We start from the raw sequence: 43,453 nt of genomic DNA, 5'->3' as shown, positions 1-43,453 counted from the left end.
GCGTGCCCACGCAGGCAGCTCCCACCCGACCCAAGCTGTTACCTGTAGCGGCGCGTGGACACCAGCCAAGTCACTTCCAGCGCCTCGTCTGCATCGTCCTCGCCGTCCGAACCATCCGGCGGAGGAACTCGGCGCACGTGCTCGATCTGCCGCTCGATGCCTCGCAGGTTCTCCTGCAGGTCCATGGTCACCACGCCGTCCACGGTGACCTTCAGCGGGTCGGCGAGAAGCTTGGCGCGCCGCTCGCCCAGCACCTCGAGCGCGACCGCGCGCACTGACCGCAGGCGGAAGAAGCGGCGTTCCAGGTCGGCCGGGTCGGTGTCTGGGCCGAGCTGCGCGAGCAGCCACGACCGCTGAAACTCGTCCACCAGGATCACATCCCTCAGTACGCGGCACGGCCTGGAGCCGCTCGGGGAATTGGCTCCAGGCCGTGCGTGTGAGCGTATTACGCAGAGGACGAGCGTCCCCGTCGTGACGCAGGCTTCTTCGCTCCGCCTGCGCCGGCCGTCTCTTCCTGGCCGTCGTCCTTGTTCCCGGACGGCTCCGCCGTCTCCACCACGGCAGCCTCGTCCGGCTCGTCGCAGTCGTCCGGCGGCACCTCCCACGCGTCCGGGTTAGTGATCAGCACGGCCACCTTCGGGGCCGGACAGTCGCCCGGCAGCAGGATCAGCTCCTCCCGTGTGGTCGGGTCCTGTACGTAGACCGCGGCCTTCAGCCGCCCGCGGCCCGCCATCACAGGACCTTCGCCACGATGTGCGCGTCCGGGGTGTGCATCACAGGCATGCCGACCGCGGCACCCTTGGTCCAGATCTGCACGGGGTCATCCTGGACACCGCGCGTGATGATCAGGCCGGGAGCGTCCTCCCGGAGGATCTCCGGGTTCGCCCCGCGCGACAGCACCAGGGCCTCCGCGGTCACCCCATACATGGTCTGCGCCCACTTCTCCCGCTCCGGCGGCACCAGAATCCACAGGTCCTCGGGCAGCACCTTGCAGGGCTTGCCGTCCACTCGCACCTGAGCCTTGTAGAGCTGGATCGGCGGCAGGCTGTAGTTGCCGCGCACCACGTTGATCTGCTGCGGGGTGAGCGTCGCCGTCGGCGTGGTCGACGGGGACACCGACCCGTAGTAGGCCGCCCGGTAGGCGTTGTTCGCCGCCAGGTAGCTGAAAGCCTTCCGGGAGGTGATCACCAGCTCCGGCTCCGGCGCGCCGATGTCGTCCAGGTGCTGGATCCACCGCAGCTCGTCCGCAATCGGGTCGGAGGCCGGGTCCGACCACGGAATGCGGGCGACGGGCATGTTCTCGGCGGGGACGTTCCAGTCCACCTCCAGCGTCAGGCCGTTCTCCTGTTCCAGCGTGAACCGGCCGTCCACGAGCACGTCGCCGGCGGCCAGCTCAAGTCGGGACCGGATGGCCTCAACGTGCCGTTCCACGTCGTCGTACAGCAGCTCGATGAGCCGGTCCTGATCCGAGCCGTGCGACGCCTCCAGCAGGATCTGCTCCTGCTCGGAGACGACGAGCTTCTGGCCCAGCGCGGGCAGCGCACCCTCGCGGGAGGTCTGCCACGCCTCACGGGTCGCGAACGGCACCGAGGCGTTGAACGCCCGGTACTTGGCGACGTTGACGTACCGGCCGGAGTCCTTAGTACGCCACTTCACCTCCCGCATCTCCACGGTCGGGAAGATCGTCTGCGTGAGGAGGAAGTCCTTCGGGGACGGGATCGCTCTGGCGAACGCCGTCAGGTCCATGACCGAGACGTCCTTGAGCAGGTCCTGAATCGTCACAGCTCACACCGCCGCTCAGACGAAGCGGATCTGCGCGGCACGCGGGTGCCACACGAGCTGGGACACGTCGATGCCGCCGGGGACCTTCGACGCCTTCACCGCGCCGTGCCACAGCAGCGCGGCCGGAACACGGGTCTGCCCCGGAGCGAACGGGGCTTCGGCGATCACGAAGCCGCGCAGGATCTGGCGGCCGCAGTGAGCCTCCGGGTCGTACGGGCCGTACAGGCCGGACTCCGTGACCCTGCCGACCGGCACACCGGACAGCACCCGGCCGTACGGGTCACAGCCGTCGCCGCAAACGTAATGCGTGCCCTCGCAGAACAGGTTCAGGTCTAGGGTGATCGTGTCGACGGAGTCGGTGCCGTGCAGGGACGCCAGCCACTCGCGATTGGCGGTCGTGTACTCGGACGTCGAGACGGGCTGAATGGTCATGCGCTTGGTCTCCATGGACGCTGCGGTCAGATTCCGCACACCGCCCACGGAGGCGATGCCGTCCACGAAGTTCAGGGGGCGTGGTCCCCCAAGATCTGGGCCCGAACTATCGGGCGGCGGAGTCGCTGAACTCCGGGATCAGGCCACGGCGCTTGGCCATCTCCAACCCGGCCGACCCGGGCTTGGACACCGGGGCCGTGCGGGTCGGGCCGCGACCGGCCGGTGCACCCGCGGGGGCCGCCGGCACAGGCGTGCGCACCTCACCGAACAGCTCAGGGCGGCGTGCCCGCAGCGCCTCGGCCGCCGCCTGGATCTGCGCCTCGTCCGCGTCCTCGTCGTCCACGGCCAGCAGACGTTCCGCGTCCACCAGATCGTCACCCTCCGCGCCGAGCGCCACCAGCGCGGCCCTGCGAAGCGCCGCCCTCTCCCGCTCGGCGGCCATCTCCTCACGGCGCGCGGCCTGCAACTCCCGCTCGGCAGCAGCCTGTTCCCGGCGCTCCACCTCCGACAGCGCGGCTTGCTCGGCCTCCCGCTGCGCGGTCACGAACTCGGTTAGCGCCTTCGGGGAGTCGAACCCGAGCGTAGCCAACAGCCGCTTGATCGCGGCCCGTTCTCCTTGCGCCTTCTCACGGGTGAGCATCTTGCCCAACCGGTCCTGAGTGACTGTGACCTGCTGCTCCTGGCCGCCGCTCTCGGCGGCGTCGTCGAGCTGATCGTTCGTCTCGTCCTCCGAAGAGGCACCAAGAATCGGGTAGATCGGCCGCCCGTCACGGCGGTGGCCGACAGGACGGTGAGGCGGCAGGGGCCGGACCATACATCTCCTCCAGAGCGCGCCCCCGCGCTGACGGCCAGTGTAGCCACCTGCGCCGACACGGCCACGAGCCCTGTCCGACCACGCCCGGATGGCGCGTCACCGGCCCGCCTCCACCGGCTCCCGGTCGCTCACCTTCCCGACCGGCTTCTTCATGCCGACCGACGCCGACCCCTCGTCCTCCTCCTGCCCCTCGTCGTCCTCGCCGCGCCCGCGCTGAGCAGCAGCCTCCGCCATCCGCACCGCGGCCTCCTGCTCCGTCTTCGCCCTGATCCGCTCCACCTCCTGCGAGGCGTCCTCGATCGGGTACCCGGCCTCCAGCAGCATCGCGACCGCCGTCTCCAGCGACAGCACCCCCGCCCCGTACGCCTTCACGACCTCCTCCAGCACCGCACCCCGGTCCGTCGGCGTGTGCGGCGCCCACGCCAGCCGCGCCGGCAGCGTCTCCCCAGCCGTCCAGCCCTCCGCACGCCCGGCCTGATACAGCCGCTGCACCATCTTGAACAGCAGCCGGTACTTGTGCTCCCGCGCCAACCGCATCATCCCGATCAGCGCATCCAGCGGCCCCAAGGCCAGCTTCAGCGCGTACCCCGACGGCACCTCCGTGGCGTCCAGCGTCCCGAGACCCGCCGCCGTCACACGGCTGTTCGCCGCGATCCGCTCCAGCAGGTGATCCACCCGAGCCCGCAGTTCGGCCAACTGCGGCGACGTGTCCAGGGCATCCATCCGCCCCGTTTCACCGAGCTGCCACACCGCACCGGCCTTCACCTGAAGCTCCTGCGGCTTGCCCGTCACCCGGTCCACCGGCAGCCGCGCACCCGCGAGCCCGATGATCGGCGTGCCCGTCGTCGCCGAGGCCGCCGAGCTGTCCGAGTCCGTGGCCGCGAGCTCATCGAGCGCCTGCAGAACCCGCGCCAGAATCGAGCGCCCCCAGTGTTCCCCGCCGTCGGGGATCGTGTTCGCGATGTGGATCACCGGCACGAAGTCGATCATCAGATCCAGCCGGTTCAGCTCCGTGCCGTCCGGCCGCACCCGGAAGCTCGCCTTGTCCATCGGCAGCCGGTCCAGGGTCTCGCCGTTCTTCAGGTCCTCCAGAAGCCACTCCGCGTCCGTGAGGTAGCACGTCACGTTCGACGTCCGCCCCGGCTCCCACGGGTACTGCCGCCCACCAGTCGCGCCGCCGACGTCGCCGCGCTCACCGTCCTCGGAGATCGGACCCAGCTCGTACGTCACCCGTCGCACCCGAGCCTTCAGCCCGGCGTCATCGTCCGCCGGCAGCTCCCACGCCAGATGCACCCGGCTGGGGAAGTCCTCGTCCTCGTCGTCCCACTGCGGGAAGAAGAACCCCGGATCGTAGACCCGCAGCGTCGGCCGCTGCTTCTCCGGGTTCCACGCCAGCACCATCACACTGTCCCCGAGCAGCACCGCCGCCCGCTCGGCCTGCTGGACCCGGAACGTCAGCAGCTCCTTGTCCGCCCACTTCCGCAACCGGCCCTGCACCGCCGCGGCCTCCGCCGCACCGGGCGTCGGCGTCTCCTCATCGGCGTGCTCCGCGCCCTCGACCGCAACCTTCTGTTCCGAACCGAGGAGGTAGCCGAGCGCGGTGTCCACCAGCTTCGCCGCGTCACCCAGCTCCCGCCGCTCCAACGCGCTCGCGTCGCCACCAGCCGCCGCAAGCTGCCCGGCCTGGTTGTTGTCGTACGAGGCCAACACCTTGTACGCGGACAGCCGCCGCAGCTCGTGCGGTGGCACCCACGTCTTGGCCAGCTCAGGGAACGCGCGACTGCCCGGTCGGCCAGCGTCGGCCATCACCGGCTTGTAGTTCAGCCACGACCACGCATCGATCACGAGTTGGCGCAGGCCCACAGGTCCCTCCAGGACGTCGGCCCCGCGCCAAATCGTTACCTTATCGGCCGTTCATACCGCGACCGCCCACCTCCGGATGCCCGACAATCCCGCCATGCCGTCCTGGATCAGCAGCATCCTGCTCGCCGCCGCGACCACGCTCTTCGTCGGCCTCTTCGTCAACCCACGCCTTGAGGCCCGGAAGCCACGCATCGAAGCGAAGAACAACCGCAAGCGCGTCGCGTACGAGGCCCGTGCCGAGTTCAGCAAACGAGTCCTGACCATCCTGTCGGCATGCGGGCGGCTCCAGGGATCAGAAGTACCAGAGTCCCTCGCAGAAACACGCCCCGCCCTCGCGGAGAGGCTGGAAGCGGAGCGTCAGCGGTGGCTCGACCAACTCGATGAAGCCACGCGGTACCTGGTCGACAACCTGGAGCTGTTCACCCTCGGCTACGCCACCGACCGTCTCCGCTCCATCGTCGGCAAGTTCGCGGTCCATGCACGAGCCGTGGTGATTTCAGAACGCCCCGTCGAGAAGCAGGTCGAGCGACTCACCGCCCTCACGGCCCCCGTTCACACCCTCTTCTTCGCCTCCCGATGGCACGTCGCCGACATCGGTCAGAGCTTCAAAGAATTCGAGCAGGCACTCGCCGCCCTCGACGAAGACCTCCCCGACGAGCCCAGCGGAGCTCCGGAACTCAACACTCCGCAGCCGACCGCCTGACGTCTCATCGCCGCCCGCTAAGCCGCTGGTCGTCCCCACCACGTGGTGGCGGCATCGTCGGGTCGAGGAACAGATCCCACAGCGCCCACACCGCCGAGTCCAGCAGATCCGGCGAGTCCTCCGTCTCGCCCTGGCCGACGAACGTCGTCATCTGCTCCTCCAGCTCCGCGAACCGCCGAGCCGGACCGACATGCGACACCCGAGCCTGCTCGTACAGCTGCGCCGCGGGGGCCGCCCGCGCCCGCTTCCCGCGCGTGGCATGAACGATGCGCCAGTTCACCGTCGGGTCCACCTGCTCCAGCAGCGCGGGCAGGTAGTCGCCGCCGTTGTTCGCCTCGATGACCACGCAGTCCGCCCGGTGCTCGTGGTACAGCGTGGCGGCCCGCTTCATCGCCTGCGTCGGCGTGTACCGGTCCTGCTCGCAGTGCAGCAGATACCCGCGAGGCCGGTCGTCCCCGAACATCGTCTCCACCGGGAACCCGCGTCCCGCCACCGTGAACGCGGTCATGTCCGCGTTCTCGTGACTCTTGGTCGCCGGGTCCACGGACACCACCACGCGCTGGAGATCCGGCAGATGCTCGAGCCGAGGCCGGAAGCCCTCGACCTCCATCATCCAGCCCTTCCACAGCGCGCCCTCCACGTCCTCGAGTAGCTCGCCCGACAGCTCCTGCCGCCCCAGCCGGGTGCCGGCGTACTCCTCCTCCAGCTCCTCCCGCGCCGCCGCCGACAGGTTCGCGTCGTTCTCCCGCATGTGCCCGCGGGTCAGCACCACCCGCGGCGGCGCCCCGCCCTTCTCGTGTGCCTTCTCCTGCTCTCGGCCGCGCTCGACGAGCCGCTTAACGTGAGGGAGCGGCTTGGGCGTCGTAGAGATGACGACCTGCGGAGTGTCCGCCTCACGCAGGCAGAACCACAGCATGTCGTAGACCTCTTGCGCGGTGTGCCGCGACCAGGCCGCGTACTCGTCCAACCACGCCTTGTCGAACGCCCAGCCACGCAGGTTGTCCGGCGTCTCCGCACCGAACCCGCGAATCAGCGTGCCGTTCACCAACCGGAGCGTCGTCTCACCAAGCGACGAGTTGTACTTCGCCACCTCCTCCGGCAGAAACACCGACAGCAGCCCCGACTTCGGCGACTCGAAGCAGATGTCCCGCACCAACGTCGCGTTCTTCGCCACCACCGCGATCTGCAACCCCGGCGTCTGCGCCCACTCCCGCACCATCTCCGCCGCCGTCCGCGACTTCCCCCAGCCACGGCCGGTGAGCAGCATCCACACCGTCCAAAGCCACAGCGGCTGACGCTGCGCCGCACGGGCATGGTGATGCAGCCACCCCGCGTGGGGCAGCCCGTCACAGTTCGGGACCTCGCACGCCCAGCGCCGCGCCGACCGCTCATCGGCCCGCACGAGTGCCGCGACCTCGGCCTTCAACTGCTCGTCGCTCATCACCGACGGATCCGCGAACCCCTCGACCATCCGACGCTTCGCCCGGCCGCGGCTCACTGCGCGCCCTCCGACAGCCGCCGCTCCAGCTCGCGGCGCAGCTGATCCATCCGGGCCCGGCGCTCCTCGTCCGACAACGAGGCCACGTCCATGCCCTGGTCCCGGTCCTCGACCGCTCCGACCGCCGGGGCCTCACCCACGGCCCGCCGCTCGATCTCCGTCGCGACCTGGATGTACCGCAGCAGCTCCGATGGCGACAGCTCCCGCGGGTCGAGCGACTGGAGCCGCGCGACCGCCTTGCTCTGCACGGCCTGCGCCAACTTCGCGTGCCGACGCGCCAGATCGCGCCGCGCCTGCGCCTGCTCCGCGAGGAACAGCCGGTCCTGCTCCCGGTCGTAGGCCGCCGCCCGCATCACCCATGCGAACTGCCGCGACCACCGGCCCACCAGCGCACGGGATTTATCCAACTCCCGTGCCACTCTCGTGACACTCCGCGCCGGACCAAGGTCGCGGTACACGGAGAACGCCTCGAACGCCTGAGGAGACTCACGGTCCTGGCGCTCCCAGGGGTCGACGGCACCCCGGTCACTCACCGGTTGGCCTTCCTTCTCCCCATGCGCCACCGATTGCCAGCCACGTGCAGGGAACAAGGGTAGACGTCAGCAGGCGGCGTCCCGCCAGCAGAGCTGTCAGGGCCTTTCAGGTCATCCGGCTCTGCGTGGCGCGCTTCCCAAAGCCAAGAGAGCCGCTGTGAAGGAGATGAACGCGAGCACGGTGAACAGGAGTGGATAGCCGCCCAGCACACCAGCGAGTACCGCCCCGGCAAACGGCGCCAGGGCTGAGGCGATCGTGACCGGAGCACCAAGAAGACCGGAGAGTCGACCGTAGTGAGTGGTACCCCACCGATCAGCGACGGCGGTGGCCTGAAGCAGGGTGAGATTGCCGCGCACCATGCCGACCGCGACGGCAATGACGACCAGGAGAGGCACGGGGCCGGACACCGCCGCGAGCAGGACGGTGGTGCCACCACCCAACGCGATCAGGGTCACGGTGCGGGTCGTGACGCCGGTTCGACGAGCGAGGCTTGTGTAGAGCGTGCGTCCCAGAGTCTGTCCGGCGCCACCGAGGCCCAGGGCCCAGGCGGCCGTGGTGGGATCGGCCCCGCGCTCGGTGAGCAGGGGTACGAGGGCGATCACGACGGCGTACATCGCGAAGCCGTTGAGGGTCAGGGCGGCGGCGAGCAGGAGGAAGGGGCGGCTGCGAGCAACGGAGCTGCTGCTGTTGGGGAGTTGGGTGGGCTGCGGATGAGCCGGCGGCCAGGGGGCCTTCAGCGCGATTGCGTGGGCGGGGATCGTAATCGCGGCCAGGAGCACGGCGAGGACAGCGTAGGTCGTACGCCAGCTGAAGTGTTCGGCGAGGGCGGCAGTCAGGGGCGCGAAGGCTGTGGAAGCGAGACCGCCCGCGAGCGTGACGATGGTGAGGGCCCGGACGCGCTGTTCACCCCACCAACGGGTGAGGGCGGCGAAGGCGGGCTGGTAGAAGGTGGTGGCCATGGCTACGCCGGCGAGCAGCCAGGCCACGGTGAACACCAGCAGGCTGGGGGCGTACGCGATGGCCAGCAGGGCTACGACGCCGATCAGCGAACCGGCCGTCATGACAGCACGTGGGCCGCGGCGGTCGAGGATGCGGCCGACGGGGATGCCGGTGACGGCGGAGACCAGCAGGGCGCCGGAGAAGGCGGCCGTGGTGGCAGTGGTGGACCAGCCGGTGTCGGCGGTGATCCGGGCGTTGAGGACGGGGAAGGCGTAGTAGACGATTCCCCAGCTGGTGATCTGGGTGGCGCAGAGGGCCGGCAGGGCGGCGCGGGGCCGCGACCGGTCCCCCGTTCCGGTCGCGGCCCCGCGGGCGTCGAGGTCGGGCACGGTGGTCAGCAGCCGCCGGAGGTGGCCGGGGCGCCGACGCCGATCTGGAGGGTTGCCGGGGCCGCGCAGCAGCCGCCGCCTTCGTCGGCCTGGGCTGCCTCGGGCTCGTCGAACAGGCCCGCGCCGCCGCAAACGCCGGTCTCGGGCAGGGTCAACTCGACGCGCTCGGCGGCCTCCTGGTCCCCGGCGAGTGCGGCGGCGATGGAGCGGGTCTGCTCGTAGCCGGTCATGGCGAGGAAGGTCGGGGCGCGGCCGTAGGACTTCATGCCGACCAGGTAGACGTCCTTCTCCGGGTGGGAGAGCTCGCCCACGCCGTGGGGGTAGACCGTGCCACATGAGTGCACGTTCGGGTCGATGAGCGGGGCGAGTGCGGTCGGCGCCTGGAGGCGCTCGTCCAGGCCGAGGCGGAGCTCGGAGAGGAAGGACAGGTCGGGGCGAAAGCCGGTCAGGACGATGACCTCGTCGACCTCCTCCAGGCGGCGGCCGTCCTCGGCGACCAGGACCAACTGGTCCCCGTTCCTCTCCACGGCGGCCGTGCGGAAGCCGGTGACGGCGGAGGCGTAGCCGTCCTCGACGGCGGCCTTTGCGCGCAGGCCGAGGGCGCCGCGGGCGGGCAGCTGGTCGGCCTCGCCGCCGCCGTACGTGTTCGCGCCGATCCCCCGGCGCAGGATCCACACCGCGTGCGTGCCGTCCGCCTCCTTGGCCAGGTCGGCGAGGGAGGCCATCGCGGTGAAGGCGGAGTCGCCGGATCCGACGACTGCGGTGCGCTTGCCCGCGTACCGGGCACGGACGGCAGCGTCCTTCAGGTCGGGGACGCGGTAGGAGATGTGGTCGGCGGCCGTCTTCTCGCTGAGCGCGGGAAGACCGTTGGCACCGAGCGGGCTGGGGGTGGACCAGGTGCCGGAGGCGTCGATGACGGCGCGGGCGGTGATCCGCTCCTCGCGGCCGTCTGTCGTTTCGACGTGGACGGTGAAGGGCTGCTCGTCGCGGCCGGCGTCGACGATGCGGTCGCGTCCGGCCCGGGCGACGCCAGTCACCGTGGCGCCGTAGCGGACCTTGTCACCGAGGACGTCGGCGAGCGGCTGCAGGTACTGCTCGGCCCAGTCACCGCCGGTCGGATAGGCCGCCCCGTCGGGGCGCACCCAGCCCGTGGGGGCGAGGAGCTTCTCAGCGGCGGGTGCGGTCACCTCGGCCCAGGGGGAGAACAGCCGCACGTGCGCCCACTCCCGTACGGCGGTGCCCGCACTCGGGCCGGATTCCAGGACCAGCGGTTCGATGCCGCGCTCGACGAGGTGGGCAGCGGCGGCCAGGCCGACGGGGCCGGCCCCGATGACCACGACGGGCAGCTGGTCGGTGGTGGGCGCGTTCACGACGATTCCCCTTTTGTTTCGACAGGCGTCGATCTCTTGCGCAGCCAGCATGACACCTGATTCGATGTGCGTCAACATAGACATTCATCGAATCGGGAGATCGATTGTGAAGCAGGTCGACGTTGCCGTGATCGGGGGCGGTCAGTCCGGACTGGCCGCAGGCCACAGCCTGCGAGCTAGGGGTCTGGCACCTGTGGTTCTGGAGGCGTCCGGGCAGGCGGCTGGGTCGTGGCCGCGCTACTACGACAGCCTCACTCTCTTCTCCCCAGCGGGGTACAGCTCCCTGCCGGGGATGCCCTTCGACGGGAACCCCGATCGCTACCCGCACCGGGACGAGGTCGTCGCCTACCTGCTGCGCTACGCCGAACACCTCGACGCCGACATCCGCACCGGGACGCGCGTACTCGAAGTGCGTGCCGACAACGGCGGATTCCGTCTCGGACTGGAGGGCGGCGAGCAGCTGTCCGCCCGTGCCGTCGTAGCGGCGTCCGGGACCTTCGGCCGCCCCCACCGCCCTGAGCTGCCCGGCTTGAACGGTTTCGCCTGCACGGTGCTGCATGCCGCCGACTACCGTTCACCCGAGCCGTTCGAGGGGCAACGCGTCGTGGTCGTCGGGGCCGGGAATTCCGCGGTGCAGATAGCCGCCGAGCTCGGCGAGCGAGCGCGGGTGACCCTCGCCTCCCGGCATCCGGTGCGGTTCGCCCGCCAGCGCATGCTCGGCCGGGACTTGCACTGGTGGCTGGCTCGTACAGGTCTCGACACGCTGCCCGTTGGGCGGTTCCTGCGCACGCCGCCGAGCCAGCTGGTCATCGACAACGGCCGCTACCGTGCCGCCGTCGAAGCAGGGGCACCAGACCGGCGCCCGATGTTCGCCGGAATCGACGGCGCTAAGGTCACCTGGGCCGACGGCAGCACCGAGGAGGTCGACACGATCGTGCTGGCCACCGGCTACCGCCCCGACCTCGGCTACCTCGCTGGACTCGGCGCGCTCGACTCGCACGGCCACCCGCGCCACCAAGAGGGCACATCCCTCACGCACCCCGGTCTGGCGTACGTCGGCCTGGAGTGGCAGCGCAGCCTGTCGTCCAACTCCCTGCGCGGCGTAGGTCGGGACGCTGCGCGTATCACCCGCCGCCTGGCCGCACACTTGGCCAGCATCTGAGCCGGGATGGCTTCGGCCTCGCCACTCTAGTTCGACATGTGTCAACATAGACGTATGTCGAATGTCGAGGCGCTGCCATTGCTGGAACCAGAGGCCCCCGAGGCCGCAGTGCCGTGCTGCCCGCCGCTGACCGAGCGTCCCTTCACTGCCGAGGAGGCCGAGCGGACGGCACGGATGTTCAAGGCGCTCAGCGATCCGGTGCGGCTGCGGCTGTTCTCGGCGGTGGCCTCGGCCGCGGGCGGCGAGGCGTGCGTGTGCGACATCTCCGACGTCGGGGTCTCCCAGCCGACCGTCTCCCACCACCTGAAGAAGCTCAAGGAGGCCGGGCTGCTCACCTCGCAGCGGCGCGGTACGTGGGTGTACTACCGGGTGGAGCCGTCAGTGTTGGCGGCCATGGGGCAGCTGCTGACCATCCGGTAGTCCGCCTGGCCGCGGCCGTCCTGCCGCACGCAGTCACTGCTGCTCCCCCTGTATGACGTCACTGCGTCACCAGACGTTCGTTCCCACGTCACCAACACACCCGCCACATAGGCAAGCATCTATGTCCTGGTGGGTGGGGCGCGAACCAACAGCCAGACCACGGCGATTACTTCGGCCTGCCACCCGTATGCCTTCCGAAAGGGACCAGGGTGCAGCATCGGCGCAGGAAACGAAGCCTTCTTCTGCCGCTCGGGGCGGCTGCTGCGGTTGTGGCAGCCGCAGGTGGAGCCGTGGCTTGGGTGTCGGGAGCCAACGGCTCAGACACCGCCTCCGCCCAGGACGTGCCGTCAGGGCCGCCCGCTGTCGCGCGGGCCGACTGCGCCAAGAGTGGGAAGGTGCCCGGCTCGGGGTCGACCGCCCAGGAGAACGCCATGAAGTACTGGATCAAGCAGTACGAGCGGGCGTGCGCTCCGGTGCGGGTCGCCTACAACCCATTGGGCTCCGGTGCCGGCGTCGTCCAGTTCCTGCAGAGGACAACGGCGTTCGGCGGCACCGACAGCCCGGTCGATCCGAAGGAGTACGCACCGGACGAGAATGTCTGTCCGGGCGGGCGGGTCATCAATCTGCCCATGGTGGGCGGCTCCATAGCGATGGGCTACAACGTGCCGGGAGTCGACGACCTGGTGCTGGATGCCGCGACGATCGCCAAGATCTTCGACTCACAGATCACCACCTGGGACGATCCGGCCATCCGGACGCTGAACCCCGGCACCGAACTGCCCTCCCTGCCCATCCGAGCAGTGCACCGGTCCGACGACTCAGGCACCACACAGAACTTCCAGGCGTACCTGGCGGGCGCTGCCCCTGAAGTCTGGTCGCACCCGGCGGAGAAGGCATGGCAGGGCAAGGGCGGCGAGTCGGCCAACGGTTCAACCGCCGTGGCGTCCGAAGTCGCCTCGACATCGGGGTCCATCGGTTACTTCGAGCTCTCGTTCGCCGCCGCCCGCCACATCAAGACGGTCCGCATCGACACCGGCGCCTCCGAGCCGGTGGCGGCCACCGCGCAGACGGCGTCCGCGGGAATCGCCGCCGCCACGGTGGTCGGCAAGGGCAAGGACCTCACCTTGAAATTCGACTACCGGACGTCCGCCGACGGCACGTATCCGATCGTCCTGGTCAGCTACGAGATCGTCTGTGACAGAGGAAACGCGGCCGACACCCTGCCCGCACTGAAGTCGTTCCTGACCTACACCGCAAGCGATGCGGGCCAGAAGCCGCTGTCCAGGATTCACTACGCGCCGTTGCCGCAGTCCGTCGCCGCTGAGGTGCGCAAGGTCGTCGGCACGCTGAGCTGACGAAGGGACGGCGCGTGGATCACTCTCTGGCGTCGAGGAACGCGGTGCTTTCGCGGCCTGCCCGATGCGTGAGGGGGCCGAGGCTGGGACGGTCCAGTCATCGTGGCCGAGCAGGTGAGCGCGGTTCGTCCACGGCTGGCGTACCGGCTGTGGCGGGCACGCGGATGTTCGAGGCGTTGAGCGAGCGTACGGGAGTCGCCGGCCGATGTGTCTGGCTCTCGCCGGGGCCAGGGGTACGACACCGTGCCCCAGCCTGCCCGTCCGGTCCGGTCCCACAACGTCGTCTCAGTCGGCGGTTTCGGCAGACCAGATAATGGCGGGGGGTGTGACGCGTGCGCACAAAGGGCAGCCGTATGCGTCGGTGAGGCCGAGGCGTCCGACGAGGAGGCCGGTGTGTGCTGCGGCGTCGAGTACGCCGGCGGGGACTGCGCCGAGCAGAAGCTTGGCGCGGCGGAACATGGTGAAGGTGCCGGGCTCGTCGACGGTGCCCCACGACAGGTAGATGAACCGTTCGCCTGGACGGCCCTGGATGTAGGGGCCCTTGACGTCGATACCTGCGGCTGCGGCGGCCGTGGTGCACGGTAGCGTCCAGGTCGCACAGGTGGCGTCGCCGGCCTGGATGCCGAGGAGTTCGTCCCGGCGGGCCCGGCGCTGCACGGCGACATGAACGTTGCGGTACGTCTGCACGCTGTTGTCGCTGGGTGCTGTGGGCGGGCAGGTGAGGCCGGGCAGGTCGACGGCGTCGACGCGGATGGTCAGCTTGCTCATCATCGCCACCGTTCTGGGCACGGACCTGCGTGGGTCCGCGTGCTCGTGTCCATGAGGGCTCAGGCTGGTTCGGAGTCTGCCAGCAGGGAGCCGAAGACGGACCGGCCCAGGACTTCGGCGCGGTCCTGAGGGATGGTCTGGCCGGTGAAGTCGGGGTGCTGGTCGGCCCACTCCTGCGCGGTACGGCGGCTGGTGAAGAAGTTCAGGGCGCCGCAGGCGATGTCGGCGGCAGGGCCGGTGCACGAACGCTGGCCCAGGTAGACGACGGCGGACGACGGCCGCCAGGTCAGGCGCCCGCCTGTGGAGGTGACGGTGACCGTCTCGCCGGTGACCGGGTCGGCGGAGGTGATCACGGCGTCCGTGCGGAGCATGTCCGGCATGCCAAGCGCGTCGATCGCGCACATCGCCCACACCTCGATGCCATCGGCCAGCCTGACCCGATGGGCGGTGGGCACGGCGGAGAACGGGTACGCCGCCCGGATGCGGCCGTGGTCGTCGAGGGCGAGGAAGTCCTCAGCCGCCAGGTCGGCCAGGACATCGGTCGCGGCACGGCCGTGGGCGGCGGCCCGGGGTTCCAGGTCGGCGGGGTCGGGCGTGCTGCCGGTCGCAGCAAAGTGGCGGAGCACGGCCTGCTGTACGGCGCGCAGCCCGCCGTCTACCGGAGCCAGACGGCCCCGTCCGCCGCGGCCGACCGTATCCACCGGTGAGCACTCGGCCTCGCAGTCGCGGCTTTCGGCCGCCTGCAGCGCGCTCCGCAGTTCATCGACGCTCGGTGCCCCGTCGACCGTGCCGTCCAGTCCTCGGTACAGACGGCAGGAGACGGATACCCGGGCGTCCGGCACCGCGAAGGGATCCACGCCGTCGATCAGGACTGTGGGCGATCCGGTCATCCCGAGCCGGGCGGCCCGTTCCTCGTCTGCGACCTCGACCAGCTCCACGTCCGCACCTCGGCCGTCTAGGCCGTTTCCTTCGGATCATCTGATCGTTGGTTTGGTTGTGCCTCTGACTGACGCCCAGTGGGCGCGGATCGAACCGCTGTTACCCGATCGATCGCCGAAGCGGGGCGGGCGTTGGCGCGATCACCGGCAGGTGATCGACGCGATCGCGTGGAAGTACCGCACCGGCTCGCCATGGATGGACCTGCCCGAGGAGTTCGGCTCTTGGAAGGGCATCCACAACCGCCTGAGGAAGTGGGCGGCCGGCGGCACCTGGGAGAAGGTCTTCACAGCTCTGCTGGCCCAGGCCGATGCCGAAGGCGATCTCGACTGGGTCGTCGCAGTCGACTCCACCATCGTCCGCGCACATCAGCACGCCGCCGGGGCCCGTCAAAAGGGGCCCCGGCCGGCGAGCCGGACGACCATGCCCTCGGACGTTCACGCGGCGGACTGACCACCAAGATCCACCTGGCCGCTGACGGCCGTTGCCGCCCCCTGGCCTTCCACATCACACCGGGCCAGGCGGGCGACGCACCCGCGTTCACACAGGTCATGGCGCGCTTACGAGTGCCCCGGCCGATCGGACGACCAAGGGTCACCCCGGAGGTGGTCCTGGCCGACAAGGCGTATTCCTCCCGCGCCATTCGCACCCACTTGCGCCGTCGGGGCATCACGGCGGTCATCCCTCAGCCTGCCGACCAGATCGCCAAGCGCAAACACCGCGGCCGATCCGGCGGCAGGCCACCGGCCTTCGACAAGACCGCCTACCGGCAGCGCAACACCGTCGAGCGGTGCATCAACAAACTCAAGCAGTGGCGCGGCCTTGCCACTCGATACGACAAGACCGCCACCGTCTACCTGGCCGCACTGCACATCGCGGGCATCTTCATCTGGTCCGCTCGGTGATCCAGAAGAAACGGCCTAGTGCACGGGCGATCCGCTCCTCGATCACAGGGGCGTTGGGGCAGTCGGGCACGGTCAGCACCCTGATGCGCATGGCGGCGTCCTCCCAGATCAGAGCCTGTGCATTCGAAGCTAGACCTTCCAGCATGGTGGAAGGTCAAGTCGTACGCTGGCGGCATGCGCATCGGCGAGTTGGCCGCCGCCTGCGAGGTGACGGCCAAGACCATCCGCTTCTACGAGCAGGCCGGTCTGCTGCCCCAACCTGCTCGCACCGCCGCCGGCTACCGCGACTATCTGCCGGAGGCCGCCACCCGGCTGACGTTCATCAGGGACGCCCAGAGAGCCGGGCTCACCCTCGCCGAGATCCGCTCGGTCCTGGCCCTGCGGGACTCCGGACAAGCCCCGTGTGATCACGTAGGTGAACTCATTCAGCGGCACCTGACCGACATCGAGCACCGCATGGCTGAGCTGCGCAAGACCCGCATGGCCTTGCGAGACCTGGCCGAACGCGCGGCCCACACTCATCCGAGCACCTGCACTGAGGCAGATATCTGCACCATCATCGGCCGCCCAGTAGGAAGGTGACAACGACGGGTTGTCAGTCGTTCGAGGCGCAATCTACGGCTGTCAGCATGAGCGACGAGCCCACCGTGGAGCAGCTCATCCAGGCGGCCCACACCCGTGCCGGAGACGGCGACGTACTCGCCCTGCTGGACGCCGTCATCGCCGTAACCCATGACGTGTCGGACCGTGTTGACGCGGCCGTCGACGTGGTCGTACGCCAGGTGCGCGACGCCGGGCACTCCTGGACCGTGATCGGCGAGCGCCTGGGCATCTCCCGCCAGGCCGCTCGCCAGCGGTACGCCGACCGCGTCGTGGACACCCCTCCCGCGGTTGGTCTCATCCGCGGCCGCGACCTGGAGAGCGCACTCAGCCTCGCCCTCAAGGCCGCTGCGAGCGACGGGCTGGCCGAGGCCGGCACCGACCATCTGCTGCTCGGCCTGCTCACCGACGGGGTCGCCGCCGCCACCCTTGAACAGCTCGGTGTCACCCGGGACAAGATCCGCGAGGCAAGCAGGCGACTCTTCGACTATCCCCCCACCGCCACGAATCCCTCGGCGACTGTGGCCTTTGCTGCCGAGGCCCAGGCCGCGCTACACGCCGCCGAGCAACTGGCCACCGAGCGCACCCCCACTTGCGCCCCCGTCGTCGCCACCACGCCGCAGCTGCTCGCGGTCATCGCAGCCAACCCCGGCTCGCGGGGCCGCCGCGTCCTGAACGACCTCGGGGTGGACGTGGCGGACATCAAACGCCTGCTGCACTGCTACATCAACGTCCCGCGTACCGCCTTCGGCCGCCGCTCCCGCCGAGGACGCTCCGGTGGCAAGAAGCAGCCCGCCCGCTGCTCCTTCTGCGGCCACCCACGCAGCGAGGAGCGCCGTCTGGTGGCCGGCCCCGACGTATGGATCTGCGCCGAATGCGTCGAGCTGTGCGGGGAGATCCTGCGCCAGCCCGCCGGGACGGGCGAGGCGCAAGGCTGAGGACCCGACAGGAGCGGGGCCCCGTTGATCAGCGGTCGTCATCGGCCAGCGTCAGCTGCCGGCGATGGAAGTCGAAGTGCTGGGTCGGATACCGGTAGAGATCCGCGATCGTCATGACGTCCTGGAAGAACGGATCCCAGCGAGTCGGGTAGTGCATGGCGAGCGCCAGGTCCGCCTCCCTCTCGGCGTCGAGGCGACGGTGCAGCCAGGCGATCATGCGGTCGAACAGCGCGCCCATCCCGCGTCGGCCCAAAACCCTCGCCCCGCCCAGGGGGCCCAGGTAGTTGACGACGTCGAACGGCCTGGTCGCGGCATTCAGAACCTGGGCGAAAGCCCGGCTGACGCTAGCTGGCAGCCGCCCGAACACCCGCAGCAGTACCAGCAGCGGCCGCATCAGGATGTAGCCGAACAGCATGTGGAACAGCAGCTGCCCATTGGTCCACAGGGTGCCGTCGGTGCCCTGACGCAGGTCGGTGTCGGTAGCGCCATCCAGGAGCCGGTGGAACGTCGTACGGGCCCGCTCCAGCTCCTCGTGGATCGCCCGGCGATCCACCGCTGCCCCATCCTCCATGGGGCCCACCTGTCCTCCCGACGTCGGCGCACCGCTGTGGGTAACGCTCACCGCGCCACGGTTCGAGCGACCTCGTCCCCTCCATGGTGGCGGCAATCCCCCGTGCGACAAAGGATGGCCTCGCTTCCGCCATGAGGACCCTGTACGGACGGCTTGGCACTCGCCGCCCGCCACGGCTGGGCTTGCATCCGGTACCCAGGTACAGGTTTACCGTCGTTGGTGTGCCCCGGTCAGGGGTGTGATGACGGGAGTGTGCGCGATGACCGATCTGGAGTGGGTGCCGCAGTCGTGCGCCCTGCCCACCGAGAAGCAGCCGCTGCGGATTGCCGAGTGGGACGCGCTGTTCAGCGAGCATCTGACCGCGCTGTCGTATCCCGCGGCGCGGCGCGTCCGGCTGGAGCTGTCCGCCGCCTCGGGGGTTGAGGACGGGGTGCGTGATCTTGCGGGACGTGAGAGCGGCTGCTGCTCGTTCTTCACCTTCACCGTCACGGCCGACGCGGATGCCGTCCGCCTGGACATCGCGGTGGACCCGGTGCACCAGCCGGTTCTGGACGCACTCGCCGAGCGGGCCGCCGGCCTGGCCGGGCTCGGAGAGCAGCGGTGAGCGCCGGCCTGCGCAGCGGTCAGGTGGCCGAGGCCGCCGGGGTGAACATCCAGACCCTGCGCTACTACGAGCGGCGCGGCCTGCTCACCGAACCCGAGCGCAGCTCCGGCGGTCACCGCCTGTACGGGGAAGAGGCGGTGACGGTGCTGCGCGTGATCAAGGCCGCCCAGCGCCTCGGCTTCACCCTGGAGGAAGTGGCCGAACTGCTGGAAGCTGGCCGCCACCGGCACGGCAGACAGGTCCCCGGCCTCCAGCAGCGGGCGCAGGCCAAACTCGCCGAGGTGGACGCGAAGATCACCGACCTGACCACCATCCGCGCCACGCTCGCCGCTGCCCTCGAAGCCGGATGCGACGACCTGACCACCTGCTCCGCAAGCCCCTGCTGCCCGATCCCCTTCACCGACCTCGCCGAGGAGAGACGCCATGCCGGCCCCTGCTGCTGACCCGCGCACCAAGCGCACCCCGAAGGCGCTGGCGGGCCTCGCCGGACTGGCCTGCCTGGCGTGCTGCCTGCTGCCCGCCCTGATCACCGCGGGCGTGGTGGGCGCCGGGGTGTCCGCTGCGGTGGGCTGGCTGCCGGGTATCGCCCTGGCCCTGGCCGCACTCGCGGCAGCGGCCTGGTGGTTCTCACAGCGCCGTGATGCCGGCTGCTCCTGCACGTCGGCGGCCAGGCCCGGCACGCAGTGCGGCTGCGGACCCCAGCGGATCAGCGGTCCGGACGGTCGGTAACGTCCCGTCCATGACCGTCGCTCGTTCTGTTGCCCTGTTCGTCGTCGCCGCCCTGTTCGAGATCGGCGGGGCCTGGCTGGTCTGGCAGGGCATCCGCGAGCACAAAGGCTGGATCTGGATCGGCGCCGGCGTGATCGCCCTCGGCCTCTACGGCGTGGTGGCGACCTGGCAGAACGACGACAACTTCGGCCGCATCCTCGCCACCTACGGCGGCATCTTCGTCGCAGGCTCGATCGCCTGGGGCATGATCGCCGACGGCTACCGGCCGGATCGATACGACGTCATCGGCGCTCTGGTCTGCCTCGCCGGGATGGCCGTGATCATGTACGCACCCCGCAGCAACTGACGCACACAGGTCGCGGCGATACCCACAAGTCACAGGCCAAAAGCGCCTGCCTCGACGAGGATCAGCCCGCCCAGGGCGATCAGGACCAGCGGGAGCAGGACGTGGCCCCACCGGCTGAGTGCCTTCGCGGTGACCGGACGGGGGGCGAAGAAGCGGCCCGCGATGCACCGCGAAGGTGACCGCAGCGACCTCCAGCACCCTCGGTCCGCCCTCGGTCACCTCCTGCTCGTCGTCCTCGTCTCCGCAGCTCTGCCACGCCTGCCAGGCCGCCCTGAGACCGCGCCCGAGGGGCAGAAGACCGAGATAGGGGATGGCCGCCTCGAGCAGGAAGGTCGCGCCGAACGCAGCGGCCCCGGCGACGGCGAGGAGGGCGGCGAAATCGAGGTACTGGCCGAGCACGATCCAGCGGGCCGCTCCGGGGTGTCCGGCGCCCTGGGCGAAGAACAAGCCAGGATCAGGATGTCGTCGATGTTGGTGACGGCGAACAGACCCGACCGCCTGCCCACGATGCCCGGGTTCACGGGTGGGAGAACCTCTCGCTCGGCTGCCCGGCGACAGTACCCAGCGCGCTCGACTCGAACGGTCCCGGACCACAGATGAGGCCGTCGGATTCGGGGCGACACGGCGGCTCATCCCACGTTCGTCGCCTACACCGCGAGCAGCGCGGCAATCTCACGGGCCGCGTCGCGAGCCGGCCGCCCGACGCCGATGAGGGTGGCGGAGGCAGGGCCCGTCCAGTCGCCGTAGCCGAGCAGGTGCAGGCGCGGCTCGTCCACCGCCCGCGTGCCGACGGTGGCGATGTGGCCCCGTCGGCCGCGCAGTTGCAGCGGGGCAAGGTGGGACAGGGCCGGGCGGAAGCCGGTGCACCAGATGACCGCGTCGGCCTGCGCACGGGTGCCGTCGGCCCAGACGACGCCGTCGCGCTCGAGTCGCACGAACATGGGCGACGCCTTGAGCAGCCCGGCGTCCCGGGTCTCGCGTACGGGCGGTACTGCGACGATGTCGCCCAGTGAGGCGACGCCGCCAGTGTCGGTGCGGCCCTCGTCGAGGGCGCGGCGGCGGGCAGTGGCCACGTTGAACAGGGCGCGGCCGTCGATGTCGTCGGGGAGGAAACTGGGCGGGCGTTGGGTGACCCAGGTCAGCTCGGTGTTGTACGCCAGGTCGGCGGCGATCTGCGCGCCGGAGTTGCCGCCTCCGACGACCACGACCCGCTGCCCGGCGAAGTTGCGCGGATTGCGGTATTCGACGGTGTGCAGCTGCTGTCCACGGAAGTCCGCCCGTCCAGGGACGGCGGGCAGGAAGGGGCGCCACCAGGTGCCGGTGGCGCTGATAACCGCCCGGGCGTGCCAGCTGCCGGAGTCCGTCTCGACGCGCAGGAAGCGGCCGTCCTGGTGGACTCCTGAGACACGTACCGGGCGCTGCACCGGAAACTCGTATCGGCGCTCGTACTCGGTGAGGTAGGCGACCACGTGGCCTGCGTCCGGGTATGTCTCACCCGCCTGAAGAGGCATCGGGCGCCCTGGTAGTGAGGAGTAGGCGGCCGGGGAGAACAAGTGCAGCGAGTCCCAGGCGTGTTGCCAGGCGCCACCCGGCTCGGCCTGGGCGTCGAGGATGACGAAGTCCAGGCCGAGACGGCGTAGGTGGTAACCGGCGGCGAGCCCAGACTGGCCGCCGCCGACGATCACCACCTGCGTGTGCTGGTCGCCCGTCACGATGTCCGTACCGTGTGGGCGGTCTGCGGGCAGCACGCCGCGTGGGCGCGGTGTGCTGCGGCGCAGGTGCCGCACAGCAGCCGCCGCACCGGTGGCTCGGTGGCCACCGGGCGGGAAACGGGCTTGGTGCAGGTCAGGTACTGCTCGGAGAGTTCGGCGTGGACGGCGCAGACGGCGGCCCCGCACTGGGCGCAGACGCCAACGGCGGCGACCTGCGCACCGATGCCGGTGCAGTCCAGGCAGTGCATCAGCTCTCCTGCGGTGCCGCCGTCAGCTGCTGGTTGGCACTGAACTTCCGCCGCCAGGCCAGGGAGACGTACACGAGCGCCACCAGCACCGGGACCTCGATCAGGGGGCCGACCACACCGGACAGGGCCTGGCCCGAGGTGACGCCGAAGGTGGCGATGGCGACCGCGATGGCCAGCTCGAAGTTGTTCCCGGCCGCCGTGAAGGCGAGCGTTGCGGTGCGGTCGTAGGCCAGACCGATCGCCTTGCCGAGCGCGAAGGTGCCGAACCACATCACGGCGAAGTAGACCAGCAGCGGCAGCGCGATGCGGGCCACGTCCAGCGGCTGGGAGGTGATCGTCTTCCCCTGCAGAGCGAAGAGGATGACGATCGTGAAGAGCAGGCCGTACAGCGCCCACGGGCCGATCTTCGGAAGGAAGTTGGACTCGTACTTCTCCCTGCCCAGCTTCTGCTCGCCGATACGGCGGGTGAGGAAGCCGGCCAGCAGCGGGATGCCGAGGAAGATGACGACGTTCAGGGCGATCTTCCACATGGAGATGTGCAGGTGCTCGCCGTTGCCCAGGTTCAGCCAGCCGGGCAGCAGGTCGAGGTAGAACCAGCCGAGCAGGCCGAAAGCGAGGACCTGGAAGATCGAGTTCAGCGCCACGAGAACGGCGGCGGCTTCACGGTCGCCGCAGGCCAGGTCGTTCCAGATGATGACCATGGCGATGCAGCGAGCCAGGCCGACGATGATCAGGCCGGTGCGGTACTCGGGCAGGTCCGGCAGGAAGATCCACGCCAGCGCGAACATCACGGCCGGGCCCAGGATCCAGTTGATGACCAGTGACGAGACCATGAGCTTCTTGTCGCCGGTGACCGCGTCGAGCTTGTCGTAGCGAACCTTGGCCAGCACCGGGTACATCATGATCAGCAGGCCGAGGGCGATCGGCAGGGAGATGCCGCCGATCTCGACCTTCGCGAGGGCGTCGTTGAGGCCGGGGATGACCCTGCCGAGGCCGAGGCCGACGGCCATGGCGGCGAGGATCCAGACGGCGAGAAAACGGTCGAGCGTCGACAGCTTCGCGACGACCGAGGACTCCTCGGTGGTCGCGGATGCTTCGGTGCGGGTCACGGGCAGGCCCTCTTGTTGTCGGCGGCGGTACGAGCGGACTCGGCCAGGTCGGCGAACTGACCGGCGAGAGATGCGATGACGTCCGGGCGGAGCTTGTAGTACGTGTAGCGGCCGCACGGCTCGGTCTCGACGACCCCGGCCTCGCGCAGCACTCTCAGGTGGTTGGAGAGGTTGGTCTGCCGGGCGCCGGTCTCCTCCACCAGGTGGGTGGTGCACAGCGCCTCTTTGGCCAGCAGGGTCACGATCTGGAGCCTGAGCGGGTCGGCCAGAACCCGGATCAGGTCAGTGTCGACTGACGTCATCATGGACTGATACTCTCACATCAGTGGTGGCTGACACCACCGGGTGCTGATGTGATCCCGTGCCCGCCTTCGCTGCGAGACAAGAGAGACCTCTGATGTCCGACAAGCCCTCCGTGCTCTTCGTCTGTGTCCACAACGCCGGCCGTTCCCAGATGGCCGCGGCGTGGCTGACCCACCTGGCCGGGGACCGCGTCGAGGTCCGCTCCGCCGGCTCCAACCCGGGCGAGCACGTCAACCCGGCCGCCGTCGAGGCCATGGCCGAGGTCGGTATCGACATCTCCGCCGAGGTGCCGAAGATGCTCACCGTCGACGCGGTCAAGGAGTCCGACGTCTGCATCACCATGGGCTGCGGCGACACCTGCCCGGTCTTCCCCGGCAAGCGGTACCTGGACTGGCAGCTGGAGGACCCGGCGGGCCAGGGCGTTGAGGCCGTGCGTCCGATCCGTGACGAGATCAAGGTGCTGGTCGAGGGCCTGATCAAGGAGATCGCGCCGGAGAAGCCGGAGACCACCGCGTGAGCGAGATCCGCAACGTCATCGTCATCGGCTCCGGCCCCGCCGGATACACCGCTGCGCTCTACACCGCCCGCGCCAACCTCAAGCCGCTCGTCTTCGGCGGCGCGATCTTCGTCGGCGGCTCGCTCACCACGACCACCGAGGTCGAGAACTTCCCCGGCTTCCCCGAGGGCATCGACGGCCCCGTTCTCATGGAGAACATGCGGGCGCAGGCCGAGAAGTTCGGCGCAGAGATCGTCGAGGACGACGTCGTCGAGGTCGACCTGACCGGCGACATCAAGACCGTCACCGACACCGCCGGGACCGTGCACCGGGCGCGGACGGTGATCGTGGCGACCGGCTCCGGCTACCGCAAGCTCGGCCTGCCGAACGAGGAGGAGCTGTCCGGCCGAGGCGTGTCCTGGTGCGCGACCTGCGACGGCTTCTTCTTCCGCGACCGGGACATCGTCGTGGTCGGCGGCGGGGACACCGCGATGGAGGAGGCCACCTTCCTCACCCGCTTCGCCCGCTCGGTCACCGTCGTCCACCGCCGCTCCACTCTGCGCGCCTCGCAGGTGATGCAGAACCGGGCGTTCGCCGACGACAAGATCTCTTTTGCCTTCGACAGCGAGATCGCGGAGATCAAGGAGAAGGACGGCATGCTCGGCGGGGTCGTCCTGCGCGACGTCTTCACTGGCGCCACCCGCGACCTGGACGTGTCCGGCCTGTTCATCGCGATCGGCCACGACCCGCGCAGCGAGCTGTTCAAGGGCCAACTCGACCTGGACGACGAGGGCTACCTGAAGGTCGCCTCGCCCTCCACCCGTACGAACATCCCCGGCGTTTTCGCCGCCGGGGACGTCGTCGACCACACCTACCGCCAGGCCATCACCGCCGCGGGGTCCGGCTGCCAGGCGGCTCTCGATGCCGAGCGGTACCTCGCCGCCCTGGGTGACACCGGCGCCGGGGCGACCACGGTCGAGGACGAGTTGGTCACGGCTGCCGTCTGACCCTCACCACCCGCAGGAGACAAGCACCATGACTCTCAAGAGCGTCACTGAGGAGTCCTTCGACCAGGACGTCCTCAAAAGCGACAAGCCGGTCCTGGTCGACTTCTGGGCCGCCTGGTGCGGCCCGTGCCGGCAACTCGCGCCTTCCCTGGAGGCGATCGCCGCCGAGCACGGCGACAAGATCGAGATCGTCAAGCTGAACATCGACGAGAACCCGGCGATCGCCGCCCAGTACGGCGTGATGTCCATCCCGACGATGAACGTCTACAAGGGCGGCGAGGTCGTGCAGACCATCGTGGGCGCCAAGCCCAAGGCCGCCCTCGAGCGCGAGCTCGCCGACCACCTCGCCTGACGCGACCGACGGTGGGGTGCCCTGCGCACCCCACCGCACGCTTCTCTCCCCACTCCGACGGAGGTATCCCGGTGCCCAGCAAGCGCATCGTCGCCGTCGGCGGCAGCGACGCCGGCATCAGCGCCGCGCTGCGCGCCCGCGAGCTGGATCCCGACAGCGAGGTCACCGTGGTCGTGGCCGACGCGTACCCGAACTTCTCCATCTGCGGCATCCCGTACTACGTCTCCGGCGAAGTCGGGCACTGGAGCAACCTCGCCCACCGCACCCTCGCCGACCTCAAGGCCACCGGCATGGAGGTCCGCACCGACACCCTGGCCACCGGCATCGACGTGGCCGGCAAGCTGCTGGCGGTGCGCGGCGCGGACGGACGGAGCGAGGAACTGCCGTACGACGCGCTGATCGTCGGCACCGGCGCGGTCAGCGCGCGCCCACCCATCGACGGCCTGACCGGGCCCAATGCTCTCGGCCCACAGGACGGCGTGCACCTGCTGCACAGCATGGGCGACACCTTCGAGGTCATGCAGACCATCGCCGAGCGCCGCCCCAAGTCGGCCGTCGTCATCGGAGCCGGTTACATCGGCCTGGAGATGGCCGAGGCTCTGACCACGCGAGGCATCGACGTCACGCAGATCGAGGCCCTGCCAGAGGTCCTGCCGACCGTCGACCCCGAGCTCGGCGCCCTTGTCCACGCCGAACTCGAAAGCCACGGCGTCGAAGTCATCACCGGAACCCAGGTCTCCGCGATCAGTCGCGACCCCTCCGGCGAGGTCCTGCATGTCCGGGCCACCGGACCGACCGGCAAGACCTTCACCCGCGGCGCCGACCTGGTCCTGGTGGTGGTCGGCGTCCGCCCCGACACCACGCTCGCCGCGACCGCCGGGGCCAAGCTCGGCGTGAAGGGTGCGATCGAGGTCGACGAGTACATGCGCACCTCACTGCCCGAGGTCTACGCGGCCGGAGACTGCGCCGTCACCCACCACCGCCTGCTCGGCAAGACCTGGCTGCCGCTGGGCACCACCGCCCACAAGCAGGGCCGGATCGCCGGAGAGAACGCCCTCGGCGGCCACCGCTGGTTCGCCGGCAGCCTGGGCACCCAGGTCGTCAAGGTCTTCGACCTCGTCGCCGCCCGCACCGGCCTGCGCGACCACGAAGCGCGAGCCGCCGACCGAGGCTGGAACCCGGCCACCACCGCCAGCCGCCCCGACGACCACAAGGCGTACTACCCGGGCGCCTCACCGGTCTCGATCCGCGTCACCGGCGACACCAGCAGCGGTCTCTTGCTGGGCGCCCAGCTCGTGGGACAGCGCGGCGCGGAGATCTCCAAGCGTGTCGACACCTACGCCACCGCGATCTTCCACGGCATGTCGGTCGACGGGGTGAGCGAGCTCGACCTGTCCTACACTCCGCCGCTCGGCTCCCCGTGGGACGCGGTACAGGTCGCGGCGCAGGCGTGGATGAGCGAGCATCAGCTCGACGTACAGCGCAGCATCCTGAGCGCGTCGTAACGCCGAGGGTGGGGGCTCAGGCGGCCACAGGCTCCGGCTCGATTGCCGACGCCGGGTCGAGGATTTCCCGCACGCGGCGCAGTCCATCGTGGTTGAGGGAGTACCAGACCCACGTGCCGCGGCGGTCGCGGTTGAGCAGCCCGGCCTCAGTCATCACCTTCAGGTGATGACTGACAGTCGGCTGACGCAGCCCCAGGCACTCGGTGAGGTCGCAGACGCACGCCTCACCCTTCGGCGCGCGCTCGATGAGGCGTAGCAATTGCAGACGGGTTGGGTCGGCTATGGCTTTCAGCATGGCGGCGAGCCGCTCTGCCTCCTCACGGTCGATCAGCAGGCAGGACAGGCCCGGCGTACACGTCTCCGCCTCGTCAGACACCGCCTTCGCCTCCTCGCCATACGTAGAGATAGCCATCTATTCACCATAAGCGCCGGTCAGGTGTTCCCCCGGCGTTCGAAGACCCTCCTACCCACTTGTTCACCCAGGGTTCACTTTCGCTCCGCCCTGTCCAATACATAGACAGGCACCTATGATGCGAGGCAGGGAGAGGTTTTCTGTCGCGAACGGAAGAGGTGCCCCCATGGACGAGCAAAGCCGCTTCGGCCCGGCCACCCCTCCCCTTCACGACACCGGACCGGTCCTGGAGCGCATCGCCCGCCGCCTGGCCACACGCCATGGCCGCGCCTTCTCCCGCGAGACCATCGCCGCCTACGTCGAGGAGTGCGCCGAGCTCCTCGGTCACCGAGCCCGAAACACCCTCCACCTCCCGATCCTGGTGGAACGGTTCGCCGATCAGCGCCTGGGCGCGTTGGCCAAGGCGTCGGGGCTGTGCCCCAAGCCGGTTCCGCAGGTGCTGTTCGTCTGCACCGAGAATGCCGGCCGCTCCCAGCTGGCCGCCGCTCTCCTTCGCCACCGGGCCGGGGACATGGTGAAGGTCCGCACGGCCGGCTCCGATCCAGGATCCGAGATCTCCCCGATCGTGCAACAGCTGCTTGCCGAGCGCGGCCTGGGTACGGATGACGAGTTCCCCAAGCCCGTTACGTCCGAGGTCGTCGCCGCGGCCGACGTCGTGGTGACGCTCGGCTGCGGTGACGCCTGCGCCGTACTGCCGGGCCGACGCTATGTGGACTGGGACCTGCCCGAGCTGTCGGGGTTGGACATCGAAAGTGCGCGGTCGGTGTGCACGGCTCTGGCCGCACGGGTGGACGGCCTCGCCCGCGAGCTGGTCGACGCCCCGATCCCCGGCGCCTCTTCGGATCACGGCCATCTCGGACACAGCATGTGATGTGCCATCGCTGACGCAGCCCCCGTCACAGCGACCCGCCGCTCCCGCCGAGCTCCAGGGCAAAGTCGCTAACAGGTGCCCTGCGGCGCGCTGTTTACTTGCCGTGGAGCATCACATCGCGGGGAGGGAGCGGGTACGTGGGCAGAGCGTCCGCAGGAAAGAAGGCGGCCAGAACAGGCAGGACGCGTGACCACACCGTTCCCCAGATGTACTTGCGGCACTTCGCCGAACATCAGGCACGTCGTCAGTACGAACTGCGTGTGCGGCGCCTCGACAACCCCGACCGGGCTTTCCCGGCGGCACCGAGCGCGATCGGCGCCGAGCGCGGCTTCTACTGGGGCACGACCCTGGACGGCGTTCCCCATCACTCGTGCGAGGAGCTCTTCACCTCGCTGGAGGGCAACGCCGAGACCGCCCTCAAGACGATCCTCGATGACAAGGACTGGGCCCTGACACCACAGTGGCCGCTCCGACCCGAGCAACGCAGCGCCCTTTCCTGGTGGATGGCGGCACAGATCCTGCGCACCACGCGCCAGCGCAAGCGCCTCTCTCACACTCGACCGCCGTCCGAGGACGCTCCCGACCTCCCTGACGACATCGCCAGGATCGCCGCGAACAACCCCCACCTGCGCTACATCGTCGAGAACATCGCCGTCCTGGCGTTCGTGCTGCACAACCGCCCCTGGGGCCTCGGCTTCAGCGATATGTGTCTGCTCACCAGCGACGTCCCGGTGGTCATATGGAATCGCCCTGACGCGGACGATCAGGTCCTCGCCGTGGCCCAGAGCGACATCATGCTGCCCCTGGACCCGCACCGGCTCCTGTTCCTGCCCAGCCCGGCCGAGCAACTGACCGACCCGCGCAAGAGCACGGACCACCTCCTGCACATAGAAGGTGCCGTCGGCATGGCCCTGGTCGAGGTCGCCTACAACGTGGCAGACCAGTTCGTCGTCCACCATCCCCGCCACGACCCGTGGCTGCACTGGAAACCGCACAGCCCTCGCCAGCCGAGACCCTGGGCCGGAGAAGACCATTCGGCTCCGCAGTACGTGATCCAGTACCCAGTGTTCCCACCTGACCGGAACATCGAGCGCCGCTGGACCATCGAGCATCCGCCGCCCAGGACTGCCGCGTCCTGACCACGTCCCTCCGCTTGGCGGTCAGGCGCGTGCGTCAGTGAGGCAGAGGGAGATCAGCGTCCGTGCCTCGGCGAGCGTGGGGGCGGTGATGATCTCCGCCATGGTGATCCAGTCAGTGGTGAAGGTCTGCCACCGCGTCTGGCCAACGGCCAGGAACCGCACCTGAACCCTGGCCGAAAGCCAGCCCTTTCGGTGCATGAGCGTGCCGACGGTAGGGATGTGGTGACGGCCGTGGACGATGCCCCACCGGGGGTAGCGCGTGGCCCAGATCGGCAGGTCGATGTAGGAGTCCTCTTCCTGCCCCTCCGGCACGGGACTCCTCCCCCCATTTATCGCGCCCGAGCCGGGCGAGATGTCGGCGTGCTCTGCGTCTCGGCGCACGCGCCGGGGCCGCACTCGAAGCGGTAACCCATGCCGCGGATGGCGTCGATGGTGCAGCAACTGCCCGCTTCCTGGATCTTGTTACGTACGCGCCGTACGTGCACGGTGAGTGTGTTGCTGTCCGGCTTCTCGGTGCCCCAGAGAGCCGCGGTCAGCTCCTGGCGGCTGATCAGCTTGTTGGAGCGTTCCATGAAGTAGCGCAGCAGTAGGAACTCGCGCACCGGCAACTGGAGGGAGCGACCGCGTACGTACACGTGGAAGCCGGCGACATCGAGTTCGACGTCGCCGACCACAATGCGGGCCTGCGCGTCGGTGTCGAGGCGAGGCATGAGCAGCGGCAGGATCTCCTCGGCCCGGTAGGGGCGGGCGACGAACGCCACCGCGCCCGCCGCCACCGCCCCGGTGGCCTCCTCGGCGCCGTCGGGGCCGGCGCCCACGATGACCGGGACCGGGTGGAGCCGGGCGATGAGCGCGGTGACCTGGGCGGCGCTGACCACGGGCAGCGGTGCGCTGAGCAGCACCGCGCCGGGGTGCTGCACACCGAGCTGGAGCAGGGCTTCTGCTCCGTCGCGGCAGACCACCGTGGACACGCCCGCGGCGGCGAAGCGGGCGACGACCTTGGCGGCCAGGTCGGCGTCGGGCTCGGCCAGCAGCAGGTCCGGGGGCGGCGTGCCGTCGCCGGGACCGGTTTGGGAGCCGGTCGCCGTCGGCCGGTGCGGTTCGGGTGTCACCCGGTGAACTCCTTTACGTGAAGCGCGCAAAGGGGCGGTCGCAGGACTCGATCTCGATCTCCGTCAGCCGAAGCGGCCGGAGATGTAGTCCTCGGTGCGCTGGTCGGAGGGGTTGGAGAAGATCCGCTCGGTCTCGTCGTACTCGACGAGCCGGCCGTGGCGTACGCCCTTGTCGTCCACGTCGGCGGTGAAGAAGGCGGTGCGGTGCGAGACGCGCGCGGCCTGCTGCATGTTGTGCGTGACGACGACGATCGTGAACTCCTGGGCCAGGTGCTCCATCAGGTCCTCGATCTTCGCCGTGGCGATCGGGTCGAGGGCCGAGCAGGGCTCGTCCATGAGGATCACCTCGGGCTTGACCGCGATGGTGCGGGCGATGCACAGCCGCTGCTGCTGACCGCCGGACAGCGCCAGAGCCGAGGTCTTGAGCTTGTCCTTGACCTCGTCCCACAGCGCGGCGTGGGTGAGGGTCTCCTCGACCAGGTCGTCGAGGTTGCCCTTGAAGCCGCCCACCCGGGGGCCGTAGGCAATGTTGTCGTAGATCGACTTGGGGAACGGGTTGGGCTTCTGGAAGACCATGCCGATGCGGCGGCGCACCTCTATCGGGTCGACGTCACGGCCGTACAGGTCCTCGTTGTGGTACCGGATCTTGCCGGCCACGCGGGCGGTGGGCACCAGGTCGTTCATGCGGTTGAAGCAGCGGATCACGGTGGACTTGCCGCAGCCGGACGGGCCGATCATCGCGGTGATCTGGCGCTGACCGATGGTCATGTTGACGTCGCGGACGGCCTCGTGGTCGCCGTAGAAGACCGACAGACCGCTGACCTCGAAGACCGGACTGGCCAGGGACGGCGCGTCGCGGAAGGTGACCTGGGGGGTCTTGGTGCCGCCGGTGGCGTCGGTGGGTGGGGTCATGACGGGCTCCTGCAAGGCGGAAACGGGCATCTCGGGGCGGCTGGTGGGGTCGGTCACGGGGCTCACCACCGGCGGGAGAAGTGGTTGCGCAGCCAGATCGCCAGGGAGTTCATCGCCAGCAGGATCACCAGCAGAACGACGATCGCGGCGGAGGCGAGCGAGACGAACTCGGCGCGGGACTGGCTGATCCAGTTGAAGATCTGGATCGGCAGGACGGTGAACGGGCTCTGCACACCGGTCGGGTTGAAGGTGATGAACGTCAGCCCGCCGAGCAGCAGAAGCGGCGCGGCCTCACCGATCGCCCTCGACAGGGCGAGGATCGAGCCGGTCGCCATGCCGGGCACCGCGGCCGGCAGAACCTGGCGCCAGATGGTCTGCCACTGGGTCGCCCCCAGCGCGAGGGACGCCTGCCGGATCGACTGCGGTACGGCACGGATCGCCTCGCGCGAGGAGATGATCACGACGGGCAGCACCAGCAGCGACAGGGTGAGCGAGGCCGTCAGGACGGTCTGGCCGAAGCCGAGGCCGCGGGAGATGACGCCGAGGCCGAGGATGCCGTAGACGATGGACGGTACGGCCGCCAGGTTCTGGATGTTGATCTCGATCGCGCGGTTGTACCAGCGGTTGGGATCGGCGTACTCCTCCAGGTAGATCGCGGTGAGGATGCCGGTCGGCAGGCAGTACAGCGCGGTGAAGGCGATCACCCAGATCGTGCCCATGATCGCCGACTGGGCGCCGGCGCTGGAGGGGTCGATGATGTCCGGGAAGTTCGTCCAGATCCGCGAGTCGAGGCGGGGCCAGGCTTCGACCACCACGTAGACCAGCAGCGAAGCCAGGAAGACCACGCCCACGGCGAGCGAGGCCCACAGGCTGAGCTGGAAGAACCGCTCCCGCCACGGCGTGCCCTGGCCCTTGAGGCGGGGAGCCTCGGGAAGGTCCACGGCGAGGTCGCGGTCGACGGTCGGGGAACTCATCACTCGTACACCTCCCGGTACTTGCGCACCAGGCGAATGCTGACCAGGTTCATCACCAGGGTCATGACGAACAGCAGCAGGCCCACCGCGAAGATGGTCTTGTAGCCGAGGGACCCGGTGGGCTGGTCACCGATGCCGGCCGCGGCGATGAACGCGGTCATGGTCTGCATGCCTTCGAGCGGGTTGAAGGACAGGTTGGGGCGCCCGCCCGCCGCGACGGCGACGATCATCGTCTCGCCGATCGCCCGGGAGATGCCCAGCACGATCGCCGCGACGATGCCGGACAGGGCGGCCGGGAACACCACCCGGGTGGAGACCTGCATCCGCGACGAGCCGAGCGCGAAGGCGCCGTCGCGCAGGGCGCGTGGTACGGCGTTCATGGAGTCCTCGGCAAGGGAGGCGATCGTCGGAATGATCATCACGCCCATGACGAAGCCGGCCGACAGGGCGTTGAAGACCTGCGGCGGGTCCCCGACCGGCCAGATGTCCTGCAGCAGCGGAGTGATCGCCTTGAGGGCGAAGAAGCCGTAGACGACCGTCGGGATGCCCGCGAGCACTTCCAGGATGGGCTTGAAGACGCTGCGCACCTTCGGGTTGGCGTACTCGCTCAGGTACACCGCCGCGCCCAGTCCCAGCGGGACGGCCACCAGCAGCGCGATCAGCGTCACCATCAGCGTGCCGGTCACCAGCGGGATGACGCCGAAGCTCGGCGGGGTGAACAGGGCCGACCACTCGGTGCCGGTGAGGAACTCGCCGATGCCCACCTGGCCGAAGAACTCGGCGGCCGGCGGGATCAGCGCGACGACGATGCCGATGGTGGTCAGCACCGAGACCAGGGAGGCGGCCACAAGGAGGACCTTGATGGCTTTCTCGCCATAACGCGGCTGGGACCGCCTCAGGAAGCCGGGGCCTCCCGAGGCGGCCTGCCGCCCGATCGTGGGGGAACTCATGAGCCGTGCGCGGCCTTGAGGGCGTCGAGGGCCTTCTTCAGTTCGGCCTCCTGCTCGGAGTTGAGCGGCACGAACTGGGCCTTCTCGGCGATCTCGGCGTGGTTCTCGACGTAGTACTCGACGTACGCCTCGACCTCCGGCTTGTCCAGCGAGGCCGCCTTCGGGTAGATGAACAGCGGCCGGGACAGCGGCTTGTACGAGCCGTCCTGCACCGTCTGGGTGGTCGGCTCGACACAGCCGTCACCACCGTCGATCTTCAGGACCTTCAGCTTGTCCTTGTTCTCCTCGTAGTACGACAGGCCGAAGTAGCCCATGCCGCCCTTGGAGCCGGAGACGCCCTGGATGGTCACGTTGTCGTCCTCGCTCGGCGAGTAGTCGGTGCGCGAGGCGCCCTCCTCACCGTTGATGGCATCGGTGAAGTAGTCGAAGGTGCCCGAGTCGGTGCCCGCGCCGAACAGTTCCAGCTTCTGGTTCGGGAACTTCGAATCGACCTGGTTCCAGTTGTTGACCTTGGAGCCGGGCTCCCAGATCTTCTTCAGCTGCTCGACGGTCAGGCAGTCCGCCCAGTCGTTGTCCTTGCTGACGACAACGGACAGGCCGTCGTTGGCGACCTGGAACTCCTCGAACTTGATGCCCTCCTTCTCGCAGGCCGCCTTCTCCTCGTCCTTGATCGGACGTGAGGCGTCGGAGATGTCGGTCTCGCCCGCGCAGAACTTCTCGAAGCCACCGCCGGTGCCGGACGTGCCGACCGTGACCTTGACCCCCGAGTTCTCCGCCTGGAAGAGCTGGGCCGCCGCCGTGGACAGCGGCGCCACAGTGCTGGAGCCGTCCACCTTGATGGTGCCGGACAGCTTCTCGCCGCCACCACCGCCGCCGCCGTTCGAGCCCGCGTCGGCACCGCCGCACGCACTCGCGGCCAGCATCACAGCCGCCGTCAGGGCCAGGGGAGCCTTGGCCCGGCGCAACGAAGTGGGAATGTTCACGTGACTCTCGATCCTCGTGTCCGCCGGGTCGTCCCGGCCAGGTGGATGAGGTGGTGCGCAGCGCGCGCCGTTCGGACAGCTGGATCGAATCTCGTCTATGTGAACTTGCGGTGTACGAGCGGCCACCCAGAAATGAACTATAGCCAGTCATCTATATAGAAGGATCTTGTTTCAAGATGACGGAAGCGTGAGTTGAACAGGCCATCCGTCGTGACGCCCCAAGCAGGGTTGCGTGCGGGTTGACCCGCGGAAGCCAGAGCGGAACCAGGGCCCACCAGTGGCCGGTTCCAGCCAACCGGTCACTGTTCGGCGGGAGTTCACCGTCCAGTCACCTCCCACCAGGCGGGCGGCGCTTAGCGTCACGCATCGATGACCGCCTATATCCCGGCGGGAAGCAGATACCCCGACTGCGTGGAGGCAACCGTGCCCGAACAGACCGGCGCCCCAACCACCCGGACAACCGACCTGCCCCTGCTCCCCGGCCCCGGCCACAACACCGCACGCTCCGCCCTCACGTGCCGCTACCGCTGCGGCGACGCCTGCGCGCACGACGCACCGAACCGGACCCTGAACCCGTACTTCGGGGATGTCGTCCAGCAGGCCCTGTCCCGCAGAGGGGCCCTCAAGGGCGCGGCGGTGATAGCCCTGGCCAGCGGCGCCGTTGGCGCTACCGCCTCAGCTTCGGCCGCCCAGGAAGGGACGTCCGGCACCCGCCCGCCGCGCGGTCTGGACTTCACGCCGGTCCCGCCGAACACGACGGACGCCGTCACCATCCCCGAGGGCTACAGCCAGCAGATCGTCATCCGCTGGGGCGACCCGGTCCTGCCCGGCGCCCCGCGCTTCGACGCCCGCAACCAGAGCGCCAAGGCCCAGGCCGGACAGTTCGGCTACAACAACGACTACATGGCACTGCTGGACCTGCCCCACCGGCGCGGACAGAAGCTGCTCGTGGTGAACCACGAGTACACCAGCGAACAGGTCATGTTCTACGGCTACGACCCGGACAACCCCACCCGCGAGCAGGCGGAGATCGCCTGGGCGGCGCACGGGCTGACCGTCCTGGCGGTACGGGAGGACCGCCGCTCGGGCCGCCTGTGGCCCGTGGTCGGGGACGTACTCAACCGGCGCATCACCGCCACCACACCGTTCCTGGTGACGGGGCCTGCCGCGGGCAGCGACCTGCTGAAGACCAGCGCCGATCCCACGGGTCGGAAGGTGCTGGGCACCCTGAACAACTGCGGCGGCGGCATTACCCCGTGGGGCACGGTGCTCAGCGGCGAGGAGAACTTCAACCAGTACTTCGCGGGCGCCGGCGCCGTCACGGACCCCGTCGCCAAGGCCCGCCTGGCCCGCTACGGCCTGCCCACCGGCGCCAGCGAGCGCAAGTGGGAACGCTTCGACGACCGGTTCGACATCGCCAAGGAGCCCAACGAGCCCAACCGGCACGGCTGGGTCGTCGAGATCGACCCGTACGACCCCACCTCCACCCCGCGTAAGCGCACCGCACTGGGCCGCTTCAAGCACGAGGCCGCCGAACCCCGCATCACCGCCGACGGCCGCGTGGCGCTCTACATGGGCGACGACGAACGCTTCGACTACCTCTACAAGTACGTCTCCAAGCACGCCTACAAGAAGGGCACCAGCCGCGCCGCCCGCGAGCACAACATGCGGCTGCTCGACGAAGGCACCCTGTACGTCGCCAAGTTCACCGGCGACAGCCCGGCCGCCGAGATCGACGGCAGCGGAAAGCTCCCGTCCGACGGAGAGTTCGACGGCCGCGGTGAGTGGATTCCGCTCGCGTCGGGCTCGGTCTCGCACGTTCCCGGGATGACCGCGGCGGAGGTGTACGTCTTCACGCGGCTGGCCGCCGACAAGGTGGGCGCCACGAAGATGGACCGCCCCGAGGACGTCGAGCCCCACCCGCACACCGGACGCGTCTACGTCGCCCTGACCAACAACAAGGACCGCGGCGCCGCCGGCAAGGCTGGCCCCGACGAGGCCAACCCGCGCACCGGCAACAAGCACGGCCACATCCTGGAACTGGAGGAGACCCGCTGCGACGCCGCCGCCAAGACCTTCCGCTGGAAGCTCATGCTGGTGTGCGGTGACCCGGACGACCCGTCGACGTACTTCGCTGGCTTCGACAAGAACCAGGTCAGCCCGATCTCCTGCCCCGACAACGTCGCCTTCGACGAGTACGGCAACCTGTGGATCGCCACCGACGGTGCGGCCCTCGGCTTCAACGACGGCCTCTTCGCCGTGCCCGTGAAGGGCTCCCGGCGCGGGCACGTGCAGCAGTTCCTGACCGTGCCCAAGGGCGCCGAGTGCTGCGGCCCCATCATCACCAAGGACCGCATCCTGGTCGCGCCCCAGCACCCGGGCGAGACCGACGGCGCCACCGCCGAGAACCCCGGCTCCACCTGGCCCGACGGCCCGGGCAAACTCCCACGCCCGTCGGTCGTCACAGTCTGGGCCGACTAATCACCAGCTGATCAGCCGCAGCAGGAGGATCCGCCCTCCGAGACCACCTCGGCCACCAGCCGCGGCACGGTCTCGGAGGCTGTCGCGCCCACATCCGGCTTGGAAGCGCGCACGATGACGGAGTGCATTCCTTCGGCAACCTGGTGCGTGGACGTCCATCCCGGTGAATCCGGCCGCCTCCAGCCACTGCCTCGAAGATGCGAGGACCAACGGCTCGATGCCGCACTCAAACGGCATGGGCCGCTCCGTTTCGTCCACGCATGGATGAGGCCGTTCACCCGAGGCTGTCGATGATCTTCGCCAGCCGGTCGACGGCCTTTCCGTTGTGTCCCTTGGCAACCATGTAGCCCAGGATGATGTCGCGAGCGGCAGTCTCTCGGCCACTCAGGTCGCGCAGGATCCGCGTGGCCTGGTCCCGGCCGAACCCCCTGGTCCACCCGTTGTTCCCGTAGAAGTGAACGCGGTCCAATGCCGTGCGCTGGGCCTCACTCAACGTGTCGGCGGTGGTCTTCCCAGTCAGGAGGTTCACGGCGCCAGCCGCCATCGCCCAGCCGACCAAGGGGTGCATTGCGCTCTCGACGACGGCGAGCGACGAGCCCCGGGCGTAGCCTGCGGCCAGGTGCATGAGCTCGTAGTCCGGTACGTACGCCAGCACCGGCCCGCGGTCCCTCGCCGGGCGGCTGCTACGCGGTGTGACCGCCGAGTACGTGCGGGCGAACCAGGTGATCCGATTCGGTCCGGACGTCCACTGCTGCTGGGTTGGAGTCACCAGCAACGGCTTGGCTCCCTGACGCTGTGCTTCCTGCAGTACCCAGTCGACCGCCAGTTCTGCAGCCTCGTCCCAGCTTCTCTCCGGGTCGTCGTCTGGCACCCAGGCAGCGGTGTACGCGACATCGGTCATGGTCTCGACGCTACCCTGACCCACTGACCAAACCGGGCAGGACGGCGGCTAACTGCCGCCCCGACGATCTTCACCGCCGCTCAGAGTCAGGCCCGGTGGCCTTGGTGTCGACGGGCCTGGTGTCGCTCTTCTTCTCCGTGCCGACGAGCGCCGGATTGGCGAAGGTGTCAGTAAGGCTAGGTTGCGGTTGAGCGGGAGGCTGGGGCGGAGCTGGTGGCGGCGTCTGGCCCGCTCCCCCGTTCTGTGTGTCTGTCATGCCCATCAGTGTGAACCATGAGACTGACAGTCGACAGCACGAGCCCGACACCCACCGCGCAGAGGCTGACCGTCCAGCAAGTGGCCTTCCGATTGAGCTTCGCCCTGTTCCGTTCGAAAATGCCCACGCGCGTGGCAGCGAGCTGCACCAGTACCTTGCCCTTCGGGTCCCGAGCGTTGTGCTCCAGCACCTCCTTCGGCTCAAGATCCTCGTAGTCAGCAACGCGGAATGTCATCAAGCCGGACACGAAGGCGATCGCGTACGCCGCGAAGGCCAGGGTCGCGAAGACTGGCTGAGGGTTCTGCGCGGCCAGGAACTGCGCCGCAGTGGCTGCGAAGCCGACAAGAAACACCGCCTTGGTGTCGATCTTTGCAAGTGAATCCGACTGCCGCGCCAAGCGCGACGCCAACTCGTTGTTGATCACCTCAAGGGTGTCGACCCGCTGCTCGAGTTCTTCGGGCGTCATAGGGTGAGATTAGGCCCCGACCCGGCCACGGCGGCAGGACACTCCAGACCGCGACTTGATCGCTCAACCCGGCAAACGCTAAGCGCACCAGTTCCTGCAGTCCCGGGATACGCAGCACCTCGCACTCTTCGGGCCTGCAAGATGAGTAGGTGCAGATCTCCGACCCCGGCGCGGCTGCCGAAGCGCGTGTGGCCCGTTACCTGAACGAACGGGGCTACGCCTTCGCGGTCGAGCCCGATCTCGGCATTGCGAAACGCCCCGACTTCGTGGTCACGGCCGCGGGGCACACGGTGGTGGCCGAAGTCAAGGCGTTCGATACCTATGGCATGTTCACGGATGCGGTGCCCAATCAGCTGATGGCCCGGTCCCTGAAGGAGGCGCTCCGGCCGATCCGACGGCAGATCTCCAATGCAGCCGTACAACTCCGTGAGCTACAGGGCCGCGGCTGGCCCTTGGTGGTGTTCCTGGACAACCCGGCCGGGCGACCCATCCCGATCGACTCACCGTACATGGTCGTCTCCGCGATGTACGGGGACATCCAAATGGAAGCGGCTGTGAGCACGGACGGCTCGCTCGGCGACCTCCGTGCCGTCGCCGGCCGCAACGGCAAACTCACCAACGACCACCCATACATCAGCGCAGTCGCCGTTGTACGGCGCGAAGACCACGCCGCCGCCTGGGCAGCCCAGTGGTTCGATACCCATCAGGCCGCCTTCGGCGATGACGTCATAGCACTTGCGGCCGCATTCGCGGAGGCCAGCGCAACGGACGCGCCCGAGGGCGACGAGATCTTCCTCGAGGTCTTCGAAGCGAGCAGCCCCACCGCTGTCCCCCTCCCTCGCAACGTCTTCAACGGCCCCCGCGACTTGCGGTGGGTGCCGAACTCAGAGCGCACTGGTCTCGTCCCCCTCCCCCTGGGGCCGCAGTGAGACTGAGCCGAGCGACGTCCGGCTTATCCAGGCGAGAGGAATCTAAGGCTCGGTGCGCCAAGGGTCGGAAGCACCAGGGAGGCGACAGTCGAGGACTTTCGCCGTGACAATGGCGCCTCGCTGGTCACGTTGCTCCTGGGCGCGCGCATCCTGTTCGTGTTGCAGGGACGGGATCGTGTGATCACGGGCTGCCCGGTGTCGCTTCCTTCGCTCTTCGTGGCTCCAGCGGTCGCAGTCGAAGTAGCCGACGAGGTAGATCCCCGCAGTGCGGGGAGCCCGCAGATAGTCGCGGACGAGTTGGTCGGCCAGCGCGGTGGGCACGTCCTGGTGCCAGCATCCTTTGCATTCGATGACAACGGTCAGCGGGTCGTCGCTGTCGATGGGCGGGGCGGTGGCCTGGATCTGGATGTCGGTACGCCTGCCGGGGAAACCGGGGCGGTCGAATTGGACTTCGCGGTTGATCACGACACGGTGGCCGCCGATGTCCTGACGCAGGAATGCTGCGACCAGATCGCTGAAGTCTTCTTCCCAGCACGGCCACCAGTCGGTGTGATCGACTGCTGCTGACTTGCGGTTCCACAAGGCGACTACAAGGCCGTTTGGCCCCTGAAGGACGGCCTGGAGGCGGTCCAGGCTGGCCAACACGATGTCCTGAAGGTGGCGTGCGTCGCTGATGGTGCGCAGGTTGGTGTCGGCGGCCAAGCGCCACAGTTGCTCTGGTACCAGACGGCCGACCTGGAGCTCGGCGACGGCGCGAGCAACGGCCTTGGCATGCCAGCGCAGGTCCGTAAGTTCGGGATAGCGGGTGGCGAGGCCGGTCAGCTCACGGACGGCTTCGGGGGTCTTCTTGGAGATCAGCAGGCCCAGCAGTTCTCGGTGCAGATTGCTGGGGGCGTCGGTGAAGAAGCCTCCCTCGAACTGGTGGTCCAGGATGCCGGAGATACCGATGTGCTCAGTGAGCCTGGCGTACAAGTCCGCTAGGTCGGCCTCGGAGATCTGACTGATACCAGTCGGCCACGATCCATGAGAGTCGATGGTGATAACGCGGTCCAGCAGGGCAGCCAGGACGCCGGGGGCAGCCAGGGTGGTTCTGATCACGGCCCAGGTGACGGGCAGCTGGGGGCATCCCATCACTGCCACGGCCGCACGGGTCCAGCGTGAACTGCTTCGTGCGGCGTCCCGTTGAACGTCAGGGTCGGCCACGGTGGTGCAGAGGTCTTCCCAGGAGAGTCGGTCTCCCGCAAATGCGAGCGCGGTCAGGACCGCGGCCCACTGCATGTCGGTGCGTCCCGGAGCACGGGCCCAGTCGCGCAGCATCTGGACCGATCCAGGCATGGCGGCGCTAGCGAAGGCCTCGGAGAGACTGGCCAGTTCGGGCTCACTGCAGCCGCCCAGCGCCTGGACGAGTAGGGCCGGCATCTGCTCGCCGGCAAGTCGGGTGCAGCGGGTGAGCAGCGTGTGCCGTAGTGCGATGTCGTCGATGTGGTGGCATTCGTGAGCCGCTAGTGCCAGGGCGGCCGCAGCGGCTCGACGGGGTTGGCGGTCGAATGCCTCCGTCAGGCGCTGAGTGTCCAGCAGGGCCAGGGCCGTCAGCGCGGTGGCGGCCTGGTTCCAGTTGGCTGTGGCGGGGGTGGTCGCGCCGGCGTGGAGGGCGGCCGAGCGACGGGTCACAGTGGCGGCTGCTTCCAACAGGAGGCGATGCAGTTCGCTGCCCTCGTGAGGGAAGGACGGTGCCGCTGCTACGGCGCCGAGCCACCTGTCCTGCGACGCCTTGCTGCCGTCCGCGGTGCGGTAGAGCTCGATGGTGATCTGCTGCCATAGGGGCTCAGGGGGTCCCTCCCCTGTGCTGAGCACTCCGAGGATCTGCCGTAGGCGGCTCTCGTTGAAGGCCAGGCGCTTGAGTTCTTCTTCCTGCTCACGCCGTTGCTTGGATTCCTCAGCGGCGCGAGTGTCCCACCGCGCGGTGGCGGCCTTCAGGTCCGGGAAACGCTCGCGCAGTTCAAGGGCGCTCGGCATGTCCGGATCCGTCAGATCGGGCCACGCGGTCACTAGCCACGCGGCGCGCCGGCGCGCGTCTGGGCTCAACGTGGGCCACTGCATGGTCCAGTACACCGGCTCGTCGGTGGCGAGCAGGGCGGGGCTACCTGGCCAGGACAGCAGCCGGGTGGCCTGGCGATCATCACCACGTTCCAAAACACGACGACCCAGATCCCGGCGGATACCGGGCCGAGTAGCCAGCACTTCGCCCACCGGCTTGGCGAGGTGGTGCCTGTCATCGAAATCGGCACGTCCCGCCAGGACGAGCAGAGCATCGACGACTTGGTCGAGCAGCCTGTCCCGGCGCGCAGGATCGCTGCTCGTGTCATCTTCGTCGATGAGCGCAATGGCTCGGGCGAGGATGCGCACCGGAAGCCGCACGGACAACTGCGAGTCACCGGACGCGGTCAGGCCAGCCCGGGGGTGCCGGGAGCCGAGAATGTGTGTCGCCCACGCCACTGCGTCGTCGACGTCTTCGGGTCTCAGCCGGTCCGGAACCTGTTCGATCAGGATCCATGCGGAACGGATCTGGGTGGGGTTGCCAGAGGGTGGGATCAGATTCAGGAACTCGGGCAGGCGCAGATGTTGCGGCCACAACCGCTCCAACGCTGCCGCGGCCAGGTCTGGATCACCGCGCCACGCCAGCGCCTCCAACAAAGCCACGCGCGCCGCATCCAGCTCCTGGACCGGCACCCAGCCCAGGTCCGCGTCATTGTGCTCGGCCAGCGCCCTCAGCCTGAGCACCTGGTCCGTCTCCAGCTCCTCGCCGAGTGCCTGGACGGCCCGCCGACGCATGACAGGATCGACCGCCTGTGACTCGGCCACAACCAGCAACTGATCGTTGAGTTCAGACAGTCGGCAGGCGCGGGCGATGCCGAGCGCGGCAGAAAGCACAGCACCCGTTGTAGAGGGATACAGGTGCGGCCGCAGCTGGGCGGCCAGGCCCGGATGCTTCAGACGGTGCAGCAGCCATCGGTCCAGTCGCACGGTCTCATCGCTGCGCACAAGGTCGAGAAGCCGGTCCACCACGGCCTCGCGCTGCTGATCACGAAGTGCAGTGAGATCGGCCAGCAGCAGTACTTCGGGGTCGTCCCGCAGAACCTCATCGAACAGCTGAGGATCATCCACTACCCTCCACGCGGCCACCTCACGGTGCCGTGTCACGACATGCCTTGAGGCTCCGTCGCCGATCCACAGCATCTGCCGCTGCGCGCCGTCGCGCATGCGGTGCCGTGACAGGAACTGGGCTGCCAGGTACTGCTGGTAGCTGTCGTGGGCGAAAACCCAGCGTCGCAGCCCCGCCTCAGCCATCAGCCCGGAATCCACCAGCGTCAGCAGCTCCCCCATCCCGCAGTGGTACTGCGTACCAGCCGGGCCCGGCTCATCGCCGCCGTCCAGGTCGGACAGTGCCACGTCTGCCCCTGTTGGACTGGGGGTGTCGTGCACCGCCCCGTAGTGGCCGAACTGCAGGGCTGCGGCCACCCGGCCTGCGAGTGCCGTCAGATGATCGGGACTCAGCGGACTCCCGTCGCGATGGCCGTGGGAGCACAGCTGCCTGCAGGCGAGGCGGTACGCGTCGGCCACCGTGGAGGGCAGGCCTCGTCCTTCCCGCTCGGCTTCCAGCAACGGCTTCAACGTGATCGGAGACCGGGCCAAAGCCACCGCGGCCTTCTCTTGAAGTCGCCGAGTGACCCTGCGGCCATCGAGGCCATCGCAGGCGGCAGCCATCTCCACGTCGGCACGGCCGAGCGGCGTCACACCGACTACTGACACCGACCCACGCGTCCACAGCGATTCGAGATGTTCTTCCAGACCCCGGGGCCACCGGCCCGAACGGCAGGCTACGCGCAGCCGTAGTCGGCTTCGCCGCTCCCGGCCGAGTTCCTCCAAACAGGCGGCCAGGATGTCGTCCAAGACCCCAAGCCGGTCCAGCCCCTCATCGAGGCTGTCCAACAGGATGTACCCCGGCTCCTCCTCAGAAGCCCGCTCCAGGACAGCTCCCAACTCCTGCCGTGCGCTGCCCGCTTCGTAGAACCGGCCCCGTGCTTTCAGGTCGACCAGCTCCACGGTGTGCCCGTCGGACCTAAGCGCCGCGGCTTCCTGAGCGAACAGGTCGCTCTTGCCGCAGCCTCGCTCGCCCAGCACCACGAGCACTGCATCCTCGCGCCGATCGGCCAACGGGGTCCCGGCCCGCGACCACGGCGTCTCGATCACCCAACCGAAGCGGTCGACTTCGGGCGGAGAGCTGATCTCATGGACACGGCGAATCCAGGGATACCGACCCTCGCCTCTATCTGCCTCGGCCACACTGCCCACGCCACCGACACTACGCGCTGTACGACCGGGCACGGAACCAAAGCACCGGGCCTACTCGGTAGGGCGAACTCGGGGGCCTTCCGTCGCCAAGCCGCAGGTGAAGGTGTCTGGTCACCGACCGGCTCGCCATCGTCATCGGTCCGCCGGAGCAGCTCCTTCCATTTACCAGCAGTACTCCAGCAGCGCCATGGATCCGTGCCGGCCGATGCCGTCCTCGTCACATTGCAGCCAGGGCCAGCGTCACCGCAATGTGCCGCCCTGCCCTCACGGGCATTGGCTTCGGCCATCGGCTCAGCGCACGAGCGTCAGTACTCCCTTGGCCCT

The 43,453-nt window shown here is 69.0% G+C and carries 46 protein-coding genes and 2 pseudogenes (1 of these 48 cut by a window edge); 19 read left to right on the top strand and 29 right to left on the bottom strand.

The genetic code is table 11. The features are described from left to right. Window positions 1-38: 38 nt before the first annotated feature. The 6 genes from ABZ078_RS09240 to ABZ078_RS09215 form a co-directional block, all read right to left on the bottom strand. Entirely contained in the window at window positions 39-377 is a 339-nt protein-coding gene (locus tag ABZ078_RS09240; RefSeq protein WP_356573218.1) for a hypothetical protein, read from the bottom strand. 68 nt (window positions 378-445) lie between these two features. After that, a complete protein-coding gene (locus tag ABZ078_RS09235) occupies window positions 446-733 on the bottom strand; it encodes a hypothetical protein (protein WP_356573217.1) in 288 nt (95 codons plus the stop codon). Continuing rightward, entirely contained in the window at window positions 733-1,782 is a 1,050-nt protein-coding gene (locus ABZ078_RS09230) for a major capsid protein (RefSeq protein ID WP_356573215.1), read from the bottom strand. The genes ABZ078_RS09235 and ABZ078_RS09230 overlap by 1 nt, the downstream gene beginning before the upstream one ends. 15 nt (window positions 1,783-1,797) lie before the next feature. After that, a complete protein-coding gene (locus tag ABZ078_RS09225; protein WP_356573213.1) occupies window positions 1,798-2,214 on the bottom strand; it encodes a head decoration protein in 417 nt (138 codons plus the stop codon). A gap of 106 nt (window positions 2,215-2,320) precedes the next feature. After that, the gene (locus tag ABZ078_RS09220; protein WP_356573211.1) at window positions 2,321-3,028 is read right to left on the bottom strand and encodes a hypothetical protein; all 708 of its coding nucleotides are present in this window, start codon (window positions 3,026-3,028) and stop codon (window positions 2,321-2,323) included. A 96-nt stretch (window positions 3,029-3,124) separates the two neighbouring features. After that, the gene (locus ABZ078_RS09215) at window positions 3,125-4,891 is read right to left on the bottom strand and encodes a hypothetical protein (RefSeq protein ID WP_356573209.1); all 1,767 of its coding nucleotides are present in this window, start codon (window positions 4,889-4,891) and stop codon (window positions 3,125-3,127) included. Between the two features lie 94 nt (window positions 4,892-4,985). Here ABZ078_RS09215 and ABZ078_RS09210 point away from each other — a divergent pair, with 94 nt between their 5' ends. Then, on the top strand, window positions 4,986-5,594 hold the full coding sequence (locus tag ABZ078_RS09210; RefSeq protein ID WP_356573207.1) for a hypothetical protein: 609 nt from the start codon (window positions 4,986-4,988) through the stop codon (window positions 5,592-5,594). Between the two features lie 4 nt (window positions 5,595-5,598). Here the strand turns inward: ABZ078_RS09210 and ABZ078_RS09205 are convergent, their stop codons facing one another. The 4 genes from ABZ078_RS09205 to ABZ078_RS09190 form a co-directional block, all read right to left on the bottom strand. Beyond that, on the bottom strand, window positions 5,599-7,065 hold the full coding sequence (locus ABZ078_RS09205; RefSeq protein WP_356573205.1) for a terminase family protein: 1,467 nt from the start codon (window positions 7,063-7,065) through the stop codon (window positions 5,599-5,601). Between the two features lie 23 nt (window positions 7,066-7,088). Then, window positions 7,089-7,625 (bottom strand): hypothetical protein, encoded by a 537-nt coding sequence (locus ABZ078_RS09200; RefSeq protein WP_356573203.1) that lies wholly within the window; start codon window positions 7,623-7,625, stop codon window positions 7,089-7,091. Window positions 7,626-7,736: 111 nt separating this feature from the next. Further along, the gene (locus ABZ078_RS09195) at window positions 7,737-8,954 is read right to left on the bottom strand and encodes an MFS transporter (protein WP_356573201.1); all 1,218 of its coding nucleotides are present in this window, start codon (window positions 8,952-8,954) and stop codon (window positions 7,737-7,739) included. A 5-nt stretch (window positions 8,955-8,959) separates the two neighbouring features. Next, window positions 8,960-10,324 carry an FAD-dependent oxidoreductase gene (locus ABZ078_RS09190; RefSeq protein WP_356573199.1) on the bottom strand — a complete coding sequence of 455 codons (1,365 nt, stop codon included), beginning with the start codon at window positions 10,322-10,324 and terminating at the stop codon, window positions 8,960-8,962. 106 nt (window positions 10,325-10,430) lie between these two features. On the opposite strand from ABZ078_RS09190, the gene ABZ078_RS09185 reads away from it, so the two are divergent. The 3 genes from ABZ078_RS09185 (at window position 10,431) to pstS (ending at window position 13,261) form a co-directional block, all read left to right on the top strand. Further along, entirely contained in the window at window positions 10,431-11,486 is a 1,056-nt protein-coding gene (locus ABZ078_RS09185; RefSeq protein WP_356573197.1) for an NAD(P)/FAD-dependent oxidoreductase, read from the top strand. 54 nt (window positions 11,487-11,540) lie between these two features. Continuing rightward, the gene (locus ABZ078_RS09180; RefSeq protein WP_356573195.1) at window positions 11,541-11,906 is read left to right on the top strand and encodes a metalloregulator ArsR/SmtB family transcription factor; all 366 of its coding nucleotides are present in this window, start codon (window positions 11,541-11,543) and stop codon (window positions 11,904-11,906) included. A 299-nt stretch (window positions 11,907-12,205) separates the two neighbouring features. After that, on the top strand, window positions 12,206-13,261 hold the full coding sequence (gene pstS, locus ABZ078_RS09175; RefSeq protein ID WP_356573193.1) for a phosphate ABC transporter substrate-binding protein PstS: 1,056 nt from the start codon (window positions 12,206-12,208) through the stop codon (window positions 13,259-13,261). Window positions 13,262-13,546: 285 nt separating this feature from the next. Here the strand turns inward: pstS and ABZ078_RS09170 are convergent, their stop codons facing one another. Together ABZ078_RS09170 and ABZ078_RS09165 are read right to left on the bottom strand one after the other, a co-directional pair. Then, the gene (locus ABZ078_RS09170; RefSeq protein WP_356573191.1) at window positions 13,547-14,032 is read right to left on the bottom strand and encodes a DUF5990 family protein; all 486 of its coding nucleotides are present in this window, start codon (window positions 14,030-14,032) and stop codon (window positions 13,547-13,549) included. A 56-nt stretch (window positions 14,033-14,088) separates the two neighbouring features. Further along, window positions 14,089-14,967: an alkylmercury lyase family protein gene (locus ABZ078_RS09165; RefSeq protein ID WP_356573189.1), complete on the bottom strand. Its 879-nt coding sequence runs from the start codon at window positions 14,965-14,967 to the stop codon at window positions 14,089-14,091. A 40-nt stretch (window positions 14,968-15,007) separates the two neighbouring features. Here ABZ078_RS09165 and ABZ078_RS09160 point away from each other — a divergent pair. The 3 genes and pseudogenes from ABZ078_RS09160 (at window position 15,008) to ABZ078_RS09150 (ending at window position 17,408) form a co-directional block, all read left to right on the top strand. Further along, a pseudogene (locus ABZ078_RS09160) lies at window positions 15,008-15,870 on the top strand (IS5 family transposase). A 174-nt stretch (window positions 15,871-16,044) separates the two neighbouring features. Then, on the top strand, window positions 16,045-16,452 hold the full coding sequence (locus ABZ078_RS09155) for a heavy metal-responsive transcriptional regulator (RefSeq protein ID WP_356573187.1): 408 nt from the start codon (window positions 16,045-16,047) through the stop codon (window positions 16,450-16,452). Between the two features lie 47 nt (window positions 16,453-16,499). Next, entirely contained in the window at window positions 16,500-17,408 is a 909-nt protein-coding gene (locus tag ABZ078_RS09150; RefSeq protein WP_356573185.1) for a ClpX C4-type zinc finger protein, read from the top strand. A gap of 28 nt (window positions 17,409-17,436) precedes the next feature. On the opposite strand, the gene ABZ078_RS09145 is transcribed toward ABZ078_RS09150, so the two are convergent. Further along, window positions 17,437-17,979, bottom strand: a complete 543-nt coding sequence (locus ABZ078_RS09145) for a DinB family protein (protein WP_356573183.1) — start codon at window positions 17,977-17,979, stop codon at window positions 17,437-17,439. A 259-nt stretch (window positions 17,980-18,238) separates the two neighbouring features. Here ABZ078_RS09145 and ABZ078_RS09140 point away from each other — a divergent pair, with 259 nt between their 5' ends. From ABZ078_RS09140 to ABZ078_RS09125, 4 genes are read left to right on the top strand one after another with little or no spacing between them, the layout of a single operon-like run. Continuing rightward, a complete protein-coding gene (locus ABZ078_RS09140; RefSeq protein ID WP_356573181.1) occupies window positions 18,239-18,583 on the top strand; it encodes a hypothetical protein in 345 nt (114 codons plus the stop codon). Beyond that, window positions 18,580-19,026: a MerR family transcriptional regulator gene (locus ABZ078_RS09135; RefSeq protein ID WP_356573179.1), complete on the top strand. Its 447-nt coding sequence runs from the start codon at window positions 18,580-18,582 to the stop codon at window positions 19,024-19,026. Before ABZ078_RS09140 ends, ABZ078_RS09135 begins: the two co-directional genes overlap by 4 nt. Further along, window positions 19,007-19,312, top strand: a complete 306-nt coding sequence (locus tag ABZ078_RS09130; protein WP_356573177.1) for a hypothetical protein — start codon at window positions 19,007-19,009, stop codon at window positions 19,310-19,312. Before ABZ078_RS09135 ends, ABZ078_RS09130 begins: the two co-directional genes overlap by 20 nt. Window positions 19,313-19,322: 10 nt before the next feature. Continuing rightward, a complete protein-coding gene (locus ABZ078_RS09125) occupies window positions 19,323-19,658 on the top strand; it encodes a YnfA family protein (RefSeq protein WP_356573175.1) in 336 nt (111 codons plus the stop codon). Window positions 19,659-19,687: 29 nt separating this feature from the next. Here the strand turns inward: ABZ078_RS09125 and ABZ078_RS09120 are convergent. From ABZ078_RS09120 to ABZ078_RS09100, 5 genes and pseudogenes are all read right to left on the bottom strand, one after another. Further along, a pseudogene (locus ABZ078_RS09120) lies at window positions 19,688-20,179 on the bottom strand (cadmium resistance transporter). A gap of 126 nt (window positions 20,180-20,305) precedes the next feature. Then, entirely contained in the window at window positions 20,306-21,370 is a 1,065-nt protein-coding gene (locus ABZ078_RS09115) for an ArsO family NAD(P)H-dependent flavin-containing monooxygenase (RefSeq protein ID WP_356573173.1), read from the bottom strand. Continuing rightward, the gene (locus ABZ078_RS09110) at window positions 21,367-21,618 is read right to left on the bottom strand and encodes a DUF2180 family protein (protein WP_356573171.1); all 252 of its coding nucleotides are present in this window, start codon (window positions 21,616-21,618) and stop codon (window positions 21,367-21,369) included. The genes ABZ078_RS09115 and ABZ078_RS09110 overlap by 4 nt, the downstream gene beginning before the upstream one ends. Next, window positions 21,618-22,727 carry an ACR3 family arsenite efflux transporter gene (arsB, locus tag ABZ078_RS09105; RefSeq protein ID WP_356573169.1) on the bottom strand — a complete coding sequence of 370 codons (1,110 nt, stop codon included), beginning with the start codon at window positions 22,725-22,727 and terminating at the stop codon, window positions 21,618-21,620. Before arsB ends, ABZ078_RS09110 begins: the two co-directional genes overlap by 1 nt. After that, window positions 22,724-23,032 carry a metalloregulator ArsR/SmtB family transcription factor gene (locus ABZ078_RS09100; protein ID WP_356573167.1) on the bottom strand — a complete coding sequence of 103 codons (309 nt, stop codon included), beginning with the start codon at window positions 23,030-23,032 and terminating at the stop codon, window positions 22,724-22,726. Before ABZ078_RS09100 ends, arsB begins: the two co-directional genes overlap by 4 nt. Before the next feature lie 92 nt (window positions 23,033-23,124). Here ABZ078_RS09100 and ABZ078_RS09095 point away from each other — a divergent pair, with 92 nt between their 5' ends. The 4 genes from ABZ078_RS09095 (at window position 23,125) to ABZ078_RS09080 (ending at window position 26,390) form a co-directional block, all read left to right on the top strand. After that, window positions 23,125-23,547, top strand: a complete 423-nt coding sequence (locus ABZ078_RS09095) for an arsenate reductase ArsC (RefSeq protein WP_356573165.1) — start codon at window positions 23,125-23,127, stop codon at window positions 23,545-23,547. Next, window positions 23,544-24,533, top strand: a complete 990-nt coding sequence (gene trxB / locus ABZ078_RS09090) for a thioredoxin-disulfide reductase (protein ID WP_356573163.1) — start codon at window positions 23,544-23,546, stop codon at window positions 24,531-24,533. The genes ABZ078_RS09095 and trxB overlap by 4 nt, the downstream gene beginning before the upstream one ends. Window positions 24,534-24,561: 28 nt before the next feature. Further along, window positions 24,562-24,885, top strand: coding sequence for a thioredoxin (gene trxA, locus ABZ078_RS09085; RefSeq protein ID WP_062704256.1), 324 nt, complete (start codon window positions 24,562-24,564; stop codon window positions 24,883-24,885). 71 nt (window positions 24,886-24,956) lie between these two features. After that, on the top strand, window positions 24,957-26,390 hold the full coding sequence (locus ABZ078_RS09080) for an FAD-dependent oxidoreductase (protein ID WP_356573161.1): 1,434 nt from the start codon (window positions 24,957-24,959) through the stop codon (window positions 26,388-26,390). 16 nt (window positions 26,391-26,406) lie between these two features. On the opposite strand, the gene ABZ078_RS09075 is transcribed toward ABZ078_RS09080, so the two are convergent. After that, on the bottom strand, window positions 26,407-26,802 hold the full coding sequence (locus ABZ078_RS09075) for a metalloregulator ArsR/SmtB family transcription factor (protein WP_062704254.1): 396 nt from the start codon (window positions 26,800-26,802) through the stop codon (window positions 26,407-26,409). Window positions 26,803-26,968: 166 nt separating this feature from the next. Between ABZ078_RS09075 and ABZ078_RS09070 the strand changes: the two genes are divergently transcribed. Continuing rightward, on the top strand, window positions 26,969-27,673 hold the full coding sequence (locus ABZ078_RS09070) for a three-helix bundle dimerization domain-containing protein (protein WP_356573159.1): 705 nt from the start codon (window positions 26,969-26,971) through the stop codon (window positions 27,671-27,673). Between the two features lie 137 nt (window positions 27,674-27,810). Then, window positions 27,811-28,812 carry a DUF4238 domain-containing protein gene (locus ABZ078_RS09065; RefSeq protein ID WP_356573157.1) on the top strand — a complete coding sequence of 334 codons (1,002 nt, stop codon included), beginning with the start codon at window positions 27,811-27,813 and terminating at the stop codon, window positions 28,810-28,812. 21 nt (window positions 28,813-28,833) lie between these two features. On the opposite strand, the gene ABZ078_RS09060 is transcribed toward ABZ078_RS09065, so the two are convergent. From ABZ078_RS09060 to ABZ078_RS09035, 6 genes are all read right to left on the bottom strand, one after another. Further along, window positions 28,834-29,124: a hypothetical protein gene (locus ABZ078_RS09060; protein WP_356573155.1), complete on the bottom strand. Its 291-nt coding sequence runs from the start codon at window positions 29,122-29,124 to the stop codon at window positions 28,834-28,836. Between the two features lie 17 nt (window positions 29,125-29,141). Further along, complete coding sequence (locus tag ABZ078_RS09055) at window positions 29,142-29,924, bottom strand: response regulator transcription factor (RefSeq protein ID WP_356573153.1); 783 nt, start codon at window positions 29,922-29,924, stop codon at window positions 29,142-29,144. Window positions 29,925-29,987: 63 nt separating this feature from the next. After that, window positions 29,988-30,836, bottom strand: coding sequence for a phosphate ABC transporter ATP-binding protein PstB (pstB, locus tag ABZ078_RS09050; protein ID WP_356573151.1), 849 nt, complete (start codon window positions 30,834-30,836; stop codon window positions 29,988-29,990). Window positions 30,837-30,898: 62 nt separating this feature from the next. Further along, complete coding sequence (pstA, locus tag ABZ078_RS09045) at window positions 30,899-31,810, bottom strand: phosphate ABC transporter permease PstA (protein WP_356573149.1); 912 nt, start codon at window positions 31,808-31,810, stop codon at window positions 30,899-30,901. Next, window positions 31,810-32,760, bottom strand: a complete 951-nt coding sequence (pstC, locus tag ABZ078_RS09040; RefSeq protein ID WP_356573147.1) for a phosphate ABC transporter permease subunit PstC — start codon at window positions 32,758-32,760, stop codon at window positions 31,810-31,812. The genes pstA and pstC overlap by 1 nt, the downstream gene beginning before the upstream one ends. After that, window positions 32,757-33,743 carry a PstS family phosphate ABC transporter substrate-binding protein gene (locus ABZ078_RS09035; protein WP_356573145.1) on the bottom strand — a complete coding sequence of 329 codons (987 nt, stop codon included), beginning with the start codon at window positions 33,741-33,743 and terminating at the stop codon, window positions 32,757-32,759. The genes pstC and ABZ078_RS09035 overlap by 4 nt, the downstream gene beginning before the upstream one ends. Window positions 33,744-34,208: 465 nt before the next feature. Here ABZ078_RS09035 and ABZ078_RS09030 point away from each other — a divergent pair, with 465 nt between their 5' ends. Next, window positions 34,209-36,224 (top strand): PhoX family phosphatase, encoded by a 2,016-nt coding sequence (locus tag ABZ078_RS09030; RefSeq protein WP_356573234.1) that lies wholly within the window; start codon window positions 34,209-34,211, stop codon window positions 36,222-36,224. A gap of 274 nt (window positions 36,225-36,498) precedes the next feature. On the opposite strand, the gene ABZ078_RS09025 is transcribed toward ABZ078_RS09030, so the two are convergent. Together ABZ078_RS09025 and ABZ078_RS09020 are read right to left on the bottom strand one after the other, a co-directional pair. Continuing rightward, window positions 36,499-37,125: a hypothetical protein gene (locus ABZ078_RS09025; RefSeq protein ID WP_356573143.1), complete on the bottom strand. Its 627-nt coding sequence runs from the start codon at window positions 37,123-37,125 to the stop codon at window positions 36,499-36,501. Window positions 37,126-37,301: 176 nt separating this feature from the next. Further along, entirely contained in the window at window positions 37,302-37,847 is a 546-nt protein-coding gene (locus tag ABZ078_RS09020; protein WP_356573142.1) for a hypothetical protein, read from the bottom strand. A 149-nt stretch (window positions 37,848-37,996) separates the two neighbouring features. Here ABZ078_RS09020 and ABZ078_RS09015 point away from each other — a divergent pair, with 149 nt between their 5' ends. After that, window positions 37,997-38,776 (top strand): hypothetical protein, encoded by a 780-nt coding sequence (locus ABZ078_RS09015; RefSeq protein WP_356573140.1) that lies wholly within the window; start codon window positions 37,997-37,999, stop codon window positions 38,774-38,776. Between the two features lie 42 nt (window positions 38,777-38,818). Here ABZ078_RS09015 and ABZ078_RS09010 read toward each other — a convergent pair whose 3' ends face one another. Beyond that, window positions 38,819-43,129, bottom strand: coding sequence for a hypothetical protein (locus ABZ078_RS09010; RefSeq protein WP_356573138.1), 4,311 nt, complete (start codon window positions 43,127-43,129; stop codon window positions 38,819-38,821). A gap of 291 nt (window positions 43,130-43,420) precedes the next feature. Then, window positions 43,421-43,453, bottom strand: the end of a protein-coding gene (locus ABZ078_RS09005; RefSeq protein WP_356573136.1) for an XRE family transcriptional regulator. 1,062 nt of this gene lie beyond the right edge of the window; the window shows 33 of its 1,095 coding nt (coding positions 1,063-1,095); the start codon falls outside the window, past its right edge; the stop codon is at window positions 43,421-43,423.

This window comes from Streptomyces sp. NPDC006385 (genome assembly GCF_040612485.1).
Taxonomy (GTDB): domain Bacteria; phylum Actinomycetota; class Actinomycetes; order Streptomycetales; family Streptomycetaceae; genus Streptomyces.
Note: the sequence above shows the minus strand (reverse complement) of the source record. Positions and strands in the feature narration are given on the sequence as shown.

Excerpts from the sequence above, each read along its gene's own strand:
- ABZ078_RS09235 (WP_356573217.1), bottom strand. The coding sequence starts at position 733 with ATGGCGGGCCGCGGGCGGCTGAAGGCCGCGGTCTACGTACAGGACCCG.
- ABZ078_RS09150 (WP_356573185.1), top strand. The coding sequence starts at position 16,500 with ATGAGCGACGAGCCCACCGTGGAGCAGCTCATCCAGGCGGCCCACACC.
- ABZ078_RS09140 (WP_356573181.1), top strand. The coding sequence starts at position 18,239 with ATGACCGATCTGGAGTGGGTGCCGCAGTCGTGCGCCCTGCCCACCGAG.
- ABZ078_RS09180 (WP_356573195.1), top strand. The coding sequence starts at position 11,541 with ATGTCGAATGTCGAGGCGCTGCCATTGCTGGAACCAGAGGCCCCCGAG.
- ABZ078_RS09025 (WP_356573143.1), bottom strand. The coding sequence starts at position 37,125 with ATGACCGATGTCGCGTACACCGCTGCCTGGGTGCCAGACGACGACCCG.
- ABZ078_RS09155 (WP_356573187.1), top strand. The coding sequence starts at position 16,045 with ATGCGCATCGGCGAGTTGGCCGCCGCCTGCGAGGTGACGGCCAAGACC.
- pstB (WP_356573151.1), bottom strand. The coding sequence starts at position 30,836 with ATGACCCCACCCACCGACGCCACCGGCGGCACCAAGACCCCCCAGGTC.
- pstC (WP_356573147.1), bottom strand. The coding sequence starts at position 32,760 with ATGAGTTCCCCCACGATCGGGCGGCAGGCCGCCTCGGGAGGCCCCGGC.
- ABZ078_RS09020 (WP_356573142.1), bottom strand. The coding sequence starts at position 37,847 with ATGACGCCCGAAGAACTCGAGCAGCGGGTCGACACCCTTGAGGTGATC.
- ABZ078_RS09125 (WP_356573175.1), top strand. The coding sequence starts at position 19,323 with ATGACCGTCGCTCGTTCTGTTGCCCTGTTCGTCGTCGCCGCCCTGTTC.
- trxA (WP_062704256.1), top strand. The coding sequence starts at position 24,562 with ATGACTCTCAAGAGCGTCACTGAGGAGTCCTTCGACCAGGACGTCCTC.
- ABZ078_RS09100 (WP_356573167.1), bottom strand. The coding sequence starts at position 23,032 with ATGATGACGTCAGTCGACACTGACCTGATCCGGGTTCTGGCCGACCCG.
- ABZ078_RS09070 (WP_356573159.1), top strand. The coding sequence starts at position 26,969 with ATGGACGAGCAAAGCCGCTTCGGCCCGGCCACCCCTCCCCTTCACGAC.
- ABZ078_RS09075 (WP_062704254.1), bottom strand. The coding sequence starts at position 26,802 with ATGGCTATCTCTACGTATGGCGAGGAGGCGAAGGCGGTGTCTGACGAG.
- ABZ078_RS09110 (WP_356573171.1), bottom strand. The coding sequence starts at position 21,618 with ATGCACTGCCTGGACTGCACCGGCATCGGTGCGCAGGTCGCCGCCGTT.
- ABZ078_RS09225 (WP_356573213.1), bottom strand. The coding sequence starts at position 2,214 with ATGACCATTCAGCCCGTCTCGACGTCCGAGTACACGACCGCCAATCGC.
- ABZ078_RS09205 (WP_356573205.1), bottom strand. The coding sequence starts at position 7,065 with ATGGTCGAGGGGTTCGCGGATCCGTCGGTGATGAGCGACGAGCAGTTG.
- ABZ078_RS09145 (WP_356573183.1), bottom strand. The coding sequence starts at position 17,979 with ATGGAGGATGGGGCAGCGGTGGATCGCCGGGCGATCCACGAGGAGCTG.
- ABZ078_RS09210 (WP_356573207.1), top strand. The coding sequence starts at position 4,986 with ATGCCGTCCTGGATCAGCAGCATCCTGCTCGCCGCCGCGACCACGCTC.
- ABZ078_RS09095 (WP_356573165.1), top strand. The coding sequence starts at position 23,125 with ATGTCCGACAAGCCCTCCGTGCTCTTCGTCTGTGTCCACAACGCCGGC.
- pstA (WP_356573149.1), bottom strand. The coding sequence starts at position 31,810 with ATGAGTTCCCCGACCGTCGACCGCGACCTCGCCGTGGACCTTCCCGAG.
- ABZ078_RS09170 (WP_356573191.1), bottom strand. The coding sequence starts at position 14,032 with ATGATGAGCAAGCTGACCATCCGCGTCGACGCCGTCGACCTGCCCGGC.
- ABZ078_RS09220 (WP_356573211.1), bottom strand. The coding sequence starts at position 3,028 with ATGGTCCGGCCCCTGCCGCCTCACCGTCCTGTCGGCCACCGCCGTGAC.
- ABZ078_RS09130 (WP_356573177.1), top strand. The coding sequence starts at position 19,007 with ATGCCGGCCCCTGCTGCTGACCCGCGCACCAAGCGCACCCCGAAGGCG.